Origin of the sequence: Sphingopyxis sp. 2PD, assembly GCF_005503695.1 — a bacterium.
Lineage (GTDB): Bacteria > Pseudomonadota > Alphaproteobacteria > Sphingomonadales > Sphingomonadaceae > Sphingopyxis.
Map to the genome: position 1 here is coordinate 1 of NZ_SCMU01000008.1, position 55,635 is coordinate 55,635.

58 protein-coding genes (1 of these 58 only partly in view) are annotated in these 55,635 nt (G+C 65.8%); 39 read left to right on the plus strand and 19 right to left on the minus strand.

Going from position 1 to position 55,635, the window contains the following annotated elements; genetic code table 11:
- The first annotated feature begins 200 nt into the window (after positions 1 to 200).
- The gene (gene smc / locus FFS18_RS08265; protein WP_137870413.1) at positions 201 to 3,644 is read left to right on the plus strand and encodes a chromosome segregation protein SMC; all 3,444 of its coding nucleotides are present in this window, start codon (positions 201 to 203) and stop codon (positions 3,642 to 3,644) included.
- Position 3,645: 1 nt separating this feature from the next.
- Here smc and ubiA read toward each other — a convergent pair whose 3' ends face one another.
- From ubiA to FFS18_RS08285, 4 genes are all read right to left on the minus strand, one after another.
- A complete protein-coding gene (ubiA, locus tag FFS18_RS08270) occupies positions 3,646 to 4,554 on the minus strand; it encodes a 4-hydroxybenzoate octaprenyltransferase (protein ID WP_137870414.1) in 909 nt (302 codons plus the stop codon).
- 63 nt (positions 4,555 to 4,617) lie between these two features.
- Entirely contained in the window at positions 4,618 to 5,298 is a 681-nt protein-coding gene (locus FFS18_RS08275; RefSeq protein WP_249340344.1) for a TadE/TadG family type IV pilus assembly protein, read from the minus strand.
- A complete protein-coding gene (locus FFS18_RS08280; protein WP_137870415.1) occupies positions 5,295 to 5,888 on the minus strand; it encodes a TadE/TadG family type IV pilus assembly protein in 594 nt (197 codons plus the stop codon). Before FFS18_RS08280 ends, FFS18_RS08275 begins: the two co-directional genes overlap by 4 nt.
- Complete coding sequence (locus FFS18_RS08285; RefSeq protein ID WP_137870416.1) at positions 5,885 to 7,867, minus strand: TadE/TadG family type IV pilus assembly protein; 1,983 nt, start codon at positions 7,865 to 7,867, stop codon at positions 5,885 to 5,887. The genes FFS18_RS08280 and FFS18_RS08285 overlap by 4 nt, the downstream gene beginning before the upstream one ends.
- A 206-nt stretch (positions 7,868 to 8,073) precedes the next feature.
- Here FFS18_RS08285 and FFS18_RS08290 point away from each other — a divergent pair, with 206 nt between their 5' ends.
- The 4 genes from FFS18_RS08290 to FFS18_RS08305 all read left to right on the plus strand — a co-directional run bounded on the left by FFS18_RS08290 (position 8,074) and on the right by FFS18_RS08305 (position 14,424).
- The gene (locus FFS18_RS08290; RefSeq protein WP_137870417.1) at positions 8,074 to 8,823 is read left to right on the plus strand and encodes a 16S rRNA (uracil(1498)-N(3))-methyltransferase; all 750 of its coding nucleotides are present in this window, start codon (positions 8,074 to 8,076) and stop codon (positions 8,821 to 8,823) included.
- A 167-nt stretch (positions 8,824 to 8,990) separates the two neighbouring features.
- Complete coding sequence (locus FFS18_RS08295) at positions 8,991 to 10,895, plus strand: proprotein convertase P-domain-containing protein (protein ID WP_249340345.1); 1,905 nt, start codon at positions 8,991 to 8,993, stop codon at positions 10,893 to 10,895.
- A gap of 45 nt (positions 10,896 to 10,940) precedes the next feature.
- Entirely contained in the window at positions 10,941 to 12,998 is a 2,058-nt protein-coding gene (locus FFS18_RS08300; RefSeq protein WP_137870419.1) for a hypothetical protein, read from the plus strand.
- Positions 12,999 to 13,050: 52 nt separating this feature from the next.
- Positions 13,051 to 14,424, plus strand: a complete 1,374-nt coding sequence (locus FFS18_RS08305) for a glutamate--cysteine ligase (RefSeq protein WP_137870420.1) — start codon at positions 13,051 to 13,053, stop codon at positions 14,422 to 14,424.
- On the opposite strand, the gene FFS18_RS08310 is transcribed toward FFS18_RS08305, so the two are convergent.
- Positions 14,421 to 15,773 carry a methyltransferase family protein gene (locus tag FFS18_RS08310; RefSeq protein ID WP_137870491.1) on the minus strand — a complete coding sequence of 451 codons (1,353 nt, stop codon included), beginning with the start codon at positions 15,771 to 15,773 and terminating at the stop codon, positions 14,421 to 14,423. The genes FFS18_RS08305 and FFS18_RS08310 overlap by 4 nt on opposite strands.
- 286 nt (positions 15,774 to 16,059) lie before the next feature.
- On the opposite strand from FFS18_RS08310, the gene FFS18_RS08315 reads away from it, so the two are divergent.
- The 3 genes from FFS18_RS08315 to FFS18_RS08325 are packed head-to-tail and all read left to right on the plus strand — an operon-like array spanning position 16,060 to position 17,912.
- Positions 16,060 to 17,268: a M23 family metallopeptidase gene (locus FFS18_RS08315; RefSeq protein WP_137870421.1), complete on the plus strand. Its 1,209-nt coding sequence runs from the start codon at positions 16,060 to 16,062 to the stop codon at positions 17,266 to 17,268.
- Between the two features lies 1 nt (position 17,269).
- Positions 17,270 to 17,668 carry a bactofilin family protein gene (locus FFS18_RS08320; RefSeq protein ID WP_120215083.1) on the plus strand — a complete coding sequence of 133 codons (399 nt, stop codon included), beginning with the start codon at positions 17,270 to 17,272 and terminating at the stop codon, positions 17,666 to 17,668.
- 22 nt (positions 17,669 to 17,690) lie between these two features.
- On the plus strand, positions 17,691 to 17,912 hold the full coding sequence (locus FFS18_RS08325) for a hypervirulence associated TUDOR domain-containing protein (RefSeq protein WP_137870422.1): 222 nt from the start codon (positions 17,691 to 17,693) through the stop codon (positions 17,910 to 17,912).
- Here the strand turns inward: FFS18_RS08325 and FFS18_RS08330 are convergent.
- Together FFS18_RS08330 and FFS18_RS08335 are read right to left on the minus strand one after the other, a co-directional pair.
- Positions 17,899 to 18,198, minus strand: a complete 300-nt coding sequence (locus FFS18_RS08330; RefSeq protein ID WP_137870423.1) for a DUF1905 domain-containing protein — start codon at positions 18,196 to 18,198, stop codon at positions 17,899 to 17,901. The genes FFS18_RS08325 and FFS18_RS08330 overlap by 14 nt on opposite strands.
- Entirely contained in the window at positions 18,195 to 19,703 is a 1,509-nt protein-coding gene (locus FFS18_RS08335; protein ID WP_137870424.1) for a YifB family Mg chelatase-like AAA ATPase, read from the minus strand. Before FFS18_RS08335 ends, FFS18_RS08330 begins: the two co-directional genes overlap by 4 nt.
- A gap of 177 nt (positions 19,704 to 19,880) precedes the next feature.
- Here FFS18_RS08335 and FFS18_RS08340 point away from each other — a divergent pair, with 177 nt between their 5' ends.
- From FFS18_RS08340 to FFS18_RS08390, 11 genes are all read left to right on the plus strand, one after another.
- Positions 19,881 to 20,576 carry a TetR/AcrR family transcriptional regulator gene (locus FFS18_RS08340; RefSeq protein ID WP_137870425.1) on the plus strand — a complete coding sequence of 232 codons (696 nt, stop codon included), beginning with the start codon at positions 19,881 to 19,883 and terminating at the stop codon, positions 20,574 to 20,576.
- Positions 20,577 to 20,645: 69 nt separating this feature from the next.
- Complete coding sequence (locus FFS18_RS08345; protein ID WP_120215079.1) at positions 20,646 to 21,083, plus strand: VOC family protein; 438 nt, start codon at positions 20,646 to 20,648, stop codon at positions 21,081 to 21,083.
- Between the two features lie 25 nt (positions 21,084 to 21,108).
- Positions 21,109 to 21,525 carry a DoxX family protein gene (locus FFS18_RS08350; protein WP_137870426.1) on the plus strand — a complete coding sequence of 139 codons (417 nt, stop codon included), beginning with the start codon at positions 21,109 to 21,111 and terminating at the stop codon, positions 21,523 to 21,525.
- Entirely contained in the window at positions 21,522 to 21,740 is a 219-nt protein-coding gene (locus tag FFS18_RS08355; RefSeq protein ID WP_120215078.1) for a DUF4287 domain-containing protein, read from the plus strand. The genes FFS18_RS08350 and FFS18_RS08355 overlap by 4 nt, the downstream gene beginning before the upstream one ends.
- Before the next feature lie 28 nt (positions 21,741 to 21,768).
- A complete protein-coding gene (locus FFS18_RS08360; protein ID WP_171005263.1) occupies positions 21,769 to 22,752 on the plus strand; it encodes an alpha/beta fold hydrolase in 984 nt (327 codons plus the stop codon).
- Between the two features lie 27 nt (positions 22,753 to 22,779).
- Positions 22,780 to 23,448, plus strand: a complete 669-nt coding sequence (locus FFS18_RS08365; RefSeq protein WP_137870428.1) for a glutathione S-transferase family protein — start codon at positions 22,780 to 22,782, stop codon at positions 23,446 to 23,448.
- Between the two features lie 29 nt (positions 23,449 to 23,477).
- Positions 23,478 to 24,197 (plus strand): DUF1428 domain-containing protein, encoded by a 720-nt coding sequence (locus FFS18_RS17895; RefSeq protein ID WP_137870429.1) that lies wholly within the window; start codon positions 23,478 to 23,480, stop codon positions 24,195 to 24,197.
- A gap of 138 nt (positions 24,198 to 24,335) precedes the next feature.
- The gene (locus FFS18_RS08375; protein WP_137870430.1) at positions 24,336 to 25,133 is read left to right on the plus strand and encodes a VOC family protein; all 798 of its coding nucleotides are present in this window, start codon (positions 24,336 to 24,338) and stop codon (positions 25,131 to 25,133) included.
- 24 nt (positions 25,134 to 25,157) lie between these two features.
- Positions 25,158 to 25,640 (plus strand): VOC family protein, encoded by a 483-nt coding sequence (locus tag FFS18_RS08380; protein ID WP_137870431.1) that lies wholly within the window; start codon positions 25,158 to 25,160, stop codon positions 25,638 to 25,640.
- A 4-nt stretch (positions 25,641 to 25,644) separates the two neighbouring features.
- Positions 25,645 to 26,298, plus strand: a complete 654-nt coding sequence (locus FFS18_RS08385) for a glutathione S-transferase family protein (protein WP_171005264.1) — start codon at positions 25,645 to 25,647, stop codon at positions 26,296 to 26,298.
- An 87-nt stretch (positions 26,299 to 26,385) separates the two neighbouring features.
- Complete coding sequence (locus FFS18_RS08390; protein WP_137870432.1) at positions 26,386 to 27,180, plus strand: alpha/beta hydrolase; 795 nt, start codon at positions 26,386 to 26,388, stop codon at positions 27,178 to 27,180.
- 27 nt (positions 27,181 to 27,207) lie between these two features.
- Here the strand turns inward: FFS18_RS08390 and FFS18_RS08395 are convergent, their stop codons facing one another.
- Positions 27,208 to 27,342, minus strand: a complete 135-nt coding sequence (locus FFS18_RS08395) for an Entericidin EcnA/B family protein (RefSeq protein ID WP_120215071.1) — start codon at positions 27,340 to 27,342, stop codon at positions 27,208 to 27,210.
- 208 nt (positions 27,343 to 27,550) lie between these two features.
- On the opposite strand from FFS18_RS08395, the gene FFS18_RS08400 reads away from it, so the two are divergent.
- From FFS18_RS08400 to FFS18_RS08430, 7 genes are all read left to right on the plus strand, one after another.
- Positions 27,551 to 27,886 (plus strand): hypothetical protein, encoded by a 336-nt coding sequence (locus FFS18_RS08400; RefSeq protein ID WP_120218000.1) that lies wholly within the window; start codon positions 27,551 to 27,553, stop codon positions 27,884 to 27,886.
- 101 nt (positions 27,887 to 27,987) lie between these two features.
- Positions 27,988 to 28,122, plus strand: a complete 135-nt coding sequence (gene rpmH / locus FFS18_RS08405) for a 50S ribosomal protein L34 (protein ID WP_037517054.1) — start codon at positions 27,988 to 27,990, stop codon at positions 28,120 to 28,122.
- 29 nt (positions 28,123 to 28,151) lie between these two features.
- Positions 28,152 to 28,490: a ribonuclease P protein component gene (gene rnpA, locus FFS18_RS08410; RefSeq protein ID WP_120217999.1), complete on the plus strand. Its 339-nt coding sequence runs from the start codon at positions 28,152 to 28,154 to the stop codon at positions 28,488 to 28,490.
- A 139-nt stretch (positions 28,491 to 28,629) separates the two neighbouring features.
- The gene (yidD, locus tag FFS18_RS08415) at positions 28,630 to 28,842 is read left to right on the plus strand and encodes a membrane protein insertion efficiency factor YidD (RefSeq protein ID WP_120215070.1); all 213 of its coding nucleotides are present in this window, start codon (positions 28,630 to 28,632) and stop codon (positions 28,840 to 28,842) included.
- Positions 28,843 to 28,890: 48 nt separating this feature from the next.
- Entirely contained in the window at positions 28,891 to 30,645 is a 1,755-nt protein-coding gene (gene yidC / locus FFS18_RS08420) for a membrane protein insertase YidC (RefSeq protein ID WP_137870433.1), read from the plus strand.
- The gene (gene yihA / locus FFS18_RS08425; RefSeq protein ID WP_137870434.1) at positions 30,642 to 31,304 is read left to right on the plus strand and encodes a ribosome biogenesis GTP-binding protein YihA/YsxC; all 663 of its coding nucleotides are present in this window, start codon (positions 30,642 to 30,644) and stop codon (positions 31,302 to 31,304) included. The genes yidC and yihA overlap by 4 nt, the downstream gene beginning before the upstream one ends.
- Positions 31,305 to 31,477: 173 nt before the next feature.
- Complete coding sequence (locus FFS18_RS08430; RefSeq protein ID WP_137870435.1) at positions 31,478 to 32,149, plus strand: glutathione S-transferase family protein; 672 nt, start codon at positions 31,478 to 31,480, stop codon at positions 32,147 to 32,149.
- Positions 32,150 to 32,159: 10 nt separating this feature from the next.
- On the opposite strand, the gene FFS18_RS08435 is transcribed toward FFS18_RS08430, so the two are convergent.
- A complete protein-coding gene (locus FFS18_RS08435) occupies positions 32,160 to 32,786 on the minus strand; it encodes a LysE family translocator (protein ID WP_137870436.1) in 627 nt (208 codons plus the stop codon).
- Positions 32,783 to 33,250: a cupin domain-containing protein gene (locus tag FFS18_RS08440; RefSeq protein WP_137870437.1), complete on the minus strand. Its 468-nt coding sequence runs from the start codon at positions 33,248 to 33,250 to the stop codon at positions 32,783 to 32,785. The genes FFS18_RS08435 and FFS18_RS08440 overlap by 4 nt, the downstream gene beginning before the upstream one ends.
- Positions 33,251 to 33,510: 260 nt before the next feature.
- Between FFS18_RS08440 and dapE the strand changes: the two genes are divergently transcribed.
- Complete coding sequence (dapE, locus tag FFS18_RS08445) at positions 33,511 to 34,647, plus strand: succinyl-diaminopimelate desuccinylase (protein WP_137870438.1); 1,137 nt, start codon at positions 33,511 to 33,513, stop codon at positions 34,645 to 34,647.
- 170 nt (positions 34,648 to 34,817) lie between these two features.
- Here dapE and FFS18_RS08450 read toward each other — a convergent pair whose 3' ends face one another.
- The 3 genes from FFS18_RS08450 to FFS18_RS08460 are packed head-to-tail and all read right to left on the minus strand — an operon-like array spanning position 34,818 to position 37,403.
- Complete coding sequence (locus tag FFS18_RS08450; RefSeq protein WP_137870439.1) at positions 34,818 to 35,390, minus strand: Smr/MutS family protein; 573 nt, start codon at positions 35,388 to 35,390, stop codon at positions 34,818 to 34,820.
- 7 nt (positions 35,391 to 35,397) lie between these two features.
- Positions 35,398 to 36,699: a murein transglycosylase A gene (mltA, locus tag FFS18_RS08455; protein ID WP_137870440.1), complete on the minus strand. Its 1,302-nt coding sequence runs from the start codon at positions 36,697 to 36,699 to the stop codon at positions 35,398 to 35,400.
- A 38-nt stretch (positions 36,700 to 36,737) separates the two neighbouring features.
- Positions 36,738 to 37,403, minus strand: a complete 666-nt coding sequence (locus FFS18_RS08460; RefSeq protein ID WP_137870441.1) for a Tim44/TimA family putative adaptor protein — start codon at positions 37,401 to 37,403, stop codon at positions 36,738 to 36,740.
- Positions 37,404 to 37,649: 246 nt separating this feature from the next.
- Here FFS18_RS08460 and secB point away from each other — a divergent pair, with 246 nt between their 5' ends.
- The 4 genes from secB (at position 37,650) to FFS18_RS08480 (ending at position 41,668) form a co-directional block, all read left to right on the plus strand.
- The gene (gene secB / locus FFS18_RS08465) at positions 37,650 to 38,171 is read left to right on the plus strand and encodes a protein-export chaperone SecB (protein WP_120215062.1); all 522 of its coding nucleotides are present in this window, start codon (positions 37,650 to 37,652) and stop codon (positions 38,169 to 38,171) included.
- Between the two features lie 27 nt (positions 38,172 to 38,198).
- Complete coding sequence (gene murJ / locus FFS18_RS08470; protein ID WP_137870442.1) at positions 38,199 to 39,776, plus strand: murein biosynthesis integral membrane protein MurJ; 1,578 nt, start codon at positions 38,199 to 38,201, stop codon at positions 39,774 to 39,776.
- Positions 39,777 to 39,789: 13 nt separating this feature from the next.
- Positions 39,790 to 40,797: a tryptophan--tRNA ligase gene (gene trpS, locus FFS18_RS08475; protein WP_137870443.1), complete on the plus strand. Its 1,008-nt coding sequence runs from the start codon at positions 39,790 to 39,792 to the stop codon at positions 40,795 to 40,797.
- A gap of 154 nt (positions 40,798 to 40,951) precedes the next feature.
- Positions 40,952 to 41,668: a DUF4136 domain-containing protein gene (locus tag FFS18_RS08480; RefSeq protein ID WP_137870444.1), complete on the plus strand. Its 717-nt coding sequence runs from the start codon at positions 40,952 to 40,954 to the stop codon at positions 41,666 to 41,668.
- A gap of 367 nt (positions 41,669 to 42,035) precedes the next feature.
- Here FFS18_RS08480 and dnaA read toward each other — a convergent pair whose 3' ends face one another.
- The 3 genes from dnaA to mutM all read right to left on the minus strand — a co-directional run bounded on the left by dnaA (position 42,036) and on the right by mutM (position 45,163).
- Entirely contained in the window at positions 42,036 to 43,394 is a 1,359-nt protein-coding gene (gene dnaA / locus FFS18_RS08485) for a chromosomal replication initiator protein DnaA (RefSeq protein WP_137870445.1), read from the minus strand.
- Positions 43,395 to 43,899: 505 nt separating this feature from the next.
- Positions 43,900 to 44,163: a 30S ribosomal protein S20 gene (gene rpsT, locus FFS18_RS08490; RefSeq protein ID WP_120218405.1), complete on the minus strand. Its 264-nt coding sequence runs from the start codon at positions 44,161 to 44,163 to the stop codon at positions 43,900 to 43,902.
- A 187-nt stretch (positions 44,164 to 44,350) separates the two neighbouring features.
- On the minus strand, positions 44,351 to 45,163 hold the full coding sequence (gene mutM / locus FFS18_RS08495) for a bifunctional DNA-formamidopyrimidine glycosylase/DNA-(apurinic or apyrimidinic site) lyase (protein WP_137870493.1): 813 nt from the start codon (positions 45,161 to 45,163) through the stop codon (positions 44,351 to 44,353).
- A 94-nt stretch (positions 45,164 to 45,257) separates the two neighbouring features.
- Between mutM and FFS18_RS08500 the strand changes: the two genes are divergently transcribed.
- Genes FFS18_RS08500 through FFS18_RS08535 form a run of 8 tightly spaced genes read left to right on the plus strand, consistent with a single transcriptional unit; the run spans position 45,258 to position 51,092 of the window.
- Positions 45,258 to 45,995 (plus strand): class I SAM-dependent methyltransferase, encoded by a 738-nt coding sequence (locus tag FFS18_RS08500; protein ID WP_137870446.1) that lies wholly within the window; start codon positions 45,258 to 45,260, stop codon positions 45,993 to 45,995.
- Entirely contained in the window at positions 45,992 to 47,536 is a 1,545-nt protein-coding gene (gene ubiB, locus FFS18_RS08505; protein WP_137870447.1) for a 2-polyprenylphenol 6-hydroxylase, read from the plus strand. The genes FFS18_RS08500 and ubiB overlap by 4 nt, the downstream gene beginning before the upstream one ends.
- 31 nt (positions 47,537 to 47,567) lie before the next feature.
- Complete coding sequence (locus tag FFS18_RS08510) at positions 47,568 to 47,825, plus strand: type II toxin-antitoxin system CcdA family antitoxin (RefSeq protein ID WP_137870448.1); 258 nt, start codon at positions 47,568 to 47,570, stop codon at positions 47,823 to 47,825.
- Positions 47,813 to 48,109 (plus strand): CcdB family protein, encoded by a 297-nt coding sequence (locus FFS18_RS08515; protein ID WP_137870449.1) that lies wholly within the window; start codon positions 47,813 to 47,815, stop codon positions 48,107 to 48,109. The genes FFS18_RS08510 and FFS18_RS08515 overlap by 13 nt, the downstream gene beginning before the upstream one ends.
- A 4-nt stretch (positions 48,110 to 48,113) precedes the next feature.
- Positions 48,114 to 49,478, plus strand: coding sequence for a bifunctional phosphopantothenoylcysteine decarboxylase/phosphopantothenate synthase (locus FFS18_RS08520; protein ID WP_137870450.1), 1,365 nt, complete (start codon positions 48,114 to 48,116; stop codon positions 49,476 to 49,478).
- Positions 49,450 to 49,989, plus strand: coding sequence for a dUTP diphosphatase (gene dut / locus FFS18_RS08525; protein ID WP_137870494.1), 540 nt, complete (start codon positions 49,450 to 49,452; stop codon positions 49,987 to 49,989). Before FFS18_RS08520 ends, dut begins: the two co-directional genes overlap by 29 nt.
- On the plus strand, positions 49,990 to 50,739 hold the full coding sequence (locus tag FFS18_RS08530; protein ID WP_137870451.1) for a HesA/MoeB/ThiF family protein: 750 nt from the start codon (positions 49,990 to 49,992) through the stop codon (positions 50,737 to 50,739). It begins immediately after the preceding gene.
- Positions 50,727 to 51,092, plus strand: a complete 366-nt coding sequence (locus FFS18_RS08535; RefSeq protein ID WP_137870495.1) for a DsrE family protein — start codon at positions 50,727 to 50,729, stop codon at positions 51,090 to 51,092. Before FFS18_RS08530 ends, FFS18_RS08535 begins: the two co-directional genes overlap by 13 nt.
- 150 nt (positions 51,093 to 51,242) lie before the next feature.
- On the opposite strand, the gene FFS18_RS08540 is transcribed toward FFS18_RS08535, so the two are convergent.
- The 3 genes from FFS18_RS08540 to FFS18_RS08550 all read right to left on the minus strand — a co-directional run.
- Positions 51,243 to 51,962, minus strand: a complete 720-nt coding sequence (locus FFS18_RS08540; protein WP_137870452.1) for a class I SAM-dependent methyltransferase — start codon at positions 51,960 to 51,962, stop codon at positions 51,243 to 51,245.
- Entirely contained in the window at positions 51,959 to 53,086 is a 1,128-nt protein-coding gene (gene prfB / locus FFS18_RS08545) for a peptide chain release factor 2 (protein WP_120217988.1), read from the minus strand. Before prfB ends, FFS18_RS08540 begins: the two co-directional genes overlap by 4 nt.
- Before the next feature lie 72 nt (positions 53,087 to 53,158).
- A protein-coding gene (locus FFS18_RS08550; protein ID WP_137870453.1) for a penicillin-binding protein 1A crosses the window boundary here: on the minus strand, positions 53,159 to 55,635 show its 3' portion. 40 nt of this gene lie beyond the right edge of the window; only the last 2,477 of its 2,517 coding nucleotides appear in the window; its start codon lies off the right edge, out of view; its stop codon occupies positions 53,159 to 53,161.

A 55,635-nucleotide genomic window follows, 5' to 3' on the forward strand; every position in this document is an offset into this window, starting at 1 on the left:
GGGGTGGAGGGGCCGCGACGCCAGCGCCATAGCCCCTCCGTCAGCGCTTCGCGCTGCCACCTCCCCATGGCTGCGCCACGGGGAGGATCGATAACTGCCCCTTGCGACTCCCCCGCCCGCGCGGCATGACGGCTGGCAGGGGGATATGTGACACCAGCGTTGCAACATCCGCGATTCGATGACCTGCACGGGACGTTCCCGTGCAGATAAAACGCCTGCGCCTGACCGGTTTCAAAAGCTTCGTCGAACCCACCGAACTGCGCATCGAGCCCGGGCTGACCGGCGTCGTCGGCCCCAATGGCTGCGGCAAGTCCAACCTTCTCGAGGCGATCCGCTGGGTGATGGGCGAATCCAGCCCCAAATCGATGCGCGGCGGCGGCATGGAAGATGTCATCTTTGCCGGCACCGCATCGCGCCCGGCGCGCGATTTTGCCGAGGTCGCGCTCCATTGCGACACCGAAGGTGCGCTCGTCGCGGGCCTGTCCGACGGCGAGGACGGCGATGACCTAGAGGTCATCCGCCGCATCGAGCGCGGGGCGGGCAGCGCCTATCGCGCCAATGGCCGCGACGTGCGCGCCAAGGATGTCGCGCTGATCTTTGCCGACGCCGCGACCGGCGCGCACAGCCCGGCGCTGGTCAGCCAGGGGAAGATCGCCAATGTCATCGCGGCAAAACCCACCGACCGCCGCGCGATGCTGGAGGAAGCCGCCGGGATCGCCGGGTTGCACGTGCGCCGCAAGGATGCCGAGCAGAAACTGCGCGCGACCGAAACCAACCTCGCCCGCCTGTCCGAAATCACCACCGACATGGAGGTGCGCGCCAACGCACTGCGGCGGCAAGCGCGCGCGGCGGAGAAATACAAGAAGCTGAGCGACGAGATCCGTATTGCCGAGGGGCGGCTGATCTACGCGCGCTGGCGCGACGCCGCCGAAGCCGCCGATCAGGCGCGCCGCGACAGCGATGCCGCCGAAGCGGCAGTCAAGACCGCGCAGACCGAGCTGGAAACCGTTTCCGCCGCACAGACCGAGGTTGCCACCCGCGTCGCCACCGCGCGGCACGACGCGCAGGCACAGCGCGACGCGCTGGCCGAGGTGACCGCGACGCAGGTGCGCCTGCAGGGCGAAGAGCGCGCCGCGCGCCAGCGGCTCGAAGACTTGGCCGCACAGCAGCGGCGCATCGCCGACGACCGGGCGCATGAAGGCGAACTGGCGCGCGAAGCACATGGCGCGCTGACCGCACTCGACACGGAAACCAAGGCACTGGCAGCGGATATTGCCGCGCACGACGCGGGCAAGGCAGCGCTGACCGACGCCAATCTGGCGGCCCAAGCGCGGCTGCGCGATGCCGAGGTTGCGCTGGCGCAGGCGCGCGCCAAGGCCGCGAGCGAAGCCGCCGACCGGCGCATCGCGGTGTCGGCGCGCGACAGCGCCGCGGCGGCGGTGCGACGGATCGACGCCGACAAGGTGCGCGTCGATGCGGAAATCGTAGCGCTCGGCGACCGCGCCGCGCTGACGGCGCGCCATGCCGAGAGCGTGCAAGCCGCCGAAGCCGCCGAAGCGGCGATCGCCGTGGCTGAAACCGCGCTGCAAACAGCGGAAGCCGACCGCGAAGCGATCGCCGCCGAACTTGCGAGTATTGAAGCGGGGCTGGCCGAAGCACGTACCGCGCTGGCAGCGCTCGACGGCGAGGCGGCGACGCTCGAACGTGCGCTCGCTGCCGGACGCCGCGACGAAGCGCGCATCCTCGATCAGCTGCGCGTCGCGTCCGGCTATGAAGCCGCGCTTGCCGCGGCACTGGGTGACGATCTCGACGCGGGAACCGACAAGGACGCCGCGCGCAGCTGGGGCGGCGCCGAACCGGGAACGGATGACCCTGCCCTGCCCGCCGGCACCCGGCCGCTCGCCGAATTTGTGACGGCACCCGCCGCGCTGGCGCGCCGCCTGGCGCAGATCGCAGTGGTCGATGCCGACAACGGCCAGCCGCTCGAAGTGGGCCAACGACTGGTCACGACCGACGGCGTGATGCGCCGCTGGGACGGCTTTGTCGCGCGCGGCGACGGCGCCACCGCGACCGAGCGGCTGCAACGGCAGAACCGTCTCGACGCGCTGGCGGCGCAGCGCCCGCAGGTCGAGCTGGGGGTGCAGGAACTCCGCGACCGCCGCGATGCCGCCGCCGCCAGGGCCGCCGAACTGACCGACGCCGCGGTCGGCGCGCGCAAGGCGCTGGCGCAGGCGGACGAGACCCGCCGCACCGCGCTGCGTGCCGCCGATCAGGCGCAAGCCGCGCTCGACCGTCATCGCGACGCTGCGGCGCTGTTCGACCGGCGGCTTGGCGAGATTGCCGCCGCGGCAAAGGAAGCCGCCGACGCGCTGGCGTTACAGGAAGCCGCGCTCGCGGCACTCCCCGACGACAGCATCGCACGCGCGGCGCTCGACGCCGAGGAGCAGGCGGCCGAGCGCGCCCGCAGCGACGCCAACGGCGCCCGCGAAGCCCTCACCGCGCATGAACGCCGCCTTGCGACCTTGAGCGAGCGGCAGGCGGTCGTCAGCGCCGAGATCAAGAGCTGGAAAGCGCGCGCGGGCGAAGCCGCGCGGCGCGTCACCGAAATGGACAAGCGCGCCGACACGCTGGCCGCCGAAGCCGCGAAGCTTGCCGATGCGCCCGAAAAACTGGCCGAGCAGCGCGCGGCGGCGGAAGAACAACAGGCGAAGCTCCGTGACAAGGTCGCCGCCGCGGAAGCGCAGGAACGCGCCGCCGAGGCGGCGCTGCGCGAAGCCGAAACCGCGCTGAACGCGATCCGCGAGCGCGTCGCGGCTGCGCGCGAAACGCGCGCCGGGGCGATCGCGCGCTCCGAAAATGCCGAGCTCCGCCGCATCGAGATGGGCCGCCTGTCGGGCGAACGCTTCGAATGCCCGCCGCCGCTGTTGCCCCAGAAGGCGGGTTTCGAAAGCGAAAGCGTCCGCGACGCAAGCGCCGAGTCGTCGCAGCACGACCGGCTGATCGCCGACCGCGAGCGGCTCGGCCCGGTCAATCTGGTTGCCACCGACGAACTGATCGAACTCGATAGCGAACGCGAAAAAAGCGCGACCGAGATCGAGGAGCTGACGCAGGCGGTCCACCGGCTGCGCGGGTCGATCGGCAATCTCAACCGCGAAGGCCGCGTTCGTCTGCTCGCGGCGTTCGAAACGGTGAACGGGCATTTCCAGCGACTGTTCACGACGCTGTTCGATGGCGGCCAGGCGCATCTCGAACTCGTCGATTCGGACGATCCGCTCGAAGCGGGGCTGGAGATCATGGCGCAGCCGCCGGGCAAGCGTTTGGGCACGCTCACGTTGCTCTCGGGCGGCGAGCAGGCGCTGACCGCGGTCGCGCTGATCTTTGGCCTGTTCCTCACCAACCCGGCGCCAATCTGCGTCCTCGACGAAGTCGATGCGCCATTGGACGACGCCAATATCGAGCGCTTCTGCGACCTGCTCGACCGCATGACGCGCGAAACCAACACTCGCTATCTGATCGTCACCCACAATGCAGTGACGATGGCGCGCATGCACCGCCTGTTCGGGGTGACGATGGTCGAAAAGGGTGTCAGCCGCCTGGTGTCGGTCGACCTCGGCGGGGCGGAGGAACTGCTCGCGGCCGAGTGAGTTAAGGCGCCATCCCGACGACCAGCATCGCGGCGAACACCAGCAGACCGGCAAAGCGGTTGCTGCGGAACTTCGCGAGCGCATCTTCGCCATTGTCGGGTTCCAGCGTCACCACCTGCCCGGTGAAATGCACCGCCGCGGGAACCAGCGCGACCAGCACCAGCGGATCGGGGCGCACCGCCCACAGCGCGCCGCCCCAACCGGCGAGCGCAAATCCGTAACAAAGCGCAACGCCGCCTTTGACATGGCGCCCCATCGCGCGCGCGCTGGATTTGACACCGACCAGCATGTCGTCCTCGATGTCTTGCAGGGCGTAGATCGTGTCATATCCGATCACCCACGCGACGCACCCGGCATAGAGCAGCGGCAGCGCGATCCCCTCGTCGCCGCCGACCGCAATCCAGGCAACGAGCGCGCCCCAGCTGAACACCAGCCCCAGCCACGCCTGCGGCCACCAGGTGATGCGCTTCATGAACGGATAGCCCGCGACCAGGATCAGGCTGGCGAGCGCGACGATCTGCGCGGGCAAAGGCAGCTGGAGCAGCACGTAGAGGCCGACGAGCGACAGCAGCACGGCCCACAGCGCGGCATTGCGCACCGACACCGCACCGCTCGCGATCGGGCGCGACGCGGTGCGGGCCACCTGTGCGTCAAGGTCGCGGTCGACGATGTCATTATAGACGCACCCCGCGCCGCGCATCGCGATTGCGCCGAGCAGCAGCCACAGGAACAACGGCCAATCCCTGACCGCACCGCCGCCGAGGGCAACGCCCCACGCGCAGGGCCAATAGAGCAGCCACCAGCCGATCGGGCGATCGAACCGCGCCAACAGCGCATAAGGGCGCGCGGCGGCGGGTAGCAGCGCCACAAAACCACGCAATTGGCTGTCGGGAGGATGGGTCGTGGTCATCGGCAGCGGCGCATGTAGCAGCCGCTGCCCGCGTGATAAACGGTTATCGGATGCGGCGCGCGATCAGGTACAGAGCGCGGGCGTCACCGCAGGCGCCGGATTGAACACGCCGGTGCCATTGTCGCCATGGAGGTCGCGCGCCTCGCGGATCAGGAAAGCGGAGGTTTCCTGGATCCGCTTCGTCTGGAACCATTTGCCCCACAACAGGGATTTATAGTCGTAGGTTACCTCGACCAGCATGATCGCGGTACCCGCCGAGGCGGTGGCCCCGACACCCGCAAAGCTTGTTCCCGTCGCCCCCGTCCCTTGCGGACCGAAAGCGGAACTGACCGGCAGATCACCATAGCAGCGCTGCCAGTGGATCCATTGCCCGCCGTCGGCATTGCGTTCGATGCTCGACAGAATGACCCGGCCATTGGCCTTGAAATTCATGCCCTTCGCCTGTTCCTCGACCCCGGCAAACACTTCGTTGATGTCGACTTCGCGCACGCGCGGCTGCGACAGGTTGCTGCCAAAGGCGATTCGCGCGGCGTTGTCGGCGGCGCTGAGGCCGATCTGGTTCACTCGCGTCGTCGACAGGAGCAGGTTGGCATATTCGATGCCGCCAAAGCCGATCATCGCGAGGATGGGGACGCAAAAGGCCACTTCGATCATCGCCACCGCGCTGACGTCGCGCGCCAGACGGCCGAGCATCTTTGATCGCCGCGCAATCCGCGCCTGCGCACGTTTGAGAAGGCTGGTCATGAACAGATCACCTGTTTCGTGGACGTCGCGGCATTATAGGGCTGGTTGCGCAGCACGGTCGCCGCCGCGAGTGTACTCTGCTGCGACTGCCCCAGGAATTTCCACACCGGCAACACGCGATTGATCCGCAGCGAGGCGGTGTAGAGTACAACGTCTTCGGCGCCGCCATTGCCGGTCTGGCCGCGATCGGAATCCCAGCTGGCGTTGCCATTGACGTCCTCGAAACACTCACCGCTGTCATAGCTCCCATTGTTGTTGGCGTCGGTGAAGGCTTCGGGGTCGCCGACTTCGCTGAAACTGTCATAGGATTTCCGGGAAAAGGTCACGGTGCCTTGGGGAAAGACGTTCAACACCTTGCGGCGCACTTCATTGTCGAGCGCGGTCTGGCTGAGCGCATTGCCCTCGAGCGTCGCGGCGCGCGCCGCATCGTTGACCACGCCCTGGAGTGCCGTTTTGGCATAATATTGCCACGAAAAGTCGAGGATCCCGAACACCACGATCAGGAACAGCGGCGCCGTCAGCGCGAATTCGACGATCGCATTGCCCCGCTGGTCGCGGCGCAGGCGGCGGAAGACGGTCGCGCGTGTCATTGCGACAGCCGCAGTTTCGAGATTTGCCGGGCGATCGCCTGGAAATTCTCGTTAAGCTGCGCCGCATTATTCGCCTGATAGGCTTTGCCCGGGCTCGCGCAGCTGGTGAGCGAGCTGTTCAGCGACACGCCGAAGCTGACCACCCAGACGGTGATATTCTTCGCCTTGGCTCTCGAGCACAATTGCGCGAAACGATTGTTGTGGCGGGTCGTCAGATTGGCGTCGCTGGTGCCGCCAACGCGCTTCATCAACCACTCATAGCCCTGGAACGACAGGTTCCCCATGTTCGGCGCCATTTCGCCGTCGGTCATGAAGACGATATGGCGGCTGATCGGGCGGTTGTTCGGCGCGGTCGCATTTTCGTCCGAGAACATGCCGTCGGGCGACAGCAAGCGCACGCCCCACACCATGCCGGCGTCGTGATAGGTACCGCCGACCGGCTGGAGCGACTGGATATAGCTGTTGAAGGTCGACCGGTCGCTGGCCGTCTGCGTCGTCAGCTTCATCGCTGCGACGGGACAGACGCCCCAACCGTTGGACCAGTAGCGCGAATAATTCTGCCAGCTGCCGTTCGTGCTGCTGTTGCTCGACACGCTGCTGCTGTTGACGGTGATCGAGCCCGTCGTCGAAGGCGTGCCGCCCGGGCTGCTCGCGCGCGGGAACGCAATCTCGGGAATCAGCACTTTCCACTTGGTATCGTCGTCGCTGGTCGGCGCGGTATCGACATCCATGTCATGCGCGTCGGCTGGCGCCGTTTCGGTGGGACCGAAAGGCTCGGTACCGCGTTCCATCACACAGCCGCCCCATGTGTTCGATACGGTGGCGCCCGAATCGCCGGTGTCGGTCTGGATCGCGGTGCCGGCCTTGGCCTGGCTGACGTCGAACACGCGGTCCTGATAGGTATATTTATTGTCGAACGACTGGGTCGGCGTTTCGGTCACCGTCGTCGTGTACGTACGCGTAAAGGTCGCGACGCGGCGTTGCAGGCGGCAACGGCTGTTCGACCAGCGATAGCGGTAATTGTAATAGGTATAGGTCTGGTTGGTGTCATAGGTCGTTATACGGTTACCATTACCATCGACATATTGCGCCGTCTGGTTGGAGTTCGGCGAGCCGCTAGGCGTCGGCGACGTGTCGGCCGGCGCCTCCAGATTGCCGCAACTCGTGCTGTCCTGACCATTGACCGTGCTGACATTTTCGTAGCTGCCATAGGTCGTGTTGCCGTCGGTATATTCCTCCGACTGTTCGGTCGTCGCGTTGCCCCATGTAACCTTAAACACCGGCGTGCGCGACGGCAGCAGGACGTTGTCCGACAGCCAGGCCGGATTTTTGGCATAGAGGATGCTGCCGACGTTGGCGGTCGAGCTGTAGGGCACGACGCCAAAACGCAGGCGGCCATCGCCGACATCCGCGGTGGTCAGCGTATCGAAAAAGTCCATCGTCGCCGATTTGAGCGCGGTGATGCGGTTGACCGAGTCGCCCGAATTGGTCTGTGCCATCGACCCGGTGACGTCGAGCACCATCATCACGTCGGCGTTCGAAATCTCCAGCTTCGCGGTGCAATTCACCGCAAGGTCGAATTTCTGATAATTGAAGATCTGCATCAGGACCGTCGGCAGCCGCGCGGAGGCGGTTCCCCTGACGTTCGACGTCCCGTCGGCCTGCGACGCAAAGGTTACGTTGCTGCTGCCATAGGCGGTCTGGCTGTAGTTGAAGTTGAACATCTTGTTCGCTTCGGCCTGCGCCGCCGAGGTATAGGTGCCGCCCGCCATCGCGCGGCGTCCGGCGAGCACGCCCGCGTCGCACGCCTGTTGCAGGCGCAGCTGCGCCATATAGGCGCGGCCGATGTCGATGCCCGATCCGAGCATTCCGATGATCGGCAGAATCGCCGCCGCGGTCAGGAACATTGCGTTGCCGCGATTGTCGCGCAACAGGCTGTTGGTGCCCAGCCGCATGCGGCTGAAAACGGTCCCTCGCATGGTCTAACCCCTCTTGGTCCAGACACGCGGCCCACTACAGATGCGTGGCTGGTATCCTCGCACTAGGGCGAAACTGCTTACCAAACTGCTAATTGGCCGGTGACGGATTGGGCGCGAAGAGCCCCGATCTGACCCGGATCGGGACAATATGCCGGCGCGAGACAGCATAGGTGCGCAGATTCCTTTGCTCTGCTATCGCGCACCGCATGCCCGCAACACCCGCCTGGCCGCCTGCCAGCACCCCCCGCCTGTTTGTCGATCTGCCGCTGGCGCCCGGCACCGCGCCGTTGATCGACGGCCCCGCCGCCCATTATCTGCTGAACGTCATGCGGCTGAAGGTCGGTGCGCCGATCCTGCTGTTCGACAATCGCAGCGGCGAATGGCTGGCTAACATCACGGAGGCAGGAAAACGCTCGCTCACCGTTTGCATCGAGCGCCAGACGCGCGCGATCGAGACGGTACCCGACCTGTGGCTATGCTTTGCCCCGGTGAAAAAGGCCCGGCTCGACTGGATCATCGAAAAGGCGACCGAGCTTGGCGCCCGGCGGCTGCAGCCGGTGATCACCGAACGCACGATCGTTGAGCGCGTCAAGCGCGAGCGGCTGGAAGCGCAGGTGATCGAAGCGTGCGAGCAATGCGGCCGCAGCGCGCTGCCCGAGCTTGGCGAGCCGACCAAATTGACCCAGCTGCTCGCGGACTGGCCCGCCGAGCGCGCCTTGCTGTTCGCCGACGAAGCGGGCGGCGCGCCGCTGTCCACCGTCGCTGCCCCCGCCCCCGCCGCGATCCTGGTCGGTCCCGAGGGCGGCTTTACGCCGCGCGAGCGCGCCCTGCTGCTTGAAAACGCCGCGGTGCGGCGTATCGCGCTTGGTCCGCGCATCCTGCGCGCCGAGACCGCGGCGATTGCGGCCATCAGCCTGTGGATGGCACAGCATGGCGACTGGACGACGAGTGGCTGAACCCGACATTCTGTTCCGTTCCCGGACAGAATGTGCACCAAGCGCCCGATTTTAACCGCATATTAGCTATGCATGGGCATAGCGGCCCGATGCAACGGCAGGACCAGAGCCGATATTGCTGGCGTGGGGGCCAGCACGCACAGTTTATACGGGCCCTTGCGGTACTCGTGGGGCTGGCGCTGTCGCTCGTCGCCAATCCGGCGGCGGCGCAGACCAGCACAACCTACAGCAACACGACAAACGGGACGATCAGCGAGACCGCGACCACCTGTACCAGCCCGATGGTGCGCAATTTCACCGTCGCCGCGAATGCCCAGATCACCGATGTCAACATCGGCGTCCAATTCAGCCACACCTACCGCGGCGATATTCGCGCCACTTTGGTGTCGCCGACCGGCACTGTGGTCAATCTGATCACCAACGTCGGGGCGGGGGCGGATAATCTGAACGTGCTGTTCGACGACAGCGCCGCGACCAGCATCACCACCCACAGCGCGAACGACAACACCGCCGCCGCGCCGCCATATCAGCGGACCTTCAGCCCCGAAGGCTCGCTCGCGTCGTTCAACGGCCAGGGTTCGGCGGGAACCTGGCAGCTCACCATCTGCGACTCGCTGAACGGCGATACGGGCAATTTCACCCGCGCCGACCTGACGCTGACGACGGTGCCGATGGCGCCTTCGGCCGATTTGTCGCTGACCAAGTCGGTGAGCAACGCCGCTCCGGCTGTGGGCGCCAGCGTCAATTATGTGCTCAGCGTTACCAACGCGAGCGGCTCGGCGCTGACCGCCACCGGGGTGACGGTACAGGATATGCTGCCAGCGGGTTTTGCCTTCACCGGCGCATCGGGCTTCGGCAGCTACAACAGCAGCACGGGGGTGTGGACGGTCGGCAGCATTCCGCCGGGGACGACGCGGACGCTCACGATAACCGGCACCGTCACCGCGACCGCCGGCGCAACGATCACCAACATCGCCGAAGTCAGCGCCTCGTCGGCGTTCGATTTCGATTCGACCCCGGGCAATGGCGCCGCGGGCGAGGATGATTATGACACGGCCAGCTTCACCGTGGCAGGCACCCGCGTCGCGGGGACACCGCCGACGCTGGTCTGCCCGGTTGGCAGCACGGTTCACGACTGGGACAGCGTCAGCTGGACGGCGGGAACGACCAGCGGCAGCTATGCGCTGGCCGCGATCGGCACGATGAATTTCAACATTTCGATCAGCGGCGGGGTGTTCCTGAACAACGCCACCTATGGCGGCCAGTCGCCGACGCGGCAGAATGTGGTCACCGGCGGATTTTCCCCCGCGCAATTTTCGATCTTTGAGATCGTCGACATGACCAGCCAGGCGGGCAGCGTGTCGAGTGTCTTCACGCTCCCGACCGCGGTGCCGGGGGTGCAGTTCCGGTTGTTCGACATCGACTACGCCGCCGGGCAGTTCGCCGACCGGGTGACCGTCACGGGCAGTTTCAACGGATCGCCGGTAACCCCGGTGCTGACCAACGGCGTCAGCAACTATGTCATCGGCAACAGCGCCTATGGCGACGGCACCTCCGCCGACGCCAGCGCGAACGGCAATGTCGTGGTGACCTTTAGCGCGCCCGTCGACACGATCACCGTCGAATATGGCAACCACAGCCTTGCCCCCGCCAATCCGGGGCAGCAGGCGATCGCGATCCACGACGTCACCTTCTGCCGCCCGACCGCCAACCTGACGATCGCCAAGACCAGCAGCGTCGTCAGCGACCCGACGAATGGTACGACCGATCCCAAGGCGATACCGGGCGCCGCGATGCGCTATTGCATCCTGGTGACCAACAACGGCAGCGGCACCGCAACGTCGGTCAACGTCGCCGACGCGTTGCCCGCCGCGACGACCTTTGTCCCCGGTTCGCTGCGCAGCGGTACCAGCTGCGCCGGGGCGACGACGATCGAGGACGACAACGCCAGCGGCGGCGACGAAAGCGACCCCTTCGGCGCATCGATTACCGGCACCACTGTCACCGCAACCGCCCCGACGCTTGCTCCCGGAACCGCCTTGGCGATTGCTTTTGACGTGACAATCAATTGATTTTCATTAACTTTAATCGCTCAGCTGGCATTTGAGCGAACCCAAATGACCCACCAGGATTGCCCTCTTCGCGCGCTGGCCCGCTTTGGCGGGCTGACGGTCGTCGCGGCGGCGCTGGTTGTCGTACCCCCGGCCTCGGCCCAGCGCGTCATCGTGAACCCGTCGTTCGAAGCGAACGATCCGCAGGGGCCGGGCGCCGCCAATTTCCAGATTTATGCCAATGGGTCGGTGATCGGCTGGGACTCGGCATCGGGCGAGATCGAGCTTTGGGACAGCAATTTTCAGGCTGTGCCTGCCTATGCCGGGTCGGTGTTCGCCGAAATGAACGCCAATGTGCCGGGCGCGCTGTACCAGAATATCTGCATGGTGACCGGCGAGACAATCGGCTGGACCTTTGCTCATCGCGCCCGGTCGGGCGGCCCAGCGACGCAGACCGCGCGCTTTCAGGTGGCGAGCACGGGCGGCACCCTGATCCAGGCGCTCGCGACACAGTCGTCGACGATCAACAATGTGTGGAACGTCAACACCGGGTCGACGACCTATACGGGTGCATCGGGGATCCAGCGGGTCCAGTTCATCACCACCGATCCGGGCAGTTACGGAAATTTCCTCGACGACATCCGGATCACGCTCAACCCCTTTGTCGAGCTGTCGACGGCCTCGGCCTCGGGCGTCGAATCGCTGGCGAGTGCGAACCTCCCGACGCTGATCGTCAACGGGACCTTGTTCACCGCGCAGACGATCAATGTCAGCATCACCGGCGGCACCGCGGTGCGCGGCACCGATTACACGACCCCGGGCGGCGGCGCGAACTTCAACGTGACAATCCCCGCGGGCACCTATCAAAACACCGCCGTCCCGCTTGGCATCCAGATCGTCGATGACACCGCGACCGAAGGCAGCGAGACGATCCAGATCGCGCTGAACCCCGGCACCGGCTACACCGTATCGAGCACATCGAGCTGCGGCGGCGCGGCGCGCACCACGAGCAGCTATACGATCACCGACAATGATTCGCCGGTGGTGCTGACCAAAAACTGGGTCACCGGGATTGCGGGTGATGCCGTCAGCCTCGCGATCAGCGGCGGTTTCGCCGCCAGCGCAGGAACGTCGACCGTCGGCGGGGCGGCGACAAACGCCACCGCCGTCGCGATCCCCGGCAGCACGCTCACCCTGACCGAAACCTATACGTCGGGCGCCGCGGCAAATTACAACAGCAGCATCGAATGCCGCCGCAACAGCGACAATGTCGTCGTCGCGACCGCGGGCAGCGGGCTCAGCCGCACCGTCGTCATGCCGTCGGGTACCTCGCTCACCTGCACCTGGACCAACAGCCGCCGGGCGGCCAGCCTGGTCGTGCGCAAAAGCTGGGTCAATGCGGTGCTGGCCAACGCGGTCACGGTGGCGACCAGCGGCCTCATCAACAACGCCAGCTTGTCGTCGGTCGCCAACAGCGCGAATGAAACCGACACCAACGCCGCTGTGACGGTCTATGCCGGGGAAAGCGCGACGCTCAGCGAGACATTCACCGTCGGCAATGGCACGAATTATGGGCAGCTGCTCGCCTGCACCGGCAATGGCACCGCGCTCGCGGGCAACGTCCTGACAGTGAACGCCGCCGACACCGCGATCGTCTGCACCTTTACCAACAGCTATGTCGCGCCCTTGTCGATCGCCAAGACGTCGGTTGCCTATAGTGATCCGATCAACGGGATGACCAACCCGAAACTGATCCCCGGCGGCTTTGCCAATTACACGCTTACCGTCACCGCACCCGCCAGCACCAGCCCGACCAACAACAGCGTCATCGTCACCGACGCGCTGCCCGCGAACCTCAGCCTGTTCGTCGGAACCTACGCGCCCGGCCCCGGCCCGGTGCGCTTTACCGCAGGCAGCAGCGGGCTGACCTACAGCTTCACCAGCCTGACGAGCGCGGCCGACGATCTGGAGTTTTCGAACAATGGCGGCGCCAGTTGGAGCTATGCGCCGACCGCCGATGCCGATGGCGTCGACGCCAATGTCACCCATGTCCGCATTCGTCCGAAGGGGTCGATGGTGCCGGGATCGAGCTTCACGATCAACCTCCGCGGGCTCGTCAAATAGCGCCTGCGCAACAGTCGATTGCATTCTGTACTGAACAGTCTAAATGCGCGATATGAGCACGCGCACCGCTTCGGACAGCAACGATCCCATCGTCGAACATCGCGACGAACTGGCCATCCCGATGATCAAGGGCGAGAAGCCCAAGGACCGCTGGCGGATCGGCACCGAGCATGAAAAATTCGTCTATCGCACCGCCGATCACCGCGCGCCAAGCTATGACGAACCCGGCGGCATCCACGACCTGTTGATGGCGCTCACCCGCTTTGGCTGGGAGCCGGTGATCGAGGGCGGCAAGGTGATCGCCTTGGCGGGCAGCGACGGCACCGTCAGCCTCGAGCCCGCCGGACAACTCGAACTCTCGGGCGCGCCGCTCGAAAACCTGCACCAGACCTGCGCCGAAACCGGCCGCCATCTGAAACAGGTCAAGGAAGTCGGCGCCGAACTCGGGCTCGGCTTCCTCGGGCTTGGCATGTGGCCCGACAAGACCCGCGCCGAACTGCCGATCATGCCCAAGGGCCGCTACAAGATCATGCTCGACCATATGCCGCGCGTCGGCAGCATGGGGCTCGACATGATGCTTCGCACCTGCACGATCCAGACCAATCTCGATTATTCGTCCGAAGCCGACATGGTGCAGAAATTCCGCGTGAGCCTGGCGCTGCAACCGCTCGCGACCGCGCTGTTCGCCAGCTCGCCCTTCACCGAAGGCAAGCCCAACGGCTATATGTCGTACCGCAGCCATATCTGGACCGACACCGACCCCGCGCGCACCGGCATGCTGCCCTTCGTGTTCGAGGATGGCTTCGGCTATGAACGCTATGTCGATTACATGCTCGATGTGCCGATGTATTTCGTCTTCCGCGACGGCAAATATATCGACGCGGCGGGGCAGAGCTTCCGCGATTTCCTGAAGGGCGAGCTGCCCGCGCTGCCCGGCGAAAAGCCGCGCCTCAGCGACTGGAACGACCATCTTTCGACCGCCTTCCCCGAGGTGCGCCTGAAAAGCTTCCTCGAAATGCGCGGTGCCGACGGCGGGCCGTGGAACCGCATTTGTGCGCTTCCGGCCTTGTGGGTCGGGCTGCTCTACGACCAGGGCGCGCTCGACGCGGCGTGGGATCTGGTCAAGGGCTGGAGCATCGCGGAGCAGCAGATGCTGCGCGATGCGGTGCCCAGCGAAGGGCTCGACGCCCCCGCCCCCGGCGGCGGCACCGTCGGCGAGCTGGCGCACCGCGTGCTCGACATCGCCGCCGCCGGACTCGCCGCGCGCGGCGAGGTCAATTCGATGGGCGACAATGAAGTCGGCTTCCTCGAACCGCTCCGCCGCATTGCCAAAAGCGGCAAATCCCCGGCGCACGACCTGCTCGACCGCTACGAAGGGCCGTGGCACCGCGACCTGTCGAAAATCTACGACGAGCTTAGTTTTTAGGCGACGGGGCCAACCCGCTCGTCGGGTTCGAGGCGGATCAGGGGGCGTTTCCGCCCGGTCAGCCGCGCGCACAGCCGCGGGACGAGCGCATTGTCCTGCGCCCAATTCCAATAGGCGACATAGGCAGGATCGGCGAGCAGATGCTTTTCCTCGGTCTTGGCGCGCCAGTAATAGACCCCGCTGACCAGCGCGAGCAGCACGACGTTGCGCGCGCCTTCGACCCAGCCGCCGGTGGTGGCGAGAAACGGCATCGCAGCAAACCACCAGCTCAGATTTTTCGACACATAGGCGGGGTGCCGGGTGAATTTATAGGGTCCGTGGGTGATGATGCCGCGGTGGGTCAGGTTCGAAAAGCGGATGCCGAACGCCATCGTTGCCCAGCTGTAGATCATCGTGAGCAGCGCCAGCATCGCGGCCCAAACGATCAGCAGCGCCTCCTGCCCCGCCAGCCAATGCCCCCAGTCGGCGCCATGCACCTGATAGTCGAGCGGCCCGCCGCTCATCAGGATGAAGGGCGGATAGCAGACCAGCGCCGCGACCCACGCCATACCATAGGGATTGGCGGTGCGAATATGCGCGTCGAGCGGTTTCAGCGTCAGGATGTAGCCAACCGTCGCGATATGGACGTCGATCAGATACAGGAAATTGAGCATCCAGATGCCGGTCATGTACGGATTGGCCAGCACATCGGTCATCGGCACCGTCACCAACGCCGAAAAATTGCCCGGCACGATCGACAGCATGAAGGCGGTGAAAAACCCCTTCACCGCCCAGGCGCGCAGGTGGTGGCCAATTGCGCGGCGATCGACGGGCTGTCCGGGGGCAATCAGCCAGCGGCCGAATTGATAACATCCGTCGCGCGGTTCGATCATCCTTCGGTCGAGCCACAGCATATAGGGCACCGACACCAGCAGCAGCCACGGCGCCACCCGTTCGAGCAAATCCATCGAAAAGGCGTAATTGCCGGTCCAATAATAGCGCATCGTCGCATAGATCAGCGCGATCAGCCCCCATGTCGCCCACAGTCCGGCGAGCTTGGTCAGGCTGATGTCGATCGTCTCGCGCCAAGGGCGGCGCTGCGCCCAGTCGATCCCGGTCGATGGGTTGCGGTGCACCTTGTCGACAAAGATCGACCACAACACCATCGGGATGCCGCAGGCGAGCACGCTGGCGACCGCCGAATTGGGACCGCTCATCGGCCCGCGCGTCCCCCAGTCGATGCCAAGAAACGCGGCGATGTCGGGCGCATAGCGAGCCAGCACCAGATAGGTGACGAGCCCCGCCAGACCGACAAACCCCACGCCGGCGCTCACCGCCGAGCGGGGACGCGGCGCCGCGGTCGGCGGCAGGTCGTCGGCAGCCGTCAGCAAGCCGGCGGAAGGGAGTTTGGCGACGTCGTTCACCGGCTTGGCCCTAGCAAAATTTGGTAAGCAAGCCGTCAATATTATTTGCCGATTCGCAGCGAATTTTCCCGCCAAAATGGCAGTGTTCCCGCCGTTTGACACCGTTCACCGCATGCCCGGTTCGACTCGGCGCGAGTCGCCCCGCAAAGATTCGCCGCGCCGCAAACGGCCTGTTAAGGCGCGCATCAATCGGGGCGGAGGGCTCCACAGAACAACAAGATGGGGTCGCCACTTGTCATCGAAATCCACGGGCCTGCGCCACTGGCGCCAGCGCTTCAACGCGCTGTTTCAGGACCATGAAATCTTCGTTCGCACGCATGGTCATGTTCGATTCCTGCGGATCAGCGCCGTCTGGCAAAAGCGCGTCGCGCTGATCGCCGCGGTCGTGCTGACCGCGTGGGCGGGCGCCACGCTCGCGGTACTCGTCAACCAGCTGCTCACCGCCGACGAACGCGCCGCCGTGGCGCAGCAGTCGGCGGCGGCGGCCGCGTCCGAAAAGCGCATTGCGCAATATCGCGATCGCGTCGCCGAAACCGCCGCCGATCTCGAGGAGCGGCAGGATCAGCTGGAAGAGTGGCAGAAGACCTATTTCGGGTCCGAACCCGCGGCGATTGCCGAAGGCGTGAACGACACGAAGGGTGGAACGGCCCAGCCGGCCCTGAAAACTAGCGCCATTGACCCCAGCCTGCCTCCCGAAGCGCAGGCGCTCGCGCGCGTCGCCGCGCGTCAGGAGGCGCTCTCCACGCGCCTGCTCGCAGCGGTCAATGAACGCGCCGCCAATGCCGAAACGGCGGTGGCGCAGCTTGGGCTCAATCCCACCGCGATCATTCGCGGCGCGGCCACCGGTCGCGGTGGTCCGTTCATCCCGTACAAGGGCCGGATGGGCAAGGCGAAAGCGCTCGGCCCGTCGTTTGCCGCGCTCGAAGGCGCCCTGTTCCGCATGGAAGTGCTGGAACGCACGCTCGTCGCCGTCCCCTCGGGCAACCCCGCCGACGTGCTGATGATGTCGTCGGGCTTCGGCTATCGCAGCGATCCGTTCACCGGCGGCGCCGCAATGCATTCGGGGCTCGATTTCCGCGGCCCGATCGGCACCCCGATCCTCGCCGCCGCGCCCGGCCGCGTCAGCTTTGTCGGGGTCAAGTCGGGCTATGGCAATGTCGTCGAGATCGATCATGGCCAGGGCATCATGACCCGCTACGCCCACTTGTCGGGCTTTACGTCCAAGGTCGGGGCGCAGGTCGCCGCCGGCCAGCAAATCGCCAAAATGGGCTCGACCGGCCGTTCGACCGGCAGCCACCTGCATTTCGAAGTCCGTTTGAACGGCGTCGCGGTCAACCCGCGCCGCTTCCTGGAGGCCAAAGCCGATGTTCTCGAAGTCAAAGACGACGCAAGGCAGCGAGTCGGTGCCATCGCTGCCCGCGGTGCCCGCGGTGCCCGCTAAAATGGCGACCGGCGCGCGTCACACGACCTTTTCGATCCTGGGATCGGACGTCGTCGTCACCGGAAATGTCTCCGCCAGTGTCGACCTGCACGTCGATGGCAAGATCGACGGCGACCTGAAATGCGCCAATCTGGTGCAGGGCGAAGCGAGCGAGATCAAGGGCGCGGTCACCGCCGAAACCGCCAAGATCGCGGGCCTGCTGGACGGGTCGATCGAGGCCAAGACGTTGATCGTCCACGCCACCGCGCGGATCACCGGCGATGTGACCTACGAAACCATCACGATCGAAAATGGCGGCAAGGTCGACGGCAAGCTGTCGCATCGCCGCCACGGCGCTGGCGCGGCCAAAGCGCCGCCTCCGCTCGAAGTCGTCGAAAACAAGTCGGCGCTGGGCATCTGATTCGGATCTGCACCGCGATGCCATGACCGCGCATCAATTCGACATCGACGCCCATGTTCATTGGGCGTCGGGCCGCGGCGAAGGCCATGGCCGGATCGCCAAGCGCTTCGAAACCCGCGTCGAGCGCATCATCAAGGGCGCGCGCATCGTCCGCAACGGATCGCCCGCCAACCCCGCCTACCTGATCGAAATGATCGACGGGCGCGAGGTGCTGAAGCTGGGCAGCGAGCTCAGCAGCGACTGACGCTGCCAATCTCGACGATCACCGCAATGCGGTCGCCGAACCCGACGCCCTCGGCACGCTGCACCGCGACCTTGATCGGCAACATATACGTGTCCCCGCGCCGGAACAGCGCGGTGGCAAAGTCGGTGCGCCCGATGCGCACTGTCGCCGGCACCATCCCCCAACCATAGCTGACCTCGCGCGCCGCATAGGCCACTTCGCCGACCAGATGCTCGGGGACGGCAACGAACAGATAGGGCGGCGGGCCGCGCCATTCGATGATCGGGGCTTCGAACGCGAGCTTCAATTGCGCGGCGCCTGCCGCCGATAGCTCAGCGCTTCGGCAATGTGGATGCGCCCGACGGCATCGGCGCCCGCGAGGTCGGCGATCGTCCGCGCCACCCGCAATATCCGCGTATAGCCGCGCGCCGACAGCCGCATCGCTTCGGCCGCCTGCGCGAGCAACTTGCGCCCGGCATCGTCGGGGGTCGCGACCGCCTCCATCAGCTCGCCATCGATTTCGGCGTTGGTGCGCGCCTGGTGGTCGGCGTAGCGCGCACTCTGGCGCGCCCGTGCCGCCGCGACACGCGCGCTCACTTCGGTACTGCCCTCGGCGGGCGGCGGCAGCACAAGGTCGGCGGCGCTGACCGCCTGCACCTCGACATGCAGGTCGATGCGGTCGAGCAATGGCCCCGACACCTTTGCCTGATAATCGGCGGCGCAGCGCGGGGCGCGGCTGCACGCGAGCGCCGGGTCGCCCAAATGCCCGCAGCGGCACGGGTTCATCGCCGCGACCATCTGCACCCGCGCCGGAAAGGTGACATGCGCATTGGCGCGCGCAACGCTGACCTCGCCCGTTTCGAGCGGCTGGCGCAGGCTGTCGAGGACGGTGCGCTGAAATTCGGGGAGTTCGTCGAGAAACAGGACGCCCAGATGCGCAAGGCTGACCTCGCCCGGGCGCACGCGCAAACCGCCGCCCACCAGCGCGGGCATCGACGCGCTGTGGTGCGGGCTGCGGAACGGCCGCGCGCGGATCAGCCGCCCGCCCTCAAGCCCGCCTGCAACCGACGCGATCATCGACACTTCCAGCGCTTCTCCGGGGTCGAGGTCGGGCAGGATGCCCGGCAGGCATGCGGCCATCAGCGACTTGCCCGCCCCCGGCGGCCCGACCATCAGCAGATTATGCCCACCCGCCGCCGCGATTTCGAGCGCGCGCTTGGCGACCTCCTGCCCCTTGACCTGCGCGAGGTCGGCCATCCGTCGCGGCGGTTCGGCTTCGCCCGGGCGCGGCGGCGGGAGCAGCGCATTGCCCTTGAAATGATTGAGCAGCGACAGGAGATCGGGCGCCGCCAGCACCTCGACATTGCCCGCCCACGCCGCCTCCGGTCCCTGTGCGACCGGGCAGATCAGCCCGCGATCCTGGCTGCCCGCGTGGAGCGCCGCGAGCAGCACGCCGGGCGAGGCGGCGACGCGGCCGTCGAGGCCGAGTTCGCCGACCACGACATAAGAGGACAGCGTTTCGGGATCGACCACCCCCATCGCGCCAAGCAGCGCCAGCGCGATCGGCAGGTCGTAATGCGAGCCTTCCTTGGGCAGGTCGGCGGGCGACAGATTGACCGTGATCACCTTGGGCGGCAGCGCGAGGCCGATCGCGGCGATCGCGGCGCGGACGCGCTCGCGGCTTTCGCCGACCGCCTTGTCGGGCAGGCCGACAACGACGAAGCGCGGCAAGCCGGGGGTGATCTGGCACTGCACTTCGACCCCGCGCGCCTCGAGCCCCAGATAGGCGACGGTGGAAACGATCGCGACCATCAATGTCCCCTGTTTGTTCCTGCCCGTTGTGCGGGCAAAGCGGCGCGGCGTCGAGTCGTTTTTCGCACCGGTTCGGATGGTGGCGAAAAGCCCGCCCAAGCGAAGGCGGGGGCACCGCGCGGCGGCGGGTCGCCTCGCGATTTGACAACATACCAACCAGTCGGTATGTAGATTCGCATGAGCCCGAATCATCCCCCTTCCTCCCTCGCACCCGGCGCCGATGGCCAAGCCGTCAGCGGCGTCGGCGCCGCTATCGCGGCGACGCGCGCACCGCGTGGCCAAGCACGCGCGGCCTTGATCGCGGCGGCGCACAGCATGGTGCGCAAGCAGGGCTATGCCGCGACGACGGTCGATCAGATTTGCGCCGCCGCCGGGGTCACCAAGGGCGCCTTTTTCCACCATTTCGCGTCGAAGGAAGCGCTGGCGGTCGCCGCCGCCGAAGCGTGGACCGAACGCGCGCGGCCGATGTTCGAAATGCCGCCCCACACCCAGCTGGGCGACCCGCTCGCGCGGCTGCTCGGCCATATCGATTTCCGCTTTGCCATGCTCGACGGCCCGGTCGAGGAATTCACCTGCTTCGTCGGCACGATGGTGCAGGAAGCCTTTGCGACGAGCGAGCCGATCCGCGCCGCGTGCGAGGCGAGCATCGCCGCTTATTGCGCGGCGCTGGTCCCCGATATTGCCGCCGCGATCGACGTTTACGACGCGCCCGAAGATGTCACCGCGCTCGGCCTGGCCCAGCATATCCAGGCGGTGCTGCAAGGCAGCTTCATCCTGGCCAAGACGACGAACGACCCGGCGATTGCGCGCGAGAGCGTCACGCATCTGAAGCGCTATATCCGCATGTTATTTGCACCGCCCGGCGCGCCCTGACGCGGCAGGTAATTGCCCATCCGCGCCGCGGCGCTGACTACCCCGATCCCATCCCCAAGGAGAGAGACGATGCCCCAGATGATTTTCGTGAACCTGCCGGTGACCGACCTTGCCCGGTCGCAGGCCTTTTATGAAGCGGTCGGCGCGGTCAACAACCCCGCCTTCACCGACGAGACCGCCGCCTGCATGGTGGTCGCCGAAGGATCGATCCACGTCATGCTCTTGACCCATGACAAATGGGCGACCTTTACGTCGAAGGCGATCCCCGACGCGCACACGACGGCGCAGGTGCTGCTCTGCGTATCCGCCGACAGCCGCGCCGAAGTGGACGCACAGGTGGCCAAGGCGACCGCCGCAGGCGGCAATGCCGACCCGACACCCACCCAGGAATATGGCGACTTCATGTACGGGCGCAGCTTTGAAGATCCCGACGGTCATATCTGGGAAGTGATGTGGATGGACCCCGCCGCGATCCCCGCCGGTGAGTCCGCCGAAGCCGCCGCCTGACGCGAGCCAAGAGGAGGAGGAAGAGATGACCGATGCAGTCCCCGCCAAGAGTCAGTTGATCGCCGGCCGCATCCTGAGCGGTCTGGTGATCCTTTTCCTCCTTTTCGACGCCGGGCTGAAACTGGCGTCGCCCGAGACCGCGATCAAATACACCCCGCCCGGCCTTGGCTGGCCGCTCGATGTCGGCACTATGTATATGCTCGGCATCCTGCTGCTGATCCCGACCTTGCTATATATCTGGCCGCGCACCGCGATCCTCGGCGCGATCCTGATCACGGGCTATCTGGGCGGCGCGATCGCCACCCATGTCCGCATCGGCAGCCCGTTGTTCAGCCACACCCTGTTCGGGGTGTATCTGGGCGTGATGCTGTTGGGCGGGCTGTGGCTGCGCGATCCGCGCGTCCGCGCGCTGATCCCCCTTCGCACAGGAGCAAGCGCATGAGTTTCCAAGCCTATCTCGACAATGTCGAAGCCAAGACCGGCAAGTCCGCCGAAGCACTGAAAGCGATCGCGATCGCCAAGGGGCTGGCCGACGAGCGCGGCCTCGCCCCCGGGGTCAAGCCCGGTGCGGTGATCGACTGGCTAAAGGCCGATTTCGACCTGGGCCATGGCCACGCGATGTCGATCGTCGCCTTTATCAAAGGGAAGCGGACCTAGAGGCCGCGCCAATCCAAGAGGACATATCATGACAGCCTTTCCTCCCCTCCAAATTCTCCGCCGCCGCCATCCGGGGATTGCCGCCGCGCTCGCCCTGCTCGCCAGCGCCGCCGTCGTCGCGGCACAACCCCAGCCCGCATATGCTCAGCAGCCCGCACCCGCGGCAGCGCCCGTAAGCGCCGCGAAAACGGGCCATGCCACGGTCAACGGCGTCCGCATCGCTTATGCGGTGCATGGCGATCTGGCGTCGAAACAGACGCCATTGCTGGTGCTGCACGGCGCCTTCATGTCGGGCGAGGCGATGGCGCCGTTCGTCAACCTGTTCGCCGCCTCGCGCCCCGTCATCACCATCGATGCGCGCGGCCACGGGCGTACCGGCAAGGTCGGCGGTGCTTTCAGCTACGAACAGATGGCCGACGATGCGGTCGCGGTGCTGGCATCGCTGCGCGTCGAGCGCGCCGATGTCCTCGGCTATTCGATGGGCGGCAGCACGGCGATTGCGATGGCGGTGCGCCACCCCGAACGCGTCGGCAAACAGGTGGTGATTTCGGGCGCCGCCAGCCTCGACGGCTGGGTTCCCGAAGTTTTGGAGGGCATCGCCAAAATGACCCCCGAAATGTTCGCGGGGACGCCGATGGAGACCGAATATAAGCGGCTGTCGCCGACCCCCGACGCCTTTCCCGACCTGGTCGCGGCGATCAAGCATATCGACGGCACGCCCTTTGCCTATAGCGACGCACAGCTGCGCGCGATTCCGGGCAAGACGATGGTCGTGCTGGGCGACGCCGATGGCATGACGCTCGAGCATGCGATCAAATTGTTCAAGCTGCGCGGGGGCGGCGACATCGCGACGGCGACGCAGGGTTTCATGACCGCCGCTCCCAAGGCGCGGCTGTCGGTCCTGCCCGCGACATCGCACATCGGCGTTATGGCCGAAGCGGCGACGATCGCGGCGCAGGTCATCCCCTTTCTGGACGATGCCACCCCGCCGATGCCCGCTGGATTTTTCTGAACCCCTGCCCCCCAAAGGAGAGAGACTATGCCCGTCAACCCGAACGCCGACATCGAAATCATCGCCTTTGACTGGGTGCCCGACTTCGCGCGCGGCTTTGTCCGCGACCTGCGCCCGCGCTGGGCATGCGAGGAGCTGGGGGTCGATTATGCCGAAAAGCTGATCAGCGCGGTCGACCGTCCCGCCGATCATTACCAGCTGCAACCCTGGGGGCAGGTGCCGGTGCTGCGCGACGGCGACATCACCCTGTTCGAAAGCGGCGCGATCATGCTGCATCTGGCGGCGAAAGATGCGCAGTTGCTGCCAACCGACGCGCAAGGCCGCGCCGACGCGACCGCCTGGGTGTTCGCGGCGCTCAACAGCGTCGAACCGATGATGTTCGAACTGGGCAATGTCGATATTTTTTCGAAGGACGAGGAATGGGCGAAGCTGCGCCGACCCAGCCTGATCGAATTTATCCGCGCCCGCTTTGGCCGCCTGTCCGATGCGCTGGGCGACAAGCCCTATCTGCTCGGCGATTTCAGCGTCGCCGATATCGCGATGGCGACGGTGCTGCGCGAAGGCGTCGAGGCGGGACTGGTTGCCGAATTCCCCCGCCTCGCCGCCTATCTCGATCGCTGCACGGCGCGTCCCGCCTTCACGCGCGCGATGGACGCGCAGCTGGCATCCTTCACAAAAGAGCCGGTCACGGCCTGAATTTCCCACCCCCCTAAAGGAGAGACAAGATGACCTATGTAGAAGGATTTGTGGTCGCGGTGCCGACCGCCAACAAGGAAGCCTATCGCAAGCACGCTGCCGACGCGGCCCATCTGTTCAAGGAATTCGGCGTCGCGCGGATGGTCGAATGCTGGGGCGACGATGTCCCCGACGGGAAGGTCAATGATTTCAAGGGCGCCGTACAGGCCAAAGCCGACGAAACCGTCGTGTTCAGCTGGTTCGAATATCCCGACAAGGCAACGCGCGACGCCGCGAACGAAAAGATGATGAGCGACCCGCGCATGGCGTCGATGGGCGGCGAGATGCCGTTCGACGGCAAACGCATGATCATCGGCGGCTTCGATTCGATCGTCGACGATCGGGCAGAGGGCGAAACCGCCTATGTCGACGGCTATCTCGTGCCCGTCCCCGACGGCAACAAGGAAGCCTATCGCGCGATGGCGAAGAAGGCGTCCGAAGTGTTCCGCGACTATGGCGCGACGCGCGTCGTCGAGGCGTGGGCCGACGACGTCCCCGACGGCAAGGTCACCGACTATGCGCGCGCCGCGCACAAGAAGGACGGCGAAAGCGTCGTGTACAGCTGGGTCGAATGGCCGAGCAAGGAAGCGCGCGTCGCGGGCTGGGAAAAGATGATGACCGACGAGCGGATGAAACATGATCCCGACAACACCCCGTTCGACGGTGCGCGGATGATCTACGGCGGCTTTGCCCCGATCGTCGAGGCGTGACGCCATGCTCCTCCCTGTGGCGAAGCCACGGGGAGGTGGCAGCCCGCAGGGCTGACGGAGGGGCTATGGCGCAACCGTTGCCGCCCCTCCTCCCCTCCCCATCGCTGCGCGACAGGGAGCATCGACAGGAGAAGAACGATGAGCAAGCCAGCGCATTTCATCTGGTACGAACTGATGACCAGCGATCCCGTCGGCGCCGCCGCCTTTTATGGCGCGGTGGTCGGATGGACGATCGCCAGCCACGCCGACCCCGCGGCGGGCGACATGGATTATCGCATGATTGGCCGCAGCGATGGCGGCAACGCCGGCGGGGTGCTGGCGCTGAATGCCGACATGCTCGCCGGTGGCGCCCGGCCGATCTGGATGGGCTATCTTGAAGTCGAGGATGTCGACGCCGCGATCGACGCGATCAAGGCCGATGGCGGCGCGGTACAGATGGCCGCGATGGACATCCCGGTCGGCCGGATCGCGATGGTGACCGACCCGCAGGGCGCGCCCCTTTACATCATGGACCCGATCCCGCCGGAGGGCGCCGCGGAGGGCGCCAGCGATGTGTTTTCGGTGACCGAGCCGCAGCGCATCCGGTGGAACGAGCTCGCGACGTCGGACCCGGATGCCGCAGTGCGTTTCTACATCGGGCATTTCGGCTGGGGACAGGAGGGCGAGATGCCGATGGGCGAACTCGGCGCCTATCGCTTCATCCAGTGCGGCGACGACACGATCGGCGCGGTCATGCCGTTGATGGCGGGCTATCCAGCGCCGGTGTGGAATTTCTATATCGGCGTCGACGACATCGACCGCGCCCATGCCGCGGTGACCGCGAACGGCGGCACCGTGACCAACGCGCCGATGGAAATCCCCGGCGGCGAATATGCGATGAACGCGATCGACCCGCAGGGCGCCGCCGTTGGCTTTGTCGGGCCGCGCAAGGCCTGATCACCGATCCCCAGGAGAGACACGATGACCAAGACCCCTTTGACGCTCTGCCTCTGGTACGAAGGCGATGCCGAGGACGCCGCGAATTTCTATGCCAAGACCTTTGCCGACAGCCATGTCGGCGCCGTCCACCGCGCACCCGCCGATTCGCCCGGCAGCAAGGCGGGCGATGTGATGACGGTTGAATTCACCCTGCTCGGCACCCCCTGCCTTGGCCTCAACGGCCCGCCGATCTTCAAGCATAGCGAAGCCTTTTCCTTCATCGTCCACACCGACACGCAGGACGAAACCGACCGGTTGTGGGACGCGATCACCGGCAATGGCGGCCAGGAAAGCGTGTGCGGATGGTGCAAGGACAAATGGGGCGTATCGTGGCAGATCACCCCGCGCGTCCTGCTCGAGGCGACCACCAACCCCGACAAGGCGGTCGCCAAGCGCGCGTTCGAAGCGATGATGACGATGAAAAAGATCGACATCGCGGCGATCGAAGCCGCTGTAAAAGGGTAAACCGATGCTGATCCTCTATGCCCACCCCTTTTCATCCTACAGCTGGAAGGCGCAGATCGCGCTCGTTGAAAAGGGCATCGACTACGACTATCGCAGCGTCGATCCGGAATATCCCGAGCATGGCGAGCACTTGCGCGCGCTGTGGCCGGTGGGCAAGTTTCCGCTGCTCGTCGATGGCGACCGGACGCTCTTCGAAACGTCGATCATCATCGAATATCTCGACCGCGTGCGGCCCGAACCGCGGCTGATTCCGGCCGATCCCGATGCGGCGCTACGCGTGCGGCAGATGGACCGGATATTCGACCTGCATGTCATGGCGGTGATGCAGGAGATCGTGAACGACCGGATTCGCGGACCCGAAGGCCATGCGCCGATGATCGTCGACAAGGCGCGGGCGGCGCTCGACACCATCTATCGCTGGCTCGACACGCAATTGGCGGGCGGCGGCTGGGCGACCCTCGACGGTTTCACGCTGGCCGACTGCGCCGCGGCGCCGTCGCTGTTCTACGCCGACTGGGTGCATGAAATCCCCGCCGAACTGACCAATTTGCGCGGCTATCGGGCGCGGCTGCTGGCGCGGCCGTCGGTCGCGCGGGCGATCGACGGGGCGCGTCCCTATCGGCATTATTTTCCCGGCGGCGCCCCCGACCGCGACTGACCCGACAAACGTCCCGCAACGGGGTTAACGCGGCGCTGACGCTGGTGCTTTGCCATTTGGCAAGCGCGCGTGCGCGAGGGCGGGGGCATGGCTTCGCCCATCGCCTTGTTCCGCACGCTGTTCGTCGCGCTTTGCGCGGCAGTGCTCGCGCTCGCCCCGGCGCATGCGCAGCAGGGGATCACCGTCACCACGACCGTCAGCTGGACGTGGGAAGAGGTGGGCGGCGACGACGGCGACGCCGCCTTTGACGACGAGGTCTTGGACGATGAGGCCGCACTGCTCGACGACGAAGCGCTGGCCGAAGACGCCGACCTGACGGCGACGCGGCGCTATGCGCCGAGCGCGACGCTGGCGACACTCGGCCGCGCCAGGGCGCAATATGGTCCCTTTGCGGTGATCGACGCGACCACGGCGCGGATGGCGGGCGACGTGACATCGGCGACGCCGCGCCAGTTCGCGGCGATGCTCGCTGCCTTCCCGACGCTCAAGCGGCTCGAAATGATCGACTGCCCGGGCAGCCTCGACGAGGATGCGAACCTGGTCCTGGCGCGCGCAATCCGCCGCGCGGGGCTGGAAACTGTCGTTCCGAGTGGCGGTTCGGTGCGTTCGGGCGCGGTCGAGCTGTGGCTCGCCGGCAGCACCCGCCGCGCCGCGCCCGACGCCGAGTTCGGGGTACATAGCTGGGCGGACGAAAGCGGGCGCGAGGCAAACGAATATGCCGCGAACGATCCGGTACATGCCGAATATCTCGGGCTTTATCGCGAGCTGGGAATGGATGACGCCAAGGCACGCGCCTTTTACGCGCTGACCAACAGCACCCCGTTCGACGAGGTGCGTTACCTGACCCGCGACGACATGGCGCGGTTCGTTGCGCTCAACTGATCATCATCGGTCGGGCGCTCGCAGCGCCTAGCAGTTGCCCTGGACGCCATCGGCACAGTCGCCGACCGATTCAACATCCTTTGCCGCACCGTCAACGGTGTTGCACGCCGACAGGAAAAACATCGACCCGCTGATCGCGAAAATCGTCAGAAGCTTTTTCATTCTCTCTCTCCGACACAAGGGCCAACCGCCCTCTCGTTTCGATGCTTTCGGCAACGGTGGGGTGAGAGGATCGTTCCTTGGTGTCGGTGGCGCGCTGGCCGAAGCGTTCCAAAAGACCGCCGGGCCGGGGTGAATAGGGGGTGTGGCGCCGCCGCGCCCGAAAGCTTTGGCCTTGCCGCGCGGCGCCCTCCTCCCCACATCGACCTCCATGGCAAAGCGCAGCCTCTACCAGCGATTGCGGTCGACCGCGCAGGTGCGGCTGGCGCTGTTCGTGCTGGGCGTATTGCTGATCCTGATTTCGCCGATCGTCGGCGTCCTGCCCGGTCCCGGCTTTCTGATCCTGTTCCCGATCGGATTGATGCTGTGTCTCCAGAACAGTGCCTGGGCAAAGCGCATCTATGTCCGGTTCAAGCGGCGCCACCCGCGCTATGCCGCGTGGACCGACCGGGTGATGCGGCGAACCAGCGCGGCGCGGCGGCGCGAACGCGAGGCGCTGGCGAAGGGCGGCCGCGAAACGCCGGAAATCCGTGCCAATGCCGATTGACTTTGCCTCGACTCTCGCCTATCCGCGCCTCCATCGGTGGCCGCCCACGTTTGGCGGCCCTTTTCTGTTAAAGCCTTGCAAGAGATTTAGGGACAACCGCGATGAAGCGCACCTTTCAACCCAGCAACCTCGTGCGCGCACGTCGCCACGGCTTCCGCGCCCGCAAGGCAACCGTTGGCGGCCGCAAGGTTCTGGCCAACCGCCGCGCCCAGGGCCGCAAGAAGCTGTCGGCCTGATCGCTGACGCTTCGGCGCCAGTGAAACTGGTGCGAACGCTTTCAAAACGCAGCGAATTTCTGGCCGCCAACCGCGGCCTTCGCTTTCCCATGCCCGGCTTTGTCCTGCTCGTCCGCGCCCGCGGCGACGACGATAGCGCGATGGGCATCGGTTACACCGTCAGCAAGAAAGTCGGCAACGCCGTCACCCGCAACCGGATGAAGCGCCGGCTGCGCGAGCTGAGCCGCGCCGCGCTGCCCGAATCGGGGATAGCGGGCGCCGACCATGTGCTGATCGGACGGCCCGGCGGCAACGACATCCTCTTTGCCGAGCTCGGCGAGCAGCTCGATTCGGCGCTCACGCGCGCAGCGAAGAAATTGGCGCGATGAGGCCGACTACCCTGCTTCGTCACCCCGGACTTGATCCGGGGTCCATTCCCGCCCCGACGTCATGGACCCCGGATCAAGTCCGGGGTGACAAAACTGGCAAAATCGCGCGTAAAGTTACGCAGTTTTCCCGGCTTTTGCGATGATCGCCAAACTGCTCATCCTGATCGCGCGCGGCTGGCAGCTTGGCCCGTCGCGGCTGCTGCCGCCGACATGCCGCTATTCGCCGTCGTGCAGCGCCTATGCGATCACGGCGCTGTCACGCCATGGTGCGATCAAGGGTGGCTGGCTCGCGACAAAGCGGCTATTGCGCTGCCATCCTTGGGGCGGGCATGGCCATGATCCGGTGCCGTAGCTGCCGTTTTCCCCGACATTTTTTTGAGACGAAGAGAGACCGTAGAGCGTGGACGACAAGCGTAACCTGATCGCGGCAATTTTATTGTCGGTGGCCATCCTGATCGGCTGGAACTTCGTCTCGGCGCAGTTTTTCCCGACCCCCGCCAAGCCGGACGTGACGACGACCGTCGCCGGCGCCAATGGCACGCCCGCCACCACCCCGGCGGCACAGGGCCAGCCGAGCGCGCTGCCCACCGCCACCGCGCCCGCCGCCCCCGCGACGCAGGCGATCCGCCCGGTCGAGGCGGCGCTGGCCGAGGGCAATCGGGTGCCGATCGAAACTCCGGCGCTGGCGGGATCGATCAACCTGGTCGGCGCGCGCATCGACGACATCACGCTGACCAAATATCGCCAGACGATCAAAAAGGATTCACCACCGGTGCGCCTGTTCGCGCCGGGCGGCACCAAGGCCGCCTATTTCGCCAGCATCGGTTGGTCGGCGCAAGGCGTCGAAGTCCCCGGACCAAATACGTTGTGGACCGCCACCGGTAGCAAACTGACCCCGACGACGCCGTTGACGCTGAGCTGGGCCAACACGACCGGCCAGACGTTCCGCATCGAATATAGCATCGACGCCAATTACCTGATCACCGCGAAGCAGACGATCGCCAACACCGGCGCCGCGCCGGTGAGCGCGAGCAGCTTTGCGCTGATCGATCGGCTGGGCAAACCGACCGACCCGCATGAGGTCGACAGCTGGACGATCCATGTCGGCCCGACCGGCTATCTCGACGGCAAGTCGGTGTTCGACACCGATTATGAGGATCTGGAAGAAGCGCCGAACCGCACCGTGCGCTACAATGCCGCAGGCTGGCTGGGCTTTACGGACAAATATTGGCTCGCGGCGATCGTTCCCGCCAAGGGCGAGCGCGTGACCGCAGCGATCAGCTCGCCAAGCGCCAATAATTACCAGACGCTGTTTGCGCGCGACTTTGCGCAGGTCGGCCCGGGCCAGCAGATCACGACCACCAGCCGCATCTTTGCCGGTGCGAAGGAAGTCGAGATCCTGGAAACCTATCAGGACAAGCTGGGCATCACCCGCCTGTCGAACGCGATCGATTGGGGCTGGTTCGAATTTTTCGCGGTGCCGATCTTCAAGCTGCTGCACTGGCTGTTCCTGCAGGTCGGCAATTTCGGCGTCGCGATCATGGCGCTGACCCTGATCATCCGCTTGCTGATGTTCCCGATCGCCAACCGGCAATTCTCGTCGATGGCACAGATGCGCGTCGTCCAGCCGAAGATGAAGGCGCTGCAGGAACGCTTCAAGGACGACAAGCCGAAGATGCAGCAGGAGCTGATGAAGCTCTATAAGGACGAAAAGATCAATCCGCTGGCGGGCTGTCTGCCGATCCTGATCCAGATCCCGATCTTTTATGCGCTCTACAAGGTGTTGATGCTGGCGATCGAAATGCGCCACCAGCCGTTCATCCTGTGGATCAAGGATCTGTCGGCGCCCGATCCGCTGCACATCCTGAATCTGTTCGGCTTGCTGCCCTTTACCCCGCCGTCGATCCTGGCGATCGGCGTGATGGCGGTGATCCTGGGCGTGACGATGTGGTTGCAGTTCCGCCTGAACCCCGCCCCGGCTGACCCGGTGCAGCAACAGGTGTTCAAGATCATGCCGTGGCTGTTCATGTTCATCATGGCGCCGTTCGCGGCGGGCCTGCTGCTGTACTGGATCACCAACAACATCCTGTCGATCGCACAGCAGCAGTGGATGTATCAGAAGTTCCCGGCGTTGAAGGCGCAGGCGACGACGTGAGTGATGGCGAAGACCTCGCGCCGGGCGCCGACCCCGAACGCGGCGAGCGCGCGCGCAAGCTGTTTTCGGGGCCGATCACGTTCCTGAAATCGGCCCCGGCGCTCCAGCACCTGCCCGACCCGACGATGCCCGAGATCGCCTTTGCGGGCCGTTCGAACGTCGGCAAATCGTCGCTGCTCAACGCGCTGACCAACCGCAACGGGCTCGCGCGCACGTCGGTGACCCCGGGGCGGACGCAGGAGCTCAATTATTTCGACGTCGGCGAGCCATTGGTATTCCGGCTGGTCGACATGCCGGGTTACGGCTTTGCCAAGGCGCCGAAGGATGTCGTCAGGAAATGGCGGTTCCTGATCAACGACTATCTGCGCGGGCGGCAGGTGCTGAAACGCACCCTGGTGCTGATCGACAGCCGCCACGGGCTGAAGGATGTCGACCGCGAGTTCCTGGAAATGCTCGACACCGCGGCGGTGAGTTACCGGATCGTGCTGACCAAGGCCGACAAGGTCAAGGCGAGTGACCTCGCCGCGATCCATGCCGCGACCGAGGCCGAGGCGCGCAAGCACCCTGCCGCACATCCGGAAGTGATTGTGACATCGTCGGAGAAGGGCTTGGGGATCGCCGAGCTGCGTACGGCGGTGCTGGAGGCGGTTGAGATCTGATTATCCTCTCCCCTTGGGGGAGAGGATAGTGGGGTTGCGGACTTGTCCGCTACCGAAACTTGGTGAGGGCCATGGCCGCAAAGGTTGACACCCCTCATCCAGTTTCGGCTAGGCAGCAAGCTGCCAAGCCTGCACAACCCTCTCCCCAAGGGGAGAGGGGTTAGGGAGACCCCATGAAACTGTTCATCGGCAACAAGGCCTATTCCAGCTGGAGCCTGCGCGGCTGGCTCGCCGCCAAGCACAGCGGCCTGCCGTTCGAGGAAATCACCGTTCCGCTGTATGACGAGGCATGGAACCAGCGCCGCGAGGGTGACGAGTTTGCGCCGTCGGGGGGCAAGGTACCGATATTGTGGGACGGCGACGACATCGTCGTGTGGGATAGCCTGGCGATCATCGATTATCTCAACGAAAAGACCGGCGGCACGCGCGGCTATTGGCCCGACGATATGGCGGCGCGCGCGATGGCGCGGTCAATGGCGGCCGAAATGCATTCGAGCTTCGCGGCGCTGCGCCGCGAGCACAGCATGAACATCCGCCGCATCTTTCCCGCCGCCCAACTGACTGCGGAAGTGCAGGCCGATGTCGTCCGCATCCTGCAAATCTGGGCCGAGGCGCGGGCGCGGTTCGGCGGCGCGGGCGATTTTCTGTTCGGCGACTGGTCCGCCGCCGACATGATGTTCGCGCCGGTGGTCACCCGCTTCATCACCTACTCGATCCCGCTACCACCCTTTGCGCTCGCCTATATGCAGGCGGTGATCAGCCATAAGCGCATGCAGGAGTGGATCGGCGGCGCGCAGGCCGAGGATTGGGTGATCGAGAAGTTCGAGGGGCCGGTCGAGAGCTAGGGTAACGACCCTAGGATTGCGGCGCCGCGGTCATTGCGAACCAGATTGCCACAGCGACGATCATCAGCGCCAATATACGGCGAATCAGCCGGGTCCGCGTGGGATCAGCGAGCCATTCGCCGATCCGGCTGCCCGCCAGCACAAGGCCCACGTGAACCGCCGTCGCGATAGCGATGCTGACCAAAGCCAGCGTGAAGGCAAGTCCGAATCCCGGAATCTGGCCGCCGTTGAACCTGGGAATGACGACGACATAGAAGAGCATGGCCTTTGGATTGAGCAGGTTGACCACCAAGCCGGAGAGGAAATGATGCCTTGCCCGTCCGGGATCGATGGCACGCGCAGGCGAATTCTCACCGCCATCGCGCCAGCTTTCCCACGCCAGCCACAGCAAAAATGCGGCACCGCCCCAGCGCAAAGCCTGCCAAAGCGTCGGGCTGGCGGCCACGACAAACGCAATCCCCAAAGCCGCCGCCAGCGCATTAATGAACAAGCCGATCGCGATCCCCGCGGTCGCCGCCAGCCCGGCGCGCCGACCGTCGCCCATCGATAGCGCCGCAAGCCACGCCATGTTCGGCCCCGGCGTCAATTCGATCAACAGCACCGCCAGCGCGAAACCAACCCAGTCGGCGGCGCTCATGGAATCCGCGATGTCGGATAGGGCGTGCCATCCTTGTGGAAATAGCCGTCGGGCGTAAACAGCATGTCGATGTCGGAATAGCCGCCGCCGGTGTCATATTTCTTGCCGCCGCCGAGCGCGACGAACACGCAGTCGGCATCCGATTCATTGACCAGATGGTGGCCATTGGTGCTGCCCTTCGGCCACACCGCGATGTCGCCGGGGCGCATCGGGTGGCGGCCGTCATCCTCGATCAGCACCGCCTCACCCGAAATCATCACCAGCATCTCGTCCTCGCCGTCGTGCCAGTGGCGCTGCGATGACCAGGCGCCGGGTTTGAGTACGACATGGCTGGCGGCGAAATCGCTGAGACCGGTGGCGGGCGCGAGGCGGCGGTACCAGCGGCCCTGCACCGCCGCGTCATAGGGCGCGGGGTAACCGGTGGTGTTGGTTTGCGGAATGGTGTCGAGGTCGAGTTTGGGCATGGCGTCTGTTCCTGTTGCGGCGCGCATGGGCGCGAACCAAGCTCCTTTGTTTCGCACAAAGACACAAAGACACGAAGAGGGCGGTCAATGATCGCTGATCGCGGTTTGCTGTCGCAGAGGACATACAGAAAGGCGCTGCGCACCAAAGAGAAAAGCGACAGCCGCGTTTCCGCTCGGCTTCTTCGTGTCTTCGTGTCTTTGTGCGACCCCCCATTTCTATCGGCTCGACTTGGCGCGGCGTCAGCGGGTAAGGGGCGGGCATGCCCACGCACATCGACCCCGTCACCCTCGCCCAGGCGCTGATCGCCGCGCCCTCCGTCACCCCCGCGACCGGCGCGGTGTTTGATGTGCTGGAGGCCGCGCTGGCCCCGCTGGGCTTTACGGTCGAGCGCTTTATCGACGGGATCGAACCCGACGGGCCGGTCGAAAATCTGCTCGCGGTGCGGCGGGGTAGCGGCCCCGTCCATTTCGGCTTTGCCGGGCATCTCGACGTCGTGCCGCCCGGGATCGGGTGGACCGGTGATGCCTTTGCCCCCGAAATTCGCGGCGACCTGCTCTATGGCCGCGGCGCGGTCGACATGAAGGGGTCGATCGCGGCCTTTGTCGCCGCCGCCGCCGCGACCCCGGTCGATGCCGGAACGATCAGCCTGATCATCACCGGCGACGAGGAAGGCCCGGCGATTTTCGGCACTCGGGCGCTGATGGAGCATATGGCGGGGCGCGGGATCGCGCCCGACATGATCGTCGTCGGCGAGCCGACATCGGTGAACAAGCTCGGCGACATGGTAAAGATCGGACGGCGCGGGTCGGTCAATATCTGGATCGACGTGCCGGGGACGCAGGGGCATGTCGCCTACCCCCACCTCGCCGACAATCCGATCCCCAAGCTGGTGCGGATCATGGCGGCGATCGATGCGGTGGCGCTGGACGCGGGCAACGACTGGTTCCAGCCGTCGAACATCGAATTCACCGACATCGAGGTTGGCAATGGCGCGACCAATGTGATTCCCGCGTCGGCGCGCGCGCGGCTGTCGATCCGCTTCAACGACCAGCATAAGGGCGCCGATCTGGTCGCGATGATCGAGCGTATTGCGCATGAGATCGAGCCCGCCGCGAAGGTGCTGGGCAAGATTTCGGGCGAAGCCTTCCTGACCCCGCCGGGCGAGCTATCGGGGCTGGTCGCCGAGGCGATCCATGCCGAAACCGATGTGGTGGCGGAGATGTCGACGACCGGAGGGACGTCGGACGCGCGCTTCCTGCACGCGCTGTGCCCGGTGGTCGAATTCGGGCTGACCAACGCGACGATGCACAAGCTGGACGAGGCGGTGGCGGTGGCGGACCTGCACAAGCTGACCGCGATTTATCGTGGGATATTGATGCGGGCTTTCATGGGCTGAAAAGAGTTTCGCACGAAGACACAAAGACACGAAGGAGGCAGCTTCATCTCGCCACCTTGTTTTGTCGATTGCGCGCAGCGCTATTTTGATGGTCGCCTGCGGCGACAAGCCTCGGTTGTGCCCTGACGCGGGATCTTCGTGCCTTTGTGTCTTCGTGCGAATTTCTTCTTCTATTCACGCCCGCGGCGCAGGATTACATACACCGCGCCCGCGCCGCCGTGGCTGATGTGCGCGGGGCGCAGCGCGACGATCTGGTCGGCGTGGGGCGAGTAAGCGAGCCAGTCGGGGAGCGAGGCGCGGATCGCGCCGCGTGGGCGCGGGTCGCCGTGCATTTGCGGCAGGCGGTCGGCGCCGGGGCGGGGGCGCCCTGCCACGACGAGCAGCACGCGCGCGCCGCGCAGCAGCGCACGGCCGATCGCATCGTCGAGCAGCGCCTGCGCCGACGCGAGGCTATGCCCGTGCAGGTCGATGCTGAGGTCGGGGCGGACCAGACCTTTTCGCAGGCGCCGGTCCCAATGTCCGTCGAGCGTCGCGGCGCTGTGGGGGCGGCGTGGCGGCGGCAGTTTCGTGGCGGGACGGACGGGCGCCGCCGGGGCGGCGGTGCTGCGCGGGGTCGGCGCAGGCGGGCGGATCGTCGGCGGGGCTGCGGACGCGAGCGGCACTTTCGCCTTCACCAGCGGCTTCACCGTCGCCGCGACCTTTTTCCACAGCGCGTTTTCGTCGGGATCGAGCCGCCGCGCCATCGCGGCGTCAGCGCGCCGGGATCAGCCGCGCGACGCTGGCGCGCGGGAGCAGCAGCAACGCCGAACCGCGCGCCGCCATGCCACCGGCGATCGCGCGCGCATCCTCGCCCGCCCCCCAGAAGCTGTCGAAGCGGTTGGCGCCCTTGATCGCGCCGCCGGTGTCCTGCGCCACCCACAGCCCGTTCGGTTCGGCGCGGTCGAGCGAGAGGAAGACGGGGGCGCCGAGCGGCACATATTTGGGGTCGGCTGCAACGCTGGCGCGCGGTGTCACCGGCAGACCCATGGCACCGAGCGGGCCGGGGCCGGTGAGTTCGCGGAAGAATACCCAGCTGGGATTCTCGTTCATCACCGCGGCGCCGCGTTTCGGATCGGCGCGCAGATAGTCGAGGATGCCCTGCATCGACGCCTGTCCGCGCTGCAATTCACCGCGGTCGAGCAATAGCTTGCCGATGCCGACATAGCCGCGGCCATTCTGGCTGTCGTAACCGATCCGCATGATGCCGCCGTCGGGCAGGCGCAGGCGTCCCGACCCCTGCACTTGCAGGAAAAAGAACTCGGCGGCGTCGGCAGCCCAGGCGATCTCGAGCCCGCGGCCTTCGAGCGCGCCGCTTTCGATCGCGGCGCGGTCGTAATATTGCACCAGCTTGCTGCCCTCGACGCGGCCGCGGATCGTCCGGCCCTTCAGCTCGTCGGAAAATTGCCCAAGGTCGACGTCGACCAGATCGGCGGGGCGGCGATAGATGGGGACGTCATAGCCCGGGCGCTTCGTGCGCGATCCGGCGATTTCGGGTTCGTAATAGCCGGTGACAAAGGCGGTTCCGGCGCCGATCTGCACCGTCCCGAAATAGCGCGCAAAAAAGGCCGCGGCGTCGCTGTCGGCCCAGTTTTTCGCGGCGTTGCAGCTTTCGGCCCAGTCGGCGCCCTGCGTCAGCCCGCTGACATCGGCGCGGCGCTGGACCGAAGGACAGCTGATGCGAAAGGCGGCAAGCGCGGCGCTTGCCTGTTCGGGAGCGATGCCAAGTGACGCAAAATCAGGGCCGGCAATGACGCCGCTCGCCGCCGCCGTCGTCGCGTCGGCCGGGACCGCGGGGGCGCGCAGCGCCGGGCGCGGCGTGGCGGGGATCGGCCTCGCCGCAACGCCGCCGCTTTCCGACGGCCGCGGCTGATAGGGGCGCGGCGTGGCGCCCGACGGCTTCGCTGCGGGTGCCGGTGTGGAGGCGGCGGGGCGGCTGCCTGCGTCGGGAATCACCGACGCACACCCCGCGAGGAGCGGTAGCACCGCGACCAAGGACAATCCGAAAACCCGCATCCGGCGCTTCCCGGACGAACCAAGCGCGGGCATCGCGGTCAGGCTGCTTCGATTTCGTCGAGCAGCCAGTTGGGATCGTCGCTGCCGATCGCGCGGCGGAACGTCCACAGGTCGTCGGTGCGCGACGCATCGCTCATCGACCCGGCGATCATCTTGCCATGGGCGTCGCGGGTGACCGCGCTAATGTCGGCCTGATAGCGCACGGTGACGCGCGCTTCCTTGCGGTCCATTTCGACCGCGGTGATCTTGGCCGATTCGATGCCGACCAACCGGTTTTCGAGCTTTTCGCCGCGCGCGTCGCGTGCTTCGATCGCCTCGACAAAGGCTTCATAGCTGTCGTCGTCGCACAGGTCGCGCAGCGTATCGCGATCGCCCTTCCAATAGGCTTCGAGGATCATGCGGTACGCCGCTTCGGCGCCCTCCATGAAGCGGCCGGCGTCGAAATTGCGGTCGCTGGCGAGCAGCTGACGCAGGCCGATTTCGGCGGCGGGTTCGTAAACGAGGCCCGAGGTGTCGGGGACGCCGACGGACGGCGAGGGCGTTTCACCGTCCTCCAGACGCACCGGCGACGGCACGGCGCGATCATCGCGGCGCGGCAGCACGGGTTCCTGCTCATGCCCGGTACGCTTGCCGAGTACCGAGTACAGCCGCATGCCGAGGAAGGCGGCAATCATGGCGAGCAGGACGATCGAAAAAGCAGTCACGGGCAAAAGTCCAATGCGGGCAATGGAAACATCAAGGCCGATACATAGGCGATGCACGGCCAAGTTTCAAACGCCATGGCCCCGCCGATGCGGCAGGTCAACGATTCACCCCCAGCAAAGCGCCGCCGCGATCCCATTGTGCTGGCTGGCGCGCGCTGCTAAGCGCCGCCGCAACCGTCTGCCGCAGTCCCGACACGGCCTGCAGCGCGGATCCTGTTTCATCTTTTCGAGCGAAAGCATTGCACCATGGCTGACGAGACCAGCGCCGACATCAACAACCCCGCCCTGCAGCCCAATGGCGAAGATACCAGCCCGGCGATCGGCCTGATTTCGCAATATGTCAAAGACCTGTCGTTCGAAAATCCGAACGCGCCCGCGGTTTACCAGTGGCAGGACGCGCCGCAGATCGACGTCCAGTTCAACATCGCCGCCGAAGGCGTCGGCGAGAACCTGTTCGAAGTAACCTTGAAGATCGACGTCACGTCGAAGGCCGATCAGGGCACGATGTTCGTGATCGAGCTGAAATATGCCGGCCTGTTCGGCGTCCGCAACGTCCCCGAAGACCAGTTGCAGCCGTTTTTCCTGGCCGAAGCGCCGCGCATCCTGTTCCCCTTCGCCCGCCGCGTCGTCGCCGACGCCGTGCGCGACGGCGGTTTCGCACCGCTGCTGCTCGAACCGATCGATTTCCACGGCCTGTTCATGCAACAGGTCCAGGCGCAGGCCGAAGCCGGGGAACTGGGTGACGCCGTGCCGGCTGGTCAGGCGTAATCACCATCGGCGGGGCGGGCTGACGGGGTGAGCAGCCTGGTCAAAAGCGTCGGGACGATCGGCGGGCTGACGATGGTCAGCCGCATTTTCGGCTTTGCGCGCGACATGCTGCTCAGCCGCATCCTCGGCGCGGGCGGGGTCGCCGACGCGTGGCAGCTGGCGTTCCAGCTGCCCAATATCTTTCGCCGCTTGTTCGCCGAGGGCGCCTTCGCCGCCGCCTTTGTCCCGCTGTTCAACCAGCGGATGACCAAGGAAGGCGACCATAGCGAGGCGCGCGCCTTTGCCGATGCAGTGCTGGCGGTGCTGATCCCGATCCTGATCGTCTTTTCGGCGCTGCTGCTGATCGCCATGCCGTGGATCATGCACCTGTTCGCAAGCGAGGCGCTGCGCGCCGACGGCGAAAAATTCGACCTGACCGTCATGATGGCGCGCATCGCCTTTCCCTATCTGGCGTTCATGAGCGTCGCGACCTTGTTCGCCGCGATCCTCAACAGCCTGTCGCGCTTTGCCGCCGCGGCGGCGGCGCCGATCCTGCTCAACATCTGCCTCGTCGCAGCCTTGCTCCTCGGCATGGTCACCGGCGACGGCGGCGAAGCGGCCAAGGCGGCCACCGGCCTGTATCTGGCGATTTCGGTGTCGCTGGCCGGGCTGTTCCAGCTCGTCTGGTTGCTGTTCTGGGTGCGGCGCTCGGGCTTTCGCCCTGCGTTGCGCCGCCCGCAGCTGACCCCCGGCGTGCGCGAAATGGGGGTTTTGATCCTGCCCGCGGTGTTCGGCGCCGGGGTCTATCAGATCAGCCGCTTTGTCGACCTGTTCTTCATCGCCTCGCTGCCCGACAAGAGCATCACCTATCTGGCGATGGCCGACCGCCTGAACCAGCTGCCGCTCGGCATCATCGGCATCGCGCTCGGGACCGCGATCCTGCCCGCGCTGTCGCGCTTCGTGGCGCTCGACGACCGCGACGGGGCCGCGCGCCTGCAAAGCAATGCGGTCGAACTGGCGATGCTGCTGACCGTCCCCGCGGCGGTCGCTTTGTTCGTCGCCGGTCCTTCGATCACCAGCGCCTTTTACGTCGGCGGCCAATATAGCGTTGCCGACGGCCTCGCGACCGGCGCGGTGGTCGGCGGGCTCGTCGTCGGCCTGCCCGCCTATGTGCTGGTCAAGGTGCTGGTCCCCAATTTCTTCGCGCGCAAGGACACCCGCACCCCGGTGTGGACCGCGGCGATTTCGCTGCTGATCAACATCGCTCTCAATCTGGCGCTGATCCCCTCGCTCGGCATCGTCGGGCTGGCGCTCGCGGGATCGATCGCCGCATGGTGCAATGTCGCGATGCTCTATGCCATCCTGCACCGCAAAGGCCTGTTCCGTTTGACCGGGCGCGTCGCCGGGCGGATCGCGCGCATCATCCTCGCCGCGGCGGCGATGGCGGCGGCGCTCATGGTGGCGATCCCGCTGGCGGGCGACGCCTTTGTCGGCGGGGTGTTCGAGCGGATCGTTGCGCTGAGCGCGATCGTGGCCTTGGGCGGGCTCATATTCTTGGGTTGCGCCATGCTGTTCGGCGTGGTCAATCGCGACACCATCGGCCAGCTGCGCCGACGCAAACTCTAATGGGACAGATATGATGCGGACGTTATCGGGCATTCAGCCCACCGGAAACTTGCACCTCGGCAATTATCTGGGCGCGATCCGCAACTGGGTGCGGATGCAGGACGAGATGCCGGGCGACAAGCTCTATTTCCTCGCCGATCTGCACGCGATCTCGATGCCGCACGTTCCGTCGGAACTCACCGCCAACACGCGCGCGATGACCGCCGCGCTCGTCGCGTGCGGGATCGACACCGATCGCTCGCTGCTTTTCAACCAGGCGCGCGTCCCCGCGCACGCCGAGCTGCAATGGCTGCTCAACGGCACCGCGCGGCTCGGCTGGCTCAACCGCATGACGCAGTTCAAGGACAAGTCGGGCAAGAATCGCGAAAGCGCGTCGGCGGCGCTCTATACCTATCCCGTGCTGCAGGCGGCCGACGTGCTGCTCTACCAGACGACGCACGTCCCCGTCGGCGAGGACCAGAAGCAGCATCTCGAACTGGCGCGCGACGTCGCGCAGAAATTCAACAACGACTATGCGAGCGAAGACGCGCCGGTCTTCACCCTGCCCGAACCGATCATCCCGGCGGGGCTCGCGCGCATCATGAGCCTGCGCGACGGAACCGCGAAAATGTCGAAATCCGATCCGTCGGACATGAGCCGGATCAACCTGACCGACGATGCCGACACGATGATGCAAAAGATACGCAAGGCGAAGACCGACCCCGAGGTCCTGCCGTCGGAGGCCGACGGACTCGAGGGGCGGCCCGAGGCGCGCAACCTCGTCGGCATTTACGCCGCGCTCGCCGACACGAGCGTCGATGCGGTGCTGCGCGACCATGCCGGGCAGGGCTTCGGCGCGTTCAAGCCGGCGCTCGGCGAATTGCTGATCGAAACGCTCGGACCGATCAATACGCGCTTCATCGCGCTGAAGGACGATATAGCAGCGCTCGATGCGATCCTCGACAAGGGCGCGGAGAAGGCGCGGGTGCTCGCGAAACCGACGCTCGACGCCGCCTATGCCGCATTGGGGCTGTGCCGCTAATCGTCTGACCGGGCTTGTTTATTGGCAGCGGCACCCGATATCGGATAGGGAACCATGATGCGACGAGCCGGGTTCAACCAAGGTTAAGTCGCATCGGCGCAGTCATGGTATAAAGCGCCAGGCATGTGCGCCCCCGAATCACGGAGCCAAGACGATGAGCAATTCGACCCTTCGCCACCTCGGCCTTCGCCGCTTGGGACTCGCCGCGATGACCGGCGCCGCGCTGGCGCTCGCCGGCTGCGCGACGCCGTTCAAGGCCGATGTCGCGCGTTTTCAGACCCAATTGCCCGCGCCGCAGGGCCAGAGCTTTGTCGTCGAGGCGAACAACCCGGCGCTGGCCGGCGGCATCGAATTTGGCCAATATGCCAATCTGGTCGCGGGCGAGCTGACGCGATACGGTTATCGCCCCGCGGCACCCGGCGAGCGCGCCGATCTGGTCGTGCGGATGGACTATGGCGTCGACAAGGGGCGCGAACGCGTCGTGTCGAGCCCCGGTTTCGGCGACCCCTGGTATGGCGGTTATGGCGGTTATTATGGCCGCGGTTTCTATCGCCCGGTGATCGTCACCGGGCGCGGCGGGCGCCGCTATGTCTATGGCTATCGGGACCCGTTCCTGTGGGGCGGTTTCGGTCCGGGCTGGGGCGGCTATAATGATGTCAGCAGCTATACGGTCTATACCAGCGGGCTGAACCTCCAGATCAACCGCGCCGCCGATGGATCGCGCCTGTTCGAAGGCCATGCCGAGGCGCAGTCGCGCGACAACAATTTGCAAACCATCGTCCCCAATCTGGTCGAGGCGATGTTCACCGGCTTCCCCGGCAATTCGGGCGAGCGGGTGCGGATCACCGTGGCGCCGCCCGAAAAGGGGTAGGATTGCTGCACCGCTGACAAAAAAGGCCCGTCTTTCGGATGAAAGGCGGGCCTTTTTTGTTTGGGCGTGTGGAGCAATGTCGGGTTGCGACCGATTGCGGACGTACGTCATTTCCTCTCTCCCCTTGTGGGAGAGATACGAAGGCTTGGCAGCTTTGCTGCCTAGCCGCAGTTGAGAGGGGGTTTGCGCGGGCTGGCGTCCGTCCCCTCACCAAGCTTCGCTAGCTCCTGACGGAGCAAGCTGCGCTATCCTCTCCCACAAGGGGAGAGGAGCTTGTGACCGCTCTCCACCCCAAAGCCGTCGATACCGCGCACCGCCTCAAACGCTGTGGACAATCCCGGGGATAACCCCGGCATCACCCTGTGGATCAGCTGTTCAGACTGCGCCGGATCGCGGCGATTTCGGCGTCGAGTTCGCTGTCGGCGACGCGCAGCGCTTCGACCGTGCGCACCGCATGGATCACCGTCGAATGATCGCGACCGCCGAAACGGCGGCCGATCTCGGGATAGGAGCGCGGAGTCAGTTCCTTGGCCAGATACATCGCGACCTGCCGCGGGCGCGCGACCGCGCGGACGCGGCGCTTTGACGCCATTTCGCTCTTGTCGAGCCGGTAGTGCGCGCAGACCGCACGCTGGATCTCGTCGATCGTGATCCGCGGCCGCGCGGTGCGGACATTTTCGGCGAGCCGGTCTTCGGCGAGCCTGAGGTCGACCGTCGTCGCGGTGAGCGCGGCATAAGCGAGCAGCTTGTTGAGCGCGCCTTCGAGCTCGCGGATGTTACGGTTGAAATGTTTGACCAGATAGGCAACGACATCGTCGGGAACCTCGACCATCGGCATCGCCGCGAGCCGCTGGCGGATGATGCGTTCGCGCAAATCGTCCTCGGGCGCCTCGATATCGGCGACGAGACCGCCCGACAGGCGCGACAGCAGCCGTGCCTCGACCCCGTCGAGCATCGACGGCGGACGATCGGCGGTGACTACCAGCCGCTTGCCCGCGGTCATCAGGTCGTCGATCGTGTGGAGCAATTCTTCCTGCGTCGAACTCTTGCCGATGACGAACTGGAGGTCGTCGAGCAGCAGCAGGTCGGCGGCGCGCAGCCGCGCCTTGAACGCCATCATGTCGCCGCCGCGCATCGCGCCGACAAATTCGAGCATGAATTTTTCCGCCGACATCAGGATGATGTTCGCGGTCGGATGCGCCGCGGCATAATCCTGTGCGATCGCCTGAAGCAAGTGCGTCTTGCCCTGCCCGGTACCCGAGCAAAGGTAGAGCGGGTTGAACTGCGGCGCTTCGACCATCGCCATGCGCCGCGCGGCGTTGGCGGCGAGAATGTTGCTGCGCGCAATGACGAAGCGGTCGAACGACAGTCGCGGGTCAAAACCGAGCAGCGCCGGATTGGCGGCGGGCGGCGGCGAATCGAACGTCGGCAGCGGCGGGCTGGCGAGGATGGCCGCGCGCTCGGTCGCCCCGGCGCCGCCCCGCACGGTGACGCCGCGCACCGCGGGCAGTTGCTGGCGCCACGCAAGCTCAAGCCGGTCGCCGAAGCGCTCGTTGATCCAATTGGCCGAAAAACGGCTGACGGTTTCGAGCGTCACCACCCCCGACATCGCGCAATAATCGCCAAAGCGGACGGGCTTCAGCCAATGGTCGAAGGTGCGCACGCCGAGGTCGCGGCGCAAGCCTTCGGCAACGCGCGGCCACAGCGCTGCGGCATCGCCGCTCATCGCCCTGTCCTTCGCATCATAGCCATCCCGATTCCCGCTGTCTGTCACGCCCGCTCCGCCCCCGCTGAACCCCCTGCCGCCCAGCGCTTCACGGAGCCGCTTCACACGCCGATTCGTCGCCCGCGCGATGGCGCAGGCAACCTGCCCGGGACCGAAGGCCCGAAGAAGTGCGAATCATGTCGATGTGGCGGCCACCGGCGAAGGCCGACGACGCACCTGTCTAGTCAGGGCAAAGCGAGTCGAGCAAGGGGCGGTGGTGTAAAAATACTGAAATAAAAATCTTGACTCGGCAGGGGCGCCAGAATCACGTCAAAGTCACATTTTTAGTCTATTTATTAGATACTTAAATGTGGCATTCGCGTTGCAGATCAACGAATCGCCGTAAATCCGTCACTTACCGCGCTGCAACACATTTGCCATCGTCCGGTCACAATATCGGGCACAAAAAAAGACCCGTTGGCAGGATGCCGACGGGTCTTTTTTGTTCCCTTTCGGGACAGCGCAATCAGGCGATCGCGTTGACGCTCTTGGTCAGGCGCGAGAATTTGCGCGCCACGGTGTTCTTGTGCAGCACACCCTTGGCAACGCCGCGCGCCATTTCGGGCTGCGCCGCCTTCAGCGCGGTCGCCGCGGCGTCCTTGTCACCGGCGATGATCGCATTCTCGACCTTCTTCACCAGCGTGCGAATGCGCGAAACGCGATTCTTGTTCACGATGGTGCGCGCGGTGTTGCGGCGGATGCGCTTTTTTGCCTGGGGCGTATTGGCCATAAATTCCTCGGTTTTCAAACGGTCTAAGTCGGTCGGAGCACAGCGTCACCGGAGCAGCCGAATCGCGCGTAACGTGCGAATCAATGTCCGGATACGGCCGGTTCCGGAACACCGGACCCTGCTCGAAGGGTGCGCCCATAGCCAGCAAGGCCGCTTTGGTCAATGCATATTGCGCCGATTTCCCGCATCAACGCTGGCATTTGGGGCAGTAGAAGGTCGATCGCCCGCTCTGGACGAAGCGCACGATCGTGCCGCCGCATTCGCAGCCTTCGCCCTCGCGGCCATAGACGCGCCAGTCCTTGGCGAAATAGCCAAGCTCGCCATCGGGCTGTTTATAGTCGCGCAGGGTCGATCCGCCCGCCGCGATCGATGCCTCCAGCACCGCCTTGATCGCGGGGACCAGCGCCGCGAGCTTGGCGCGCGAAACGTCGGCGGCGGGCTTGGCTGGATGGATGCGCGCCATGTTGAGCGCCTCGCACACATAGATATTGCCGAGCCCCGCGACGATCGTCTGGTCGAGCAGCATCGCCTTGATCGGGGCGCGCCGCCCCGCGAGCACCCGCGCCAGATAGGCGGCGTCGAAGGCGTCGGACAAGGGTTCGGGGCCGAGGGTGACGAAGGCCGGGAAACCGGTGAGCGGATCGCCTGCGACCAGATCGACCGATCCGAAGCGGCGCGGATCGTGGAGCATCAGCCGCTGCCCCGCCGCGGTGTCGATCAGCAGATGATCGTGCTTGCCGGGTTCGCCCGCGCCGATCCGCCAGCTGCCCGACATGCCGAGATGAAAGATCATATGGTCGCCGCGGTCGGTCGCGATGATCCCATATTTGGCGCGGCGCGACAGGCCGGTGACGATCGAGCCGGTCAGCCGCTGCGCGAGATCGACGGGGAACGGGCGGCGGAGGTCCGGACGCAGCGTCGACACGCGCACCAGCCGCTGGCCGCTGAGGTGCGGCGTGAGGCCGCGCACGGTGGTTTCAACCTCGGGAAGTTCGGGCATATCGCGCATCGGGCTACGCGCCATTTGCTTGCGCTTCAACCCTTGGCTAAAGGCCGATCAGACTTCGCTTCTCCCCCGCAAAGGCGCCGCCACGATGACCACCCCCGATACCGTCAGCTTTGGCTATGAACAGGTTCCCGCGACCGAGAAAACCGCCAAGGTCGGCGAGGTGTTCAGCCGCGTCGCGCGCAAATATGACATCATGAACGACGCGATGTCGGGCGGCATGCACCGGCTGTGGAAAGACCGCTTCGTGCGCCGGGTCAAGCCGCGCGAGGGCGAGGCGATCCTCGACATGGCGGGCGGCACCGGCGACATCGCGTTCCGGATGGAGCCGTCGGGCGCGAGCATCACCGTCGCCGACATCAACCCCGACATGCTGGGGGTCGGGATGGAGCGCGCGGCGGAACGCGGGATCGACACGCTGGTCTGGTCCGAGCAGAATGCCGAGACGCTGTCGTTCCCCGACCAGTTTTTCGACGCCTATACGATCGCCTTTGGCATCCGCAACGTCACCGACATCCCGGCGGCGCTGACGGAAGCGCACCGCGTGCTGCGCTACGGCGGGCGGTTCTTCTGCCTCGAATTTTCGACCAACGAATGGCCGGGCTTCGCGCAGGCCTATGACGCCTATTCGCACCACCTCGTCCCCAAGCTTGGCAAGCTGATCGCCGACGATGAGGACAGCTATCGTTACCTGATCGAATCGATCCGCCGCTTCCCGCCGATGCCCGAATTTGCGCAGATGATCCGCGAAGCAGGCTTCACCGCGGTGAAGGTCGAACCGATCCTCGGCGGGCTGGTCGCGATCCACAGCGGGTGGAAGGCTTGACCCGTCCCGTCACCCATATCCTGCGCCTGCTGAAATGGGGCCGCATCCTCGCGCGCCACGGGGCGCTGCGCGGGATCGAGACCGCGCCGCAGACCCCGCCGGGGGTCAAGCGATTGTGCCGGATCGCGCGCTTCGGGACGGTCCAGCCGAAAATACCCGACTATGCCGCGGCGTTTCAGGCGATCGGCCCCGCTGCGGTCAAGCTGGGCCAGACGCTGGCGACGCGCCCCGATCTGGTCGGCGAGGATGCCGCGCGCAACCTGCTGAGCCTGCAGGACGCGCTCCCCCCGGTCGCGTTCGAGCGGATTCGGCAGGAAATCGAAGCGACCTTCGAGGTGTCGCTGGAAAGCCTGTACAACCAGTTCGACCCCGACCCCGTCGGATCGGCGTCGATCGCGCAGGTCCACCGCGCGGTGACCACCGACGGTCGCCAGGTCGCAGTGAAGGTGCGCCGCCCCGGCATCGACAAGCAGTTCGCGCGCGATATCGAAACCTATGAATGGGCGGCGGCGCATCTGGAGGCGCTGGGCGGCGAAGCATCGCGGCTGCGCCCGCGGCAGGTGATCGCCAATTTCCGCCGCTGGACCTTGCGCGAACTCGACCTGCGCCGCGAAGCCGCCTCGGCATCCGAGCTCGCCGACGCGATGGTCGGGGTGCCGACCTATGAAGTCCCGGCAATCGACTGGGACCGTACGACCAGCCGCGTGATGACGCTGAGCTGGATCGACGGCATCAAGATTTCGCGCCGCGACGACCTGATCGCGGCGGGTCACGACATGGAGGCGCTGGCGCGCAACCTCGTCCACGCCTTCCTGCGCCAGGCGATCGCCGAGGGGTTTTTCCACGCCGACATGCATCAGGGCAATTTGTTCGTGAAGTCCGACGGCACGATCGCCGCGGTCGATTTCGGGATCATGGGGCGGATCAACCGGCAGGCGCGCTACTGGCTCGCCGAAATTCTCTACGGGCTGACCACGGGCAATTACCGCCGCGTCGCCGAAATCCATTTCGAGGCGCAGTACGTTCCCGATTATCATAATGTCGAGGAATTCGCGACGGCGCTGCGCGCGGTCGGCGAACCGATGCGCGGCAAGCCGGTGAGCGAATTGTCGGTCGGGCATATGCTCGATGGCCTGTTCGCGATCACCCGCGATTTCGACATGCAGACCCAGCCACACCTGCTGTTGCTGCAAAAAACGATGGTGATGGTCGAGGGGGTGGCGACGATGCTGAACCCGCAGATCAATATGTGGGACGTGTCGGGACCGTTCGTGAAGGAATGGATCCGCGATGAACTTGGCCCCGAGGCGGCGCTCGCCGATGGCCTGCGCGAACAGGGCAAGACGCTGGCGCTGATCCCCGACATCATCCGCCGCCTCGACGAACAATTGCCGCGCAAGGGCGCCGCCCCGCCCGCGCCGCCGCTGCCCGACATCCCGCTGATGTGGGAACGAGGCGAGCGGCGGGTGTGGTGGCGTTATGCGCTGACGGCGGTGGTTGGGGCGGCAGCGGGTGCGGGCGTGCTCCAGTGGCTCGGTTGACACGCAGACACTATGCGCATATTTTTTGCGCATGAATAGGGTCCATCGTTTCACTGCCAGCCGAAAGCCGACCAACGTCACGCTGCCCGCCGACCTCGTGTCCGAAGCAAAGCGGCTCGGCATCAATGTTTCGCAGGCGTGCGAAGCCGGACTGGTCGATCAAGTTCGAAAAATGCTGGGCGAGGAATGGAAGCGCGAAAATCGGGAAGCCATGGAATCGTCCAATGAATATGTGCGCAAACATGGCCTGCCGCTGGCGCGATACCGGGATCTCTTGTGGCGCAGCTAGATGTGTTCCAAACCGACCAGGGTGAATATCTGCTCGACTTCCAGTCGAACACGCTCGACCATTTGAACACGCGGTTTGTGATCCCGCTCGTCCGTCCGGACGACGGCCCCAAGCTTGCCGAACGGCTTAATCCGATCTTTTCCATCAATGGGGAACCCATGGCGCTCTACACGCAATTTGCGTTGACGGTGCCAGTGAGCGAGTTGAAGAATTTTGTGACATCTCTGTCGGATCAGCATTATCTCGTGATGTCGGCGATCGACATGCTGATCACGGGCTATTGAGATTATGAACACCTCCCGCATCCTGCTTATCATCGGCGGCGGCATCGCCGCGTATAAATCGATCGAGCTTGTCCGTTTGCTCCGCAAGTCGGGCTATGTTGTGCGCTGCGTCCTCACCCGCGCGGGCGAGCAGTTCGTCACGCCGCTGACGCTCGCGGCGCTGAGCGAGAACAAGGTTTACACCAATTTGTTCGACCTCAAGGACGAGGTCGAGATGGGGCATATCCAGCTCTCGCGCGAGGCCGACCTGGTCGTCGTCGCGCCCGCGACCGCTGATTTGCTGGCGAAGATGGCGGCGGGCATCGCCGATGACCTCGCCACCACGCTGCTGCTCGCCACCGACAAGCCGGTGCTCGCGGCGCCCGCGATGAATGTCCGCATGTGGCTGCATCCGGCAACGCAGCGCAATGTAGTGACACTGCGTGGCGACGGAGTGACGGTGCTGGACCCGGACGAGGGCGAGATGGCGTGCGGCGAGTTCGGGCCGGGACGGCTGCCCGAACCTACGGCGATTTTTGCGGCGATCGAGGCGGCGCTCTCTTCTCCCCTCCCGCTTGCGGGAGGGGTCGGGGGAGGGCCTGTTGCGCCGTCAGTCTTGCCATTAGACGATTCCGGCCCTTCAGACATGCCCTCCCCTAGCCCCTCCCGCAAGCGGGAGGGGGACTTGAGGGGCCAACCCGACTTTGCGCCCGAAAACCATCGCCCTCTTTACGGCCGCCGCATCCTGATTACCGCAGGCCCGACGCACGAGCCGATCGACCCGGTGCGCTACATCGCCAACCGGTCGAGCGGCAAACAAGGCTTTGCGATCGCCGCCGCCGCCGCCGAGGCGGGCGCCGAGGTGCTGCTGATCGCGGGGCCGGTGCCGCTGCCGACCCCGCCGGGGGTGATCCGCGTCGATGTCGAAACCGCGGTCGAGATGGCCGAGGAAGTTCTGCAGGGGCTGCCGGTCGATGCCGCGATCATGGTCGCCGCCGTCGCCGACTGGCGGGCCGCCGACACATCCGCGCAAAAGATCAAGAAGGACGGCAGCGGCGCGGTGCCGCCGCTGGCGCTGGCCGAAAACCCCGACATCCTTGCCGGGATTGCCCGATCGCCCGACCGCCCGCCGCTGCTGATCGGCTTTGCCGCCGAGACCAACGACGTCATCGCGCATGCCGGAGCGAAGCTGGCCAAGAAGGGTTGCGACTGGATCGTCGCCAACGACGTCGCCGCCGACCCGATGGGCGGCGAAAGCAACCGCGTGCATATCGTTAGCAAAAACGGGATAGACAGCTGGGACCGACTGCCGAAAGCCGCCGTCGCCCGCAAATTGATGGAAAAGATCGCCGATGAGCTCGATGCGCGTAGCCCCCGCCAGCCCGATTGAAATCCGCATCCAGCGGCTGCCCAATGGCGGCGGTTTGCCCCTGCCCGCCTATGCCAGCGACGGCGCGGCGGGAATGGACGTTGTCGCGGCCGAATCGCTGACGATCCGCCCCGGCACCCGCCATGCGGTGGCGACCGGGTTCGCGATGGCGATCCCGCCCGGCTATGAAGTGCAGGTGCGCCCGCGCTCGGGCCTGGCGCTCAAACATGGCATCACCTGCCTCAACACGCCCGGCACGATCGACAGCGATTATCGCGGCGAGGTGAAGGTTATCCTCGCCAATCTGGGTGAGGATAATTTCGAGGTGAAGCGCGGCGACCGCATCGCGCAGCTGGTCCCGGCACCCGTCCAGCGCGCGAACTTCGCCGAAGTGGCGACGCTTGATGAGACGGCGCGCGGCGCGGGCGGGTTCGGATCGACCGGGGTCGAAAGCGAGCCCGTCGACGAAACCGCCGACGCCGCAGGACTGGCCTCGCTATCGGGGATCAAGACCCGGCGATCGAGCGAGTAATTGCTGACCGACGCCGAACTCGACCGCTATGCGCGCCAGATCATCCTGCCCGCGTTCGGCGGCGCGGGGCAGGCGAAGCTGAAGGCGGCGCATGTCACCGTCATCGGCGCGGGCGGCATCGGCTGTCCGGCGATCACCTATCTGGCGGCGGCGGGGGTCGGCAGGCTGACGATCATCGACAATGATGTCGTCGAATTGTCGAACCTGCAGCGCCAGCCGCTGTTCACCGATGCCGACATCGGCGCGGGCAAGGCCGAGGTCGCGGCGGACGCGGCGCGGCGGATCAACCCGCATGTCGAGGCGGCCGCAGTGTCCAATCGGTTGGACGAGGCGAACGCCTCCACGCTGCTGACGAACGCCGACCTGATCCTCGACGGGTGCGACAATTTCGCGACCCGGTTGGCGGTCAACCGCGCCGCCGTCGCCTTGCGGGTTCCGCTGCTCAGCGCCGCGATCGGGGCGTTCGAGGGGCAGGTCGCTCTGTACCAGGGCTGGCGCGCCGACAGCCCGTGCTACGCCTGCCTGGTCGGCGACGATCCCGACCGGCCCGGGATCAACTGCGCCGAAACCGGGGTTATGGGCGCGCTGGCGGGCATGATCGGGACGATGGCGGCGCTGGAGGCAGTGCGCGCGCTGACCGGCTGGGGCTCGGCCTTGACGGGGCGGCTGGCGATCATCGATATGCTCGACCGGCGCTGGCGCGAGGTTGCGGTGCCCAAGGATCCGGAGTGTCCGATATGCCGGGGCTGAACATCATCGTCGCATCGGCCGATGGCGAGCGTTTTTATGCCGCGCTCGAGGCGGCGGCAGCGGCGGCGGCGCTCGGGCGACCGGCGCGCATCTTCCTGCAAGGACCAGCCGCGGCGCTGCTGCGCACCCCCGTCGCCTTTGCCGGCGATGCGGCGCGGCGCGCCGCGGGGCAGCCCGACCTTGTGTCGCTGATCGCCGAGGCGATGGCGATGGATGTGCGGCTGGTCGTCTGTCAGTCGGGCATGGCGCTGACTGGCATGACCGCGAGCGAGCTGGTGCCGCAGGTGCGCACGGGCGGGCTGGTGAGCTTCATGGCCGAGATGGGCGAAGCTGACCGGTTGGTGGTGTATTGAATTTTTGATCCTCCCTGTGGCGAAGCCATGGGGAGGGGGACCGCTTGCGAAGCAAGTGGTGGAGGGGCAGCAACGACAGCGCAAATGCCCCTCCGTCAGCGCTTCGCGCTGCCACCTCCCCACGCCTTTGGCGCAAGGAGGATCAAGCGGTCACGGATTATCGCACACCGTGATCGCATCGGGCTCGGGGCGTTTCCCTTCAGGTACGAAGCGCGCCAGATAGCCCCCGGCATGCTGCTTGTCGTCATAGGACACCAGCTTGTACCCGACCGCCTCGAACTCGCAGACGAGCAGGCGGAAGGGCGTGCCATGGTCGGCGATCGGGCGGTCGCCGTCGACGACGATCACCTGCCCGCCCGCGCGCAATGCCGGGCGTAGCCGCCAGAGAAAGGCGTAGGGCTCGCCAATCTCATGATACATATGGACCATGAACACGCGGTCGAAGCTGGCGGCGGGCAGCCGCGGGTCGTCGACCGCGCCGAGTTTGAGCGAGACATTGTCGAGCCGTTCGCGCGCGACGCGGTCGGCAAGCCGTTCGATCACGTCGGGGATGATGTCCTGCGCCAGCACGCGACCGCCCGCGCCGACGCGCTGCGCCAGCCGCACGGTATAATAGCCATCGCCCGCGCCGATGTCGGCCACGGTCATCCCGGGACGGACATCGGCCGAGTCCATGACATCCTCGGCTTCGTTGACGCGGTCGCGCGCTTCCTCGGTCGACCATTTGGTCGATACGGTCGGCGCCACCGGGCGGTCGGCGGGCGGAAACTCGCGCGCCGTCATGGCGCGGTCGCCGCTATCGTCCCATGGCGCATCGCAGCCGCCGAGCAGCGGCAAGAGTGCGAGCAGGACGACAGCGCGGCGGATCAATCGATGTCCTCCACCTCGACCTTTTCGCCCGTGACCTTTTGCGACAGCGCCGCCGCCATGAACGGGTCGAGCGCCCCGTCGAGCACGTCGCCGGGCGCGGTCGAGGTGACCCCGGTGCGCAGATCCTTGACCAGCTGATAGGGCTGGAGGACGTAGGAGCGGATCTGGTGGCCCCAGCCGATCTCGGTCTTCGCCTGATATTCGCCCGATGCCGCGGCCTCGCGCTTTTGCAGCTCGGCCTCATACATCCGCGCTTTCAGCATCCCCATCGCGGTCGCGCGGTTCTTGTGCTGCGAGCGGTCGTTCTGGCTCGCAACGACGATGCCCGTCGGAATATGCGTGATGCGCACCGCCGAATCGGTGGTGTTGACGTGCTGGCCGCCCGCGCCCGAGGCGCGGTAGGTGTCGATCTTGAGGTCACTCTCGTTGATCTCGATGTCGATATTGTCGTCGATGACCGGATAGACCCAGACGCTCGAAAAGCTGGTGTGGCGCCGCGCCGAACTGTCGTAGGGCGAAATGCGGACGAGGCGGTGGACGCCGCTTTCGGTCTTCGCATAGCCATAGGCATTCTCGCCCTTGACGAGCATCGTCGCCGACTTGATCCCCGCCTGCTCGCCCGCCTGATATTCGACGAGCTCGACCTTCATCCGGCGCTTTTCGGCCCAGCGGCTGTACATGCGCTGGAGCATTTCGGCCCAGTCCTGGCTCTCGGTCCCGCCCGCGCCGGCATGGACTTCGATATAGCAGTCGTTGCCGTCGGCCTCGCCCGCAAGCAGCGCCTTGATCTTGTCCTCTTCAGCCCGTTCGGCAAGCGCGGCGAGCGACGCCACCGCCTCGTCGACCATCGCCTCGTCGCCTTCCATCTCGGCAAGCTCGATCAGCTCGGCGGTATCGGCGCATTCGGTCTCGATCGCGCGCGTCGCGGTGATTGCCTCGTCGAGCCGGCGGCGTTCGCGCATCACATCCTGCGCCGCCTTAGCATCGTTCCACAGCGTCGGGTCCTCGACCTTGGCATTGAGTTCGTCGAGCCGCCGCACCGCGCGGTCCCAGTCGAGAAAACGGCGTAGCAGCGCCAATGCGGCGCCAATCTTGTCGATATGATCCTGCGCTTCGGCGCGCATGTCCTTGCTCCTGAAATATGTTGGTTTCGCCCTTACGGCCTCAAAGGTCGAAGGGGAAGCGAGCCCGCAGCGTCAGATAATGCCGCCACGATCCTCCAGAAAATCGCTGTCGCTACGTCGGCCGTTACCCTGCTGCACGGGCGCGTCCTGACGCCGCGGGGTCCTTGCCGGCTTGATTTCTTCTTCGCGGATCGTCCGGCGCGGTTCGCTTTCGGGTTTGAACGCTTCCCAGATGATCGACGCCTTGGGGTCGGTGCCCGGCCAGCTGCCATAGACGCGGCGCCCCGACTGGCGATCGATGCGCACCATCCGCACGCCCTTGGGCGCGGCGAACGGAATCGGCTGGCGGTCGGCGAGCGCCGCAAGCGCGAAATCCTTGAAGATCGGCGCCGCATAGCTGCCGCCCTGCGCATAGCCGCCCATGCTGCGCGGCTGGTCGAAGCCGATATACATGCCCGCGATCACGTCGGGGGTACCGCCGACGAACCACACGTCGTTCGGCCCCGTCGTCGTGCCGGTCTTGCCGAACAAGGGCACGTTGAGGTCGCGCAGCCGCACCGCGGTCCCGCGCTGGACAACACCCTCGAGCATGTGGACGACCTGATAGGCGGTCATCGGGTCCATCAGCTGCTTGCCCGACTTGGCAAAGCGCGGCATCGGACGCCCGTCCCAATCCTTCTTGTTACAGCCTTCGCACGGCTTCCAATTGGCCGGGAAAATCACCTTGCCGCGGCGGTCCTGCGCATAGTCGATCACCCGCGGCTTGAGTTCGCGGCCATGGTTGGCGAGCATTGCATAGGCGTTGGTGATCTTTTCCACCGTCGTCGATCCGGCGCCGAGCGCGGTCGACAGATAGGGTTCGTGCTTGCCGATTCCCATCGTCTGGATCGTCTCGACGATCGGCTCCATGCCGATCTGGCTCGCGGCCTTGACGGTCATCAGGTTGCGCGACTGTTCGAGCCCCCAGCGCATCGTATGTTCGCCGCTGCCGCCCGAACCGCCGAAGTTGCGGAAGCATTTATTGCCGAAACGCGCGCCCTGATAGACGCAGAACGGCCCGTCGACGATCATCGTCGCGGGGGTCATGCCATTGTCGAGCGCGGCGGCATAGACGAACGGCTTGATCGTCGACCCCGGCTGGCGTTCGGCCTGCGTCGCCCGGTTGAATGGCGACAGCTTGACGTCGAAACCGCCCTGCATCGCATAGATGCGGCCCGAATGCGGGCTTTCGACGATCATGCCGCCTGACACTTCGGGAATGTTGCGCAGCGCGTAGGCCGACCCGCCGGTCGACTTGACGACGATCAGGTCGCCGGGGCGCATCGCCGAAAAAGCGCTGCCGCCCGTCTTGCGATAGCCCATGGTCGCGGCGCTGGCGGGCAGCGTGCCGGTGTCGCCATTGGCAAAGCCGATCTGCGCCGCCGCCGCCGATTTCGACAGCACCGCGGCGACGCGCCAATTGTCGTAATCGATCCCGATAAAGCTCGATGCGAGGCGGCTCTGCCACTGGTCGTCGGCCTCGATCCGGGCGATCGGCCCCGACCAGCCCTTGCCCGCGTCGTAGCGTTGAAGCCCCTTGCGCAGCGCCATCGTGGCGCCTGCCTGCATCTTGCCGTCATAGGGCGTGCGGACCCAGAGGCCGCCGGCATAGACGCTGAGCGGGCCGTCGTCGGCGGTTTCGCCGAACTGGGCGATCAGCTGGCGCCGCACCTCTTCCATATAATAGCCGCCGACCTGCGCGATCGCGGTGTTGCCGCTGTTGGTCAGGCCAAGCGGCATCGCGCGCGCCGCGTCGCGCTGCGCCGCGGTGATCCAGCCATTGTCCTCCATCGACCCAAGCACGAAATTGCGCCGCGCCAGCGCTTCGCGCTCGAAGCGGGTGCGCCCATATTTTTCGGGCGCCTTGGGCAGGATCGCAAGAAACGCCATCTCGTGGAGCTGGAGCTGGTCGACATCCTTGTCGAAATAGGCGCGGCTTGCCGCCTGCACCCCGAAGCTGCGGCGACCGAGCGGGATTTCGTTGAGGTACAGTTCGAGGATCTGTTCCTTGGTCAGCGCATCCTCGATCCGCATCGCGAGGATCGCCTCGCGCACCTTGCGGCGATAGCTGAGTTCGTTGGTGAGCAGCAGATTCTTCGCCACCTGCTGGGTGATCGTCGAAGCGCCGACCGGGCGACCGCTGTTGGTGAGGTTGGTGACGATCGCCGAAGCGATGCCCGGATAGTCGATGCCGCCGTGGCTGAAGAAGGTCTTGTCCTCGGCGGCCAGGAAGGACCGCACCAAAAGCTGCGGATATTCGCTATATTCCAGCTGCACCCGCCGGTCGCGGGCATAGGCATGCACCGGCTTGCCTTCGCCGTCGCGGACCATCGTCGGCAGCGCCGGTTCATAGTCGCGCAGCTGGTCGACCGACGGCAGATCGCGCGCGAAGATCGCCCAGATCAGCGCGATCCCCAGCAAACCGGCGAGCGCCAGATAGCCAAGCCAGCGGAACCAGCGCCGCGTCCACATGTCGCGAAACCAGCCAATCACCGCGTTACTATCGCGGT

Coding starts and splice junctions, on each gene's coding strand:
- ubiA (WP_137870414.1), bottom strand. CDS start 4,554: ATGACCACGACCCATCCTCCCGACAGCCAATTGCGTGGTTTTGTGGCG.
- FFS18_RS08275 (WP_249340344.1), bottom strand. CDS start 5,298: ATGACCAGCCTTCTCAAACGTGCGCAGGCGCGGATTGCGCGGCGATCA.
- FFS18_RS08280 (WP_137870415.1), bottom strand. CDS start 5,888: ATGACACGCGCGACCGTCTTCCGCCGCCTGCGCCGCGACCAGCGGGGC.
- FFS18_RS08285 (WP_137870416.1), bottom strand. CDS start 7,867: ATGCGAGGGACCGTTTTCAGCCGCATGCGGCTGGGCACCAACAGCCTG.
- FFS18_RS08290 (WP_137870417.1), top strand. CDS start 8,074: ATGCCCGCAACACCCGCCTGGCCGCCTGCCAGCACCCCCCGCCTGTTT.
- FFS18_RS08300 (WP_137870419.1), top strand. CDS start 10,941: ATGACCCACCAGGATTGCCCTCTTCGCGCGCTGGCCCGCTTTGGCGGG.
- FFS18_RS08305 (WP_137870420.1), top strand. CDS start 13,051: ATGAGCACGCGCACCGCTTCGGACAGCAACGATCCCATCGTCGAACAT.
- FFS18_RS08320 (WP_120215083.1), top strand. CDS start 17,270: ATGGCGACCGGCGCGCGTCACACGACCTTTTCGATCCTGGGATCGGAC.
- FFS18_RS08325 (WP_137870422.1), top strand. CDS start 17,691: ATGACCGCGCATCAATTCGACATCGACGCCCATGTTCATTGGGCGTCG.
- FFS18_RS08335 (WP_137870424.1), bottom strand. CDS start 19,703: ATGGTCGCGATCGTTTCCACCGTCGCCTATCTGGGGCTCGAGGCGCGC.
- FFS18_RS08340 (WP_137870425.1), top strand. CDS start 19,881: ATGAGCCCGAATCATCCCCCTTCCTCCCTCGCACCCGGCGCCGATGGC.
- FFS18_RS08345 (WP_120215079.1), top strand. CDS start 20,646: ATGCCCCAGATGATTTTCGTGAACCTGCCGGTGACCGACCTTGCCCGG.
- FFS18_RS08350 (WP_137870426.1), top strand. CDS start 21,109: ATGACCGATGCAGTCCCCGCCAAGAGTCAGTTGATCGCCGGCCGCATC.
- FFS18_RS08355 (WP_120215078.1), top strand. CDS start 21,522: ATGAGTTTCCAAGCCTATCTCGACAATGTCGAAGCCAAGACCGGCAAG.
- FFS18_RS08360 (WP_171005263.1), top strand. CDS start 21,769: ATGACAGCCTTTCCTCCCCTCCAAATTCTCCGCCGCCGCCATCCGGGG.
- FFS18_RS08365 (WP_137870428.1), top strand. CDS start 22,780: ATGCCCGTCAACCCGAACGCCGACATCGAAATCATCGCCTTTGACTGG.
- FFS18_RS17895 (WP_137870429.1), top strand. CDS start 23,478: ATGACCTATGTAGAAGGATTTGTGGTCGCGGTGCCGACCGCCAACAAG.
- FFS18_RS08375 (WP_137870430.1), top strand. CDS start 24,336: ATGAGCAAGCCAGCGCATTTCATCTGGTACGAACTGATGACCAGCGAT.
- FFS18_RS08380 (WP_137870431.1), top strand. CDS start 25,158: ATGACCAAGACCCCTTTGACGCTCTGCCTCTGGTACGAAGGCGATGCC.
- FFS18_RS08385 (WP_171005264.1), top strand. CDS start 25,645: ATGCTGATCCTCTATGCCCACCCCTTTTCATCCTACAGCTGGAAGGCG.
- FFS18_RS08390 (WP_137870432.1), top strand. CDS start 26,386: ATGGCTTCGCCCATCGCCTTGTTCCGCACGCTGTTCGTCGCGCTTTGC.
- FFS18_RS08395 (WP_120215071.1), bottom strand. CDS start 27,342: ATGAAAAAGCTTCTGACGATTTTCGCGATCAGCGGGTCGATGTTTTTC.
- FFS18_RS08400 (WP_120218000.1), top strand. CDS start 27,551: ATGGCAAAGCGCAGCCTCTACCAGCGATTGCGGTCGACCGCGCAGGTG.
- rpmH (WP_037517054.1), top strand. CDS start 27,988: ATGAAGCGCACCTTTCAACCCAGCAACCTCGTGCGCGCACGTCGCCAC.
- yidD (WP_120215070.1), top strand. CDS start 28,630: ATGATCGCCAAACTGCTCATCCTGATCGCGCGCGGCTGGCAGCTTGGC.
- FFS18_RS08430 (WP_137870435.1), top strand. CDS start 31,478: ATGAAACTGTTCATCGGCAACAAGGCCTATTCCAGCTGGAGCCTGCGC.
- FFS18_RS08435 (WP_137870436.1), bottom strand. CDS start 32,786: ATGAGCGCCGCCGACTGGGTTGGTTTCGCGCTGGCGGTGCTGTTGATC.
- FFS18_RS08440 (WP_137870437.1), bottom strand. CDS start 33,250: ATGCCCAAACTCGACCTCGACACCATTCCGCAAACCAACACCACCGGT.
- dapE (WP_137870438.1), top strand. CDS start 33,511: ATGCCCACGCACATCGACCCCGTCACCCTCGCCCAGGCGCTGATCGCC.
- FFS18_RS08450 (WP_137870439.1), bottom strand. CDS start 35,390: ATGGCGCGGCGGCTCGATCCCGACGAAAACGCGCTGTGGAAAAAGGTC.
- mltA (WP_137870440.1), bottom strand. CDS start 36,699: ATGCGGGTTTTCGGATTGTCCTTGGTCGCGGTGCTACCGCTCCTCGCG.
- secB (WP_120215062.1), top strand. CDS start 37,650: ATGGCTGACGAGACCAGCGCCGACATCAACAACCCCGCCCTGCAGCCC.
- trpS (WP_137870443.1), top strand. CDS start 39,790: ATGCGGACGTTATCGGGCATTCAGCCCACCGGAAACTTGCACCTCGGC.
- FFS18_RS08480 (WP_137870444.1), top strand. CDS start 40,952: ATGAGCAATTCGACCCTTCGCCACCTCGGCCTTCGCCGCTTGGGACTC.
- dnaA (WP_137870445.1), bottom strand. CDS start 43,394: ATGAGCGGCGATGCCGCAGCGCTGTGGCCGCGCGTTGCCGAAGGCTTG.
- rpsT (WP_120218405.1), bottom strand. CDS start 44,163: ATGGCCAATACGCCCCAGGCAAAAAAGCGCATCCGCCGCAACACCGCG.
- mutM (WP_137870493.1), bottom strand. CDS start 45,163: ATGCCCGAACTTCCCGAGGTTGAAACCACCGTGCGCGGCCTCACGCCG.
- FFS18_RS08500 (WP_137870446.1), top strand. CDS start 45,258: ATGACCACCCCCGATACCGTCAGCTTTGGCTATGAACAGGTTCCCGCG.
- FFS18_RS08510 (WP_137870448.1), top strand. CDS start 47,568: ATGAATAGGGTCCATCGTTTCACTGCCAGCCGAAAGCCGACCAACGTC.
- FFS18_RS08520 (WP_137870450.1), top strand. CDS start 48,114: ATGAACACCTCCCGCATCCTGCTTATCATCGGCGGCGGCATCGCCGCG.
- dut (WP_137870494.1), top strand. CDS start 49,450: ATGCGCGTAGCCCCCGCCAGCCCGATTGAAATCCGCATCCAGCGGCTG.
- FFS18_RS08535 (WP_137870495.1), top strand. CDS start 50,727: ATGCCGGGGCTGAACATCATCGTCGCATCGGCCGATGGCGAGCGTTTT.
- prfB (WP_120217988.1), bottom strand. CDS start 53,086: ATGCGCGCCGAAGCGCAGGATCATATCGACAAGATTGGCGCCGCATTG.